The sequence below is a fragment of the Vibrio vulnificus CMCP6 genome, assembly GCF_000039765.1.
Classification (GTDB): Bacteria; Pseudomonadota; Gammaproteobacteria; order Enterobacterales; family Vibrionaceae; genus Vibrio; species Vibrio vulnificus_B.
Window position 1 is genome coordinate 3,226,466 of the sequence record NC_004459.3, and the last position, 55,401, is coordinate 3,281,866.

General features: G+C 42.5%; 40 protein-coding genes, 3 tRNA genes and 7 pseudogenes (1 of these 50 running past the window's edge). 26 read left to right on the plus strand and 24 right to left on the minus strand.

Features of this window, described 5'->3' with window-relative positions; genetic code table 11:
* Window positions 1-1,500 carry the start of a hypothetical protein gene (locus tag VV1_RS14955; RefSeq protein WP_011080949.1) on the minus strand. It extends 1,548 nt beyond the left edge of the window, so the window shows 1,500 of its 3,048 coding nt (coding positions 1-1,500); its start codon is at window positions 1,498-1,500; its stop codon lies beyond the left edge, outside the window.
* Window positions 1,501-1,830: 330 nt separating this feature from the next.
* Window positions 1,831-2,292 (minus strand): Lrp/AsnC family transcriptional regulator, encoded by a 462-nt coding sequence (locus VV1_RS14960; RefSeq protein ID WP_011080950.1) that lies wholly within the window; start codon window positions 2,290-2,292, stop codon window positions 1,831-1,833.
* A 129-nt stretch (window positions 2,293-2,421) separates the two neighbouring features.
* Between VV1_RS14960 and VV1_RS14965 the strand changes: the two genes are divergently transcribed.
* Complete coding sequence (locus VV1_RS14965; protein ID WP_011080951.1) at window positions 2,422-3,507, plus strand: PLP-dependent cysteine synthase family protein; 1,086 nt, start codon at window positions 2,422-2,424, stop codon at window positions 3,505-3,507.
* Window positions 3,508-3,611: 104 nt separating this feature from the next.
* Here VV1_RS14965 and VV1_RS14970 read toward each other — a convergent pair whose 3' ends face one another.
* Window positions 3,612-3,929 (minus strand): DUF1244 domain-containing protein, encoded by a 318-nt coding sequence (locus VV1_RS14970; protein WP_013572165.1) that lies wholly within the window; start codon window positions 3,927-3,929, stop codon window positions 3,612-3,614.
* Between the two features lie 164 nt (window positions 3,930-4,093).
* Here VV1_RS14970 and VV1_RS14975 point away from each other — a divergent pair, with 164 nt between their 5' ends.
* Complete coding sequence (locus tag VV1_RS14975; RefSeq protein WP_011080953.1) at window positions 4,094-4,675, plus strand: porin family protein; 582 nt, start codon at window positions 4,094-4,096, stop codon at window positions 4,673-4,675.
* A 77-nt stretch (window positions 4,676-4,752) separates the two neighbouring features.
* On the opposite strand, the gene vexH is transcribed toward VV1_RS14975, so the two are convergent.
* Together vexH and VV1_RS14985 are read right to left on the minus strand one after the other, a co-directional pair.
* Complete coding sequence (gene vexH, locus VV1_RS14980) at window positions 4,753-7,866, minus strand: vibriobactin export RND transporter permease subunit VexH (protein WP_011080954.1); 3,114 nt, start codon at window positions 7,864-7,866, stop codon at window positions 4,753-4,755.
* The gene (locus tag VV1_RS14985) at window positions 7,866-8,891 is read right to left on the minus strand and encodes an efflux RND transporter periplasmic adaptor subunit (RefSeq protein ID WP_370293457.1); all 1,026 of its coding nucleotides are present in this window, start codon (window positions 8,889-8,891) and stop codon (window positions 7,866-7,868) included. Before VV1_RS14985 ends, vexH begins: the two co-directional genes overlap by 1 nt.
* 332 nt (window positions 8,892-9,223) lie before the next feature.
* Here VV1_RS14985 and VV1_RS14990 point away from each other — a divergent pair.
* The 3 genes from VV1_RS14990 (at window position 9,224) to VV1_RS15000 (ending at window position 9,658) form a co-directional block, all read left to right on the plus strand.
* Window positions 9,224-9,308 (plus strand) — tRNA-Tyr (locus VV1_RS14990).
* Window positions 9,309-9,398: 90 nt separating this feature from the next.
* A tRNA-Tyr gene (locus VV1_RS14995) sits at window positions 9,399-9,483 on the plus strand.
* Between the two features lie 90 nt (window positions 9,484-9,573).
* A tRNA-Tyr gene (locus tag VV1_RS15000) sits at window positions 9,574-9,658 on the plus strand.
* A gap of 318 nt (window positions 9,659-9,976) precedes the next feature.
* Here the strand turns inward: VV1_RS15000 and VV1_RS15005 are convergent.
* Window positions 9,977-10,846, minus strand: coding sequence for a Tim44 domain-containing protein (locus VV1_RS15005; RefSeq protein ID WP_011080956.1), 870 nt, complete (start codon window positions 10,844-10,846; stop codon window positions 9,977-9,979).
* 241 nt (window positions 10,847-11,087) lie between these two features.
* Here VV1_RS15005 and VV1_RS15010 point away from each other — a divergent pair, with 241 nt between their 5' ends.
* The 3 genes from VV1_RS15010 to VV1_RS15020 all read left to right on the plus strand — a co-directional run bounded on the left by VV1_RS15010 (window position 11,088) and on the right by VV1_RS15020 (window position 14,601).
* Complete coding sequence (locus tag VV1_RS15010; protein ID WP_011080957.1) at window positions 11,088-11,678, plus strand: TetR/AcrR family transcriptional regulator; 591 nt, start codon at window positions 11,088-11,090, stop codon at window positions 11,676-11,678.
* 14 nt (window positions 11,679-11,692) lie between these two features.
* Window positions 11,693-13,567, plus strand: coding sequence for an MFS transporter (locus VV1_RS15015; RefSeq protein ID WP_011080958.1), 1,875 nt, complete (start codon window positions 11,693-11,695; stop codon window positions 13,565-13,567).
* A gap of 98 nt (window positions 13,568-13,665) precedes the next feature.
* On the plus strand, window positions 13,666-14,601 hold the full coding sequence (locus VV1_RS15020; protein WP_011080959.1) for a YeiH family protein: 936 nt from the start codon (window positions 13,666-13,668) through the stop codon (window positions 14,599-14,601).
* 10 nt (window positions 14,602-14,611) lie between these two features.
* On the opposite strand, the gene VV1_RS24975 is transcribed toward VV1_RS15020, so the two are convergent.
* The 7 genes from VV1_RS24975 to VV1_RS15055 form a co-directional block, all read right to left on the minus strand.
* Window positions 14,612-14,788: a hypothetical protein gene (locus VV1_RS24975; protein ID WP_039553158.1), complete on the minus strand. Its 177-nt coding sequence runs from the start codon at window positions 14,786-14,788 to the stop codon at window positions 14,612-14,614.
* Window positions 14,789-14,884: 96 nt separating this feature from the next.
* Window positions 14,885-16,378 carry an o-succinylbenzoate--CoA ligase gene (gene menE / locus VV1_RS15030; protein ID WP_043921059.1) on the minus strand — a complete coding sequence of 498 codons (1,494 nt, stop codon included), beginning with the start codon at window positions 16,376-16,378 and terminating at the stop codon, window positions 14,885-14,887.
* A complete protein-coding gene (gene menC / locus VV1_RS15035) occupies window positions 16,315-17,304 on the minus strand; it encodes an o-succinylbenzoate synthase (protein WP_011080961.1) in 990 nt (329 codons plus the stop codon). Before menC ends, menE begins: the two co-directional genes overlap by 64 nt.
* 139 nt (window positions 17,305-17,443) lie before the next feature.
* Window positions 17,444-18,310: a 1,4-dihydroxy-2-naphthoyl-CoA synthase gene (menB, locus tag VV1_RS15040; RefSeq protein ID WP_039553154.1), complete on the minus strand. Its 867-nt coding sequence runs from the start codon at window positions 18,308-18,310 to the stop codon at window positions 17,444-17,446.
* A 25-nt stretch (window positions 18,311-18,335) separates the two neighbouring features.
* A complete protein-coding gene (gene menH / locus VV1_RS15045) occupies window positions 18,336-19,127 on the minus strand; it encodes a 2-succinyl-6-hydroxy-2,4-cyclohexadiene-1-carboxylate synthase (RefSeq protein ID WP_011080963.1) in 792 nt (263 codons plus the stop codon).
* Window positions 19,108-20,802: a 2-succinyl-5-enolpyruvyl-6-hydroxy-3-cyclohexene-1-carboxylic-acid synthase gene (gene menD / locus VV1_RS15050; protein WP_011080964.1), complete on the minus strand. Its 1,695-nt coding sequence runs from the start codon at window positions 20,800-20,802 to the stop codon at window positions 19,108-19,110. Before menD ends, menH begins: the two co-directional genes overlap by 20 nt.
* On the minus strand, window positions 20,799-22,121 hold the full coding sequence (locus VV1_RS15055) for an isochorismate synthase (RefSeq protein WP_011080965.1): 1,323 nt from the start codon (window positions 22,119-22,121) through the stop codon (window positions 20,799-20,801). Before VV1_RS15055 ends, menD begins: the two co-directional genes overlap by 4 nt.
* Window positions 22,122-22,352: 231 nt before the next feature.
* Between VV1_RS15055 and VV1_RS15060 the strand changes: the two genes are divergently transcribed.
* The 9 genes and pseudogenes from VV1_RS15060 to VV1_RS15100 all read left to right on the plus strand — a co-directional run bounded on the left by VV1_RS15060 (window position 22,353) and on the right by VV1_RS15100 (window position 32,190).
* Window positions 22,353-23,567 carry a pyridoxal phosphate-dependent aminotransferase gene (locus tag VV1_RS15060; RefSeq protein ID WP_011080966.1) on the plus strand — a complete coding sequence of 405 codons (1,215 nt, stop codon included), beginning with the start codon at window positions 22,353-22,355 and terminating at the stop codon, window positions 23,565-23,567.
* 80 nt (window positions 23,568-23,647) lie between these two features.
* Window positions 23,648-23,878, plus strand: a pseudogene (yfbR, locus tag VV1_RS15065) (5'-deoxynucleotidase); the annotation flags it as partial.
* Between the two features lie 86 nt (window positions 23,879-23,964).
* The gene (gene yfbR / locus VV1_RS15070) at window positions 23,965-24,564 is read left to right on the plus strand and encodes a 5'-deoxynucleotidase (protein ID WP_011080968.1); all 600 of its coding nucleotides are present in this window, start codon (window positions 23,965-23,967) and stop codon (window positions 24,562-24,564) included.
* A 318-nt stretch (window positions 24,565-24,882) separates the two neighbouring features.
* Window positions 24,883-25,467 (plus strand): hypothetical protein, encoded by a 585-nt coding sequence (locus VV1_RS15075; RefSeq protein ID WP_021276443.1) that lies wholly within the window; start codon window positions 24,883-24,885, stop codon window positions 25,465-25,467.
* A complete protein-coding gene (locus VV1_RS15080; RefSeq protein ID WP_243742149.1) occupies window positions 25,464-27,341 on the plus strand; it encodes a hypothetical protein in 1,878 nt (625 codons plus the stop codon). The genes VV1_RS15075 and VV1_RS15080 overlap by 4 nt, the downstream gene beginning before the upstream one ends.
* Window positions 27,341-29,284, plus strand: coding sequence for a tyrosine-type recombinase/integrase (locus tag VV1_RS15085; protein WP_011080970.1), 1,944 nt, complete (start codon window positions 27,341-27,343; stop codon window positions 29,282-29,284). Before VV1_RS15080 ends, VV1_RS15085 begins: the two co-directional genes overlap by 1 nt.
* Window positions 29,281-30,381, plus strand: a complete 1,101-nt coding sequence (locus VV1_RS15090) for a hypothetical protein (RefSeq protein ID WP_011080971.1) — start codon at window positions 29,281-29,283, stop codon at window positions 30,379-30,381. The genes VV1_RS15085 and VV1_RS15090 overlap by 4 nt, the downstream gene beginning before the upstream one ends.
* 97 nt (window positions 30,382-30,478) lie before the next feature.
* Window positions 30,479-31,669 carry a site-specific integrase gene (locus VV1_RS15095; RefSeq protein WP_243742148.1) on the plus strand — a complete coding sequence of 397 codons (1,191 nt, stop codon included), beginning with the start codon at window positions 30,479-30,481 and terminating at the stop codon, window positions 31,667-31,669.
* Window positions 31,670-31,734: 65 nt separating this feature from the next.
* The gene (locus VV1_RS15100) at window positions 31,735-32,190 is read left to right on the plus strand and encodes a hypothetical protein (protein ID WP_043921061.1); all 456 of its coding nucleotides are present in this window, start codon (window positions 31,735-31,737) and stop codon (window positions 32,188-32,190) included.
* A 199-nt stretch (window positions 32,191-32,389) separates the two neighbouring features.
* On the opposite strand, the pseudogene VV1_RS15105 reads toward VV1_RS15100, so the two are convergent.
* Window positions 32,390-33,305: pseudogene (locus VV1_RS15105) on the minus strand (IS5 family transposase).
* Between the two features lie 142 nt (window positions 33,306-33,447).
* Here VV1_RS15105 and VV1_RS25275 point away from each other — a divergent pair.
* A pseudogene (locus VV1_RS25275) lies at window positions 33,448-34,178 on the plus strand (IS630 family transposase); the annotation flags it as partial.
* A gap of 16 nt (window positions 34,179-34,194) precedes the next feature.
* Here VV1_RS25275 and VV1_RS25025 read toward each other — a convergent pair.
* Window positions 34,195-34,340: pseudogene (locus VV1_RS25025) on the minus strand (type I restriction-modification system subunit M N-terminal domain-containing protein); the annotation flags it as partial.
* Between the two features lie 57 nt (window positions 34,341-34,397).
* On the minus strand, window positions 34,398-35,288 hold the full coding sequence (locus VV1_RS15115) for a WYL domain-containing protein (protein WP_043921062.1): 891 nt from the start codon (window positions 35,286-35,288) through the stop codon (window positions 34,398-34,400).
* 147 nt (window positions 35,289-35,435) lie between these two features.
* Here VV1_RS15115 and VV1_RS25020 point away from each other — a divergent pair, with 147 nt between their 5' ends.
* Window positions 35,436-35,627 carry a cyclic-phosphate processing receiver domain-containing protein gene (locus VV1_RS25020; protein WP_011080979.1) on the plus strand — a complete coding sequence of 64 codons (192 nt, stop codon included), beginning with the start codon at window positions 35,436-35,438 and terminating at the stop codon, window positions 35,625-35,627.
* A gap of 461 nt (window positions 35,628-36,088) precedes the next feature.
* Here the strand turns inward: VV1_RS25020 and VV1_RS15130 are convergent, their stop codons facing one another.
* The 4 genes from VV1_RS15130 to VV1_RS15145 are packed head-to-tail and all read right to left on the minus strand — an operon-like array spanning window position 36,089 to window position 38,877.
* Window positions 36,089-36,583 carry a hypothetical protein gene (locus VV1_RS15130; protein WP_043921108.1) on the minus strand — a complete coding sequence of 165 codons (495 nt, stop codon included), beginning with the start codon at window positions 36,581-36,583 and terminating at the stop codon, window positions 36,089-36,091.
* 19 nt (window positions 36,584-36,602) lie between these two features.
* A complete protein-coding gene (locus tag VV1_RS15135; protein ID WP_011080982.1) occupies window positions 36,603-36,908 on the minus strand; it encodes a hypothetical protein in 306 nt (101 codons plus the stop codon).
* 45 nt (window positions 36,909-36,953) lie between these two features.
* Complete coding sequence (locus VV1_RS15140; protein WP_011080983.1) at window positions 36,954-38,330, minus strand: DEAD/DEAH box helicase; 1,377 nt, start codon at window positions 38,328-38,330, stop codon at window positions 36,954-36,956.
* 1 nt (window position 38,331) lies between these two features.
* The gene (locus tag VV1_RS15145; protein ID WP_043921063.1) at window positions 38,332-38,877 is read right to left on the minus strand and encodes a hypothetical protein; all 546 of its coding nucleotides are present in this window, start codon (window positions 38,875-38,877) and stop codon (window positions 38,332-38,334) included.
* Between the two features lie 125 nt (window positions 38,878-39,002).
* On the opposite strand from VV1_RS15145, the gene VV1_RS15150 reads away from it, so the two are divergent.
* Window positions 39,003-39,299 (plus strand): helix-turn-helix domain-containing protein, encoded by a 297-nt coding sequence (locus VV1_RS15150; RefSeq protein ID WP_043921109.1) that lies wholly within the window; start codon window positions 39,003-39,005, stop codon window positions 39,297-39,299.
* A gap of 254 nt (window positions 39,300-39,553) precedes the next feature.
* Here VV1_RS15150 and VV1_RS15155 read toward each other — a convergent pair.
* Both VV1_RS15155 and VV1_RS25280 read right to left on the minus strand, forming a co-directional pair.
* Window positions 39,554-40,464 (minus strand): annotated as a pseudogene (locus VV1_RS15155) (IS630 family transposase).
* Between the two features lie 391 nt (window positions 40,465-40,855).
* A pseudogene (locus VV1_RS25280) lies at window positions 40,856-41,146 on the minus strand (IS110 family transposase); the annotation flags it as partial.
* A gap of 163 nt (window positions 41,147-41,309) precedes the next feature.
* Between VV1_RS25280 and VV1_RS15170 the strand changes: the two are divergent.
* From VV1_RS15170 to VV1_RS15180, 3 genes are read left to right on the plus strand one after another with little or no spacing between them, the layout of a single operon-like run.
* Window positions 41,310-42,374, plus strand: a complete 1,065-nt coding sequence (locus VV1_RS15170; RefSeq protein ID WP_043921064.1) for an HlyD family secretion protein — start codon at window positions 41,310-41,312, stop codon at window positions 42,372-42,374.
* Window positions 42,364-43,371 carry a DUF2955 domain-containing protein gene (locus VV1_RS15175; protein WP_011080989.1) on the plus strand — a complete coding sequence of 336 codons (1,008 nt, stop codon included), beginning with the start codon at window positions 42,364-42,366 and terminating at the stop codon, window positions 43,369-43,371. The genes VV1_RS15170 and VV1_RS15175 overlap by 11 nt, the downstream gene beginning before the upstream one ends.
* A gap of 60 nt (window positions 43,372-43,431) precedes the next feature.
* A complete protein-coding gene (locus VV1_RS15180; protein WP_011080990.1) occupies window positions 43,432-44,937 on the plus strand; it encodes a phospholipase D family protein in 1,506 nt (501 codons plus the stop codon).
* Window positions 44,938-45,075: 138 nt separating this feature from the next.
* On the opposite strand, the pseudogene VV1_RS15185 reads toward VV1_RS15180, so the two are convergent.
* Window positions 45,076-45,983, minus strand: a pseudogene (locus VV1_RS15185) (IS110 family RNA-guided transposase); the annotation flags it as partial.
* Between the two features lie 393 nt (window positions 45,984-46,376).
* Between VV1_RS15185 and VV1_RS15190 the strand changes: the two are divergent.
* The 3 genes from VV1_RS15190 to VV1_RS15200 all read left to right on the plus strand — a co-directional run bounded on the left by VV1_RS15190 (window position 46,377) and on the right by VV1_RS15200 (window position 53,361).
* On the plus strand, window positions 46,377-48,023 hold the full coding sequence (locus VV1_RS15190) for a response regulator (RefSeq protein WP_011080993.1): 1,647 nt from the start codon (window positions 46,377-46,379) through the stop codon (window positions 48,021-48,023).
* Window positions 47,965-51,729, plus strand: coding sequence for an ATP-binding protein (locus tag VV1_RS15195; RefSeq protein WP_011080994.1), 3,765 nt, complete (start codon window positions 47,965-47,967; stop codon window positions 51,727-51,729). The genes VV1_RS15190 and VV1_RS15195 overlap by 59 nt, the downstream gene beginning before the upstream one ends.
* Window positions 51,730-51,813: 84 nt before the next feature.
* Window positions 51,814-53,361, plus strand: a complete 1,548-nt coding sequence (locus VV1_RS15200) for an EAL domain-containing protein (protein ID WP_011080995.1) — start codon at window positions 51,814-51,816, stop codon at window positions 53,359-53,361.
* 491 nt (window positions 53,362-53,852) lie between these two features.
* On the opposite strand, the gene VV1_RS15205 is transcribed toward VV1_RS15200, so the two are convergent.
* Window positions 53,853-55,361: a serine hydrolase domain-containing protein gene (locus VV1_RS15205; protein WP_011080996.1), complete on the minus strand. Its 1,509-nt coding sequence runs from the start codon at window positions 55,359-55,361 to the stop codon at window positions 53,853-53,855.
* Between the last annotated feature and the right edge of the window lie 40 nt (window positions 55,362-55,401).

Consider the following 55,401-nt stretch of genomic DNA (forward strand, 5'->3'; position numbering starts at 1 on the left):
ATTGGTACGGGGATTGAGATCTTGTTGAAGGTTGATCTGAAGATCTTTGTAGTAGGTTTCTTGATAATCTTGCGTTTGATAAGGCTGTGCGGCCGCCTTTGCCACATCAATAGAGAGTGTAAACTGCGTTGATTGATACAACTCACCACCATCATCCTCAATTTGCAACGAGTATTGCCCCGCTTGCTCAATGAATAACGTTTTCTCCACAAGGGCCAGTTGAGGGGATGAACCACTCACTAATGTTAAACGACCTTTTTGACCCGCAAATTCAAACGGAATACGTAGATCTTGTTGATAAGTTAAAGAGATAGGATCTTGCTTGATGCCTTGGTGTGGCGCTTTATCAATTTGGATGGTAAAACGTGCACTAGAGGCTTGATAGTTGCGCAGGTTTTGCTCAGTCACTTCCACTTCCGCCTGCCCTACACCATCAATAACGGGCAAGTTAGCAACGGTATCAATGTGGAGCACATCAGCACCGCTCAATAGTCGATACTGAACCTCGCCTTTGGCATTACTCACAACGGGTTGTAGACGGGCATTGGCTTGATATTCCGTCACCATATTGGCAACCGACAGCGGCTGGCGCGCAGCCTTATCAATCGTCACTTCGTATTCACTGGTTTGCTGAGCAGTTTTGTAAGTCTCTGGATAATATGCCGTGGCTTGCACCGTCACTTTGCCGCTGTTTTTGATCGCCAGCATGCCTTGGTTTTGCTGCGAAAACTCCGCGACTTCCCAATCCGGTTCGCTTTTAACAATCTGATATACGATGCGTTCTGTTGGCGTCGTATCTAAGCGTTTTGGCGCTAACACCAACCCAGGTTGATATGCGCGAGAAAGTGCCGCAAAGCTAAGAGAGTCCGCGTCTACCGCTCTCACAATAACATCGGCTTCCACGCTTCGTTCAGAATAAAACTCATCACCCAAATCGATCACTTGGATACGTGCAATACCAGGGCGACCTCGACTTTGTACTTCTCCTTGTGCAGAGAGATCAATGATAGCGTTAGGATCGGAGAGAACGCGATAACTCAACTCACCTTTTGCACCACGGACAGTAAGTGAACTTGGCGTGGATTGCGTGGTGGTTAAGTAAAGCGGACTGATGGAGAGAGCATCGTTCCAGCCCTTTTGAATGGTAATCGTAAAATTCGACTCTGAGGTTTGAAAGGTGTCGCTAGTGTCAATCGCCTTCACATGGGCAACACCTGGCTTTAATACTTTGATGCGGCCTTGGCTGTCGAGTAACACCACTTGTGCACTTTCGTCACCAATTAACTCAAACGCGACATCACCTTTCACTTCGAAAAGTTGCGGTTGAACAATCTCGCCACTTTGTACATAGGTGGTGGTAAGGTCCAAAGATTCAAGAGGCGCACGATATTGCTTGCTTGGTTTCACAACCGCAGGGGCCGAACTACCGCCACCTCCGCCACCACACCCCACCAACACATTGGCAGTGAGCAATAAAATTAACCCATGTTCTATTCGCATTATTACGCCTCAACTGAATATTTACTCAACAGGCGCGGACCTTATCACAAGGCAGAAAATTAAATCAGGCAAAGAAATCGGCAGATTTTGCGCGATTTCTTACATGCAAATAGGAATGAATCACATTGCTAAAAAACGCGTTACCAAACTCACAAATAAACGATACAAAACATGTAGTTATAGAAACTCACCTTTAGCTTACACTGTTATGAAAAATTAGAGAAAGCTGATATTGTGAACATTGTTCATTTAAAATTCTTATCTTTGATACAGATAGATTCACTTGGTAACACCAATTTATTTACCATCGAAACTTATGCATCTCTTCCATCATTGACCAAGTGGTAGCGCGGTGGTGTATTTGAGTGGTTCCATAGCAAATGTCGAGGTGACGTTGGATATCCCCTCAACACTATTGACTAACTTCTTATAAAAAGTATCGAAGTTTTTCATATCTTTGACCAACACTTTCATCATGTAGTCGTACTCACCCGCCATGCGATAGAACTCCATCACTTCCGGAAAATCATTTACCGTCGCAACGAAACGGTCATACCACGCATAAGAGTGATCACAGGTTTTAATTTGCACAAATGCGATAAATGAGAGATCTAATTTCTCTGCATTCAGCAAAGCCACTTTCTTTTCAATAAAGCCTTCATCTTCTAAACGCTTCAGACGCTTCCAGCAAGGTGTCGTGGTGAGATTCACTTGCTCAGCCAAGTCACTCAAGGACAAGGTGCCATCCTGCTGCAATAGCGAAAGTAGCTTTAGATCAACTTTATCCAGCATACAATTATCAATCCGCTCAATTATAGAAAATTTTTCTACAATATAGAGACATCACCACATAAAAAGCAAAGCTTTTCTCTGCAAAGGTAGGTACTTTGTTACCGTCAATAAGAATTAAGAGAGGCCCCCATGTGTACGGACCACAACTGGATTAATAACGCGATTCGCAAGATTGAAGCTGACTTCCAACGCTCTGCTGATACCCATTTATTTAAGCTTGATCTTCCGTCTCTCGAAGGCATTGATATTTATCTCAAAGACGAAAGCACCCATCCAACCGGTTCGTTAAAACACCGCTTAGCGCGTTCGTTGTTTCTCTACGCGATTTGTAATGGCTGGATTGGTCCGGAAACCACCGTCATTGAATCATCTTCCGGCAGTACTGCCGTTTCAGAGGCATACTTCGCACGCTTACTGGGCTTACCTTTTATCGCGGTAATGCCGAAATGCACCGCAAGAAAGAAAATCGAGCAAATTGAGTTTTATGGCGGTAAAGCCCATTTGGTGGATCGCTCCGATCAAATTTACGCAGAATCTCACCGCTTAGCCAAAGAGTTAAATGGTCACTATATGGATCAGTTCACGTACGCGGAGCGCGCAACGGACTGGCGTGGCAACAACAACATCGCGAACTCTATCTTCAGCCAAATGACGCTCGAAGAGCACCCAGAACCAAGCTGGATCGTGATGAGCCCGGGCACAGGCGGCACTTCGGCTACCATCGGTCGCTTTATCCGTTACCAAAAGCTGGACACCAAGCTGTGCGTGGTTGACCCAGAAAACTCGGTGTTCTTTGACTACTTCCAAAACGGTGATAAAACGATAACCGGTAATACGGGCAGTAAGATCGAGGGCATCGGTCGTCCACGTGTTGAACCAAGCTTTATTGCTGGCGTTGTGGATGAAATGCGAAAAATCCCTGATGCCGCTTCTGTTGCGTGTACCCACTGGGTATCTAAGCTGATTGGCCGTAAAGTTGGCGCCTCAACTGGCACAAACCTGTATGGTGTATTGCAATTGGCATGCGAAATGAAACAGCGTGGCGAGCGTGGCTCTATCGTGACCCTACTGTGTGACAGCGGAGATCGCTACTTAGACACCTACTTTAATGAAGAGTGGGTAAAAACCAACATTGGTGACATTCAACCCTACTTAGAGCAGCTTGAAATCATTGAGCGCGATGGCTGCGTAGCCCCCATCTGCTGCCCTGCGTAACGCAGAGAATAAAAACACTCGCGATAAAAAATGCCCACGTGATTCCGTGGGCATTTTGTTTTAGACAGTGCGACGAGTTGAGCTTAGCGAGGCATTCGCGTTCGTTATTTCTTCTGTTTTGCCTCAAAAGCCGCCAATTGCTCTGGCGTGGCTTCAGGTTGATGATTGGTTTTCCACTCGTCATAAGTCATGCCGTAAACACGCTCACGAGCATCATCTAAATCAAGATCTAGCCCTAAAACATCCGCTTCGGCTTTGTACCATTTGCTAAAGCAGTTACGACAAAAGCCTGCCAAAATCATCAAATCAATATTTTGCACCTCTTTGTTGGCATCAAGGTGAGCCAGCAAACGGCGAAATGCAGCAGCATCGAGTTTGTCTTGCTGCTCTTGAGTCAACTCTTGGTATTTAAACTGTGTCACTTTACTTTCCTTTATTCTCATTTTTCCGTCTTAATCACGGGCGGATGACCAGCATAGTACAAAATCCACTAATAAAACCAAGCTCTTCGCCGAGTAATTGTGTACTATCTCAGCCAACACTCTCTTATGCATCTTATTGAATCACTCTTAGGTGGCGAACAATTATGAAAAAAATTATGCTGGCGTGTTCAACATTATTACTTTCCCAACCGGTTTTCGCGGAAAAAATGGGCGAGTTGCCGAACTACTTTTACCTTGGTGCAGGCACCATTGCTTTTGACGTTTCTGCTTACGGCGACAACAGTGGCAGCGAGCTTTCAACCCCAAACTTTACGATCGGCTTTGGTAAAAACTTCAATGAACATGTTGCTGTAGAAGGTCTGTTTCGCTACACGCAAAATGAAGTCACCAACAGCACGACAGGAACCAGCCTTAACCTAGACTATTATCAAGCGGGCGTTTCCGCTCTGCTCTCCACGGGCAACTTAGGGGATACCCCGATTTCACTTTTCGGTCGCTTGTCGGGTTTAATCACCCAAGCAAACATGTATGACGTAACGAACAACGCAGTGAAAATCTCTGAAGAAGCGGGAATGATTTTCAACGTCGGGGGCGGATTAGGCTGGGATATGGGGCAAAATTTCTGGCTGAAAGCCGAATATGTCTATAGCTTTGCTGACGCAGGCTTTGACGATTTTTACGATAAGTATTCTGGTTTTCAACTCTCTATCGGTAAGCAGTTCTAGCATCGTAGCACTCTATACCAGCCGAGATAAAAAAGCCGAGGTTTTTGTTCCTCGGCTCTTTGGGTTTTAGGATTGGTCTAACCGTGACTCACTCGGCCTTTGGTATCATGGCTGAGGGCTTGATTTAGTTCCACTTCCACATGCCCTGGCGCTTCTGTGTATCGAGATATTAAGCGATACATCGCAGGGATAACGAACAAAGTGACGAGGGTGGCAAAACCCATACCGAAGAAAATAACCGTACCAACAGCGACGCGGCTTTCGTAACCCGCCCCATCCGACAGGATAAGTGGAATCGCGCCCGCTAAGGTCGTGAAGGCGGTCATTAAAATCGGGCGCAACCGTCGTGCCGAGGCATCAATAATGGCTTGTTCAAACTCAAAGCCACGGTCACGCAGTTGGTTAGCAAACTCAACAATCAAGATACCGTTTTTGGTCACCATACCGATCAGCATGATCATGCCGATCTGACTGTAGATGTTCATGCCTTGCTGCATGATGAGCAAGCCTAAGAAACCCCCAAACACCCCCATCGGCACGGTAAACATCACCACCAGAGGGTTAATGAAGCTTTCAAACTGCGCAGCAAGAACGAGGTAGGCCACCAGCAAGGCCAAGGCAAACACAATAGCAACGCTAGACTGGTTTTCTTTGAAGTCCTTCGATTCACCAGAGTAGCTGATGGTAATATCCCCCGGCAGCGTCTCGATCGCTTGCTGATCAAGAAAATCCAACGCATCACCCAGCGTGTAACCATCCGATAAGTTGGCGGTGATCGTAATCGCCTTTTGCTTGTTGTAGTGCGATAAGCGAATCGACGACGCAATTTCTTCAACGTTGGTCACTGTATCTAAGGTAACCAGATCGCCACTTTTTGTGCGCAGATAGATTTGGCTCAGATCTGCGGCGTTATTAAAGCGATTTTCATCACCACGAAGATAAACATCGTACTCTTCACCACGTTCCACAAAGGTGGTTTCTTTACGCCCACCCAACATGATTTCTAAGGTATCGGAAATCTCTTTGATGCTGATGCCCAGTTCTGCGGCACGACGTTTGTCCACCGATACCACCAGTTCCGGCGTTTTCTCAGAATAGTTGATCTCCGCCCCTTCCATAATTGGGGATTCTTCCGCTTTGTTCTTCAACACCTCGGCCCAATCGCGCAGTTCGTTGTAATCCGAGCCGCCAAGCACAAACTGCACAGGCTCACTCGAACCACCACGGAATCCGGGCATAAACGGGAAAACACGAACATCAGGAATGCCCGCCAGCGCCTTACGCACTTCGCCTAATGCTTGTTGCGCTGTCACTGAACGTTCATTCCAATCATCCAAGATCATAATAACGAATCCGGTTTGGTCACCCGCTTGGCCCCCAAACGCCGGCGACTGGATGCTGAATGATTTGAGGAACCCTTGCCCTAACAGCGGCATTAAACGCTCTTCCACTAAGTCCATATTGGCAGACATGCGGTTATAACTGGTGGCATCGGCGCCACGGACAAAGGCAAAAATGACCCCTCGGTCTTCTTGTGGTGTTAATTGTGCTGGCACTTGATTCATTAGCGCGTAGCTGCCGCCCATACAAGCAAGGATGATCACGGGCGCAAGCCATCGCCATGCGAGGGCTCGCTTTAGCAACGCGCGATAACCGGACTCTAACTTGCCGAACAACACGTCCACGACGTCATTGAAGCGGTTTTTCTTAACATTGGCTTTGAGAATTTTGCTGCCTAAGACGGGGGTGAGCGTCAGCGCAATCAATGATGAAAAAATCACGGACATCGCCAGCAACACCGAGAACTCGGTAAAGAGTAGGCCCACCATGCCATCCATGAAGGAGATCGGCAAAAACACCATCACCAACACTAAGGTGGTGGCAATGACCGCAAAGCCTACCTCTCGCGTGCCTTTATAGGCCGCAAGCAAAGGCGATTCACCTTTCTCGATATGATGGAAAATGTTCTCAACGACAACAATCGCATCGTCGACCACCAAACCGATAGAGAGAATCAAAGCCATTAAGGTGATGAGGTTAATCGAAAAACCAAAGTAGTACGCGGCAATAAAAGAGGAAATCAGCGATACAGGCACGGTCACCGCAGGGATCAAAGTCGCACGAGCTTGACCGATGAAGATATACAGCACGAGGATCACGAGCCCGCCAGTGATGAATAGAGTGCTATAAACTTCAGAAATAGAGCGTTCAATAAACACGGTTGAATCGTAGTCGATAGCGAGACGTGTCCCTTCTGGCAAAAACTTCTGCACTTTATCGACTTCTTCATGCACTCTTTTTGCAACTTCAAGCGGGTTGGCGTCCGACTGAGGGACAATCCCCATGCTGACATTGACTACCCCGTCACTTTTAAACGTCGAGTTCTCATTCTCAGCACCAATAAAGACATCCGCCACGTCTTTGAGATAAATCGGCGTGTTGTCACTGGCACGCTTGACCACCAGATACTGGAAGTCTTCTACTGAGTTATAGCTGCGCGCGGTGCGAACAGACATCACCGTTTGATCGTTCCGCACTTGGCCCCCCGGACTTTCAAGGTTCTCACTGCGTAGCGCGGCGGTAATGTCCGTGGCAGTCACACCTCGTCCGGCCATCAGCTCAGGACTTAGCTTCACGTACATAACTTTGTACAAGCCACCCGAGATATCAACGGAACTCACTCCGGTGATAAGACTAAAGCGATCCATGAGTACACGCTCGATGTAATCGGTGAGCTGAGTACGATCCATCTCTGACGAGCTGAGGTTGATGTAAACGGATGCCTCACCGCTACCGTTGTTTTTAAACACGATAGGATCGTCGGCTTCCTCGGGTAGCGAACGCTGCGCACGCGCAACCGCATCACGAACATCACTCACTCCAGTATTGAGGTCATAACCCAATTCAAAGGTAATGGTGATACGAGACATGCTGTTACGCGTGGTCGACGAGATCTCATCAATACCACTGATGCCTGAAAGTTGATCTTCAAGCACTGACGTGATCTGGCTTTCGATGATCGTCGCCGACGCCCCATCGTAACGCGTACTAATGGAGACAACTGGGCTTTCGATGTCCGGCATCTCGCGCACTGCCAATTTGCTGAACGAGACAAAACCAAACACACACAGCAACAAACTCAATACCAGCGCAGCAACTGGCCTTTTCACCGAAACATCAGAGAGTAACATTATTGCTCATCCTTCTTCGCTACGGTCTTTTGCCCTGTCGCTGCGCCGCCAATTTCTTTGACTAACACACCGTCACGCATGTTCACGATACCTTGCACGACGATTTTATCGCCGATGTTGACACCCGACTCGATCACCACTTGGTTCTCTACTCGCGCACCAAGCAGAACTTCTGTGCGTTTCGCTTTGTTGTCGCTGCCGATGACATAGACATAACGTTTGGTCCCGGAATACTCTAGTGCCTGCACCGGAATGATCGGCGCTTCAATCGCAGGGAACGCTAAGGCGGTATTGAGTAACATCCCTGGTTTCAACTGATTTTCCGGATTTTCAAACTGAATGCGCACGCGTAGGTTCAACGTTTCGGCGTTAATCCGTGAGTCAATGCCCACCACCTTGCCAGTGAACACTTGTTTGCCCCAAGCGCTGGATGTTGCTGTCACAGGCATACCTATCGACAACATCGACAGATAACGTTCCGGAATTCTCAGATCCAGTTGCATCAACGACAGATCGTCGAGCGTCAGTAATTCAGTGCCTGAGTTCACCAACTTGCCGCGGCTAAAATCGACGAACCCCACCGTTCCGGCAAAAGGCGCGGTGATATGAAGATCATTCAAGTTGGCATTGGCCGCGGTCAAACGCGCTTGTGCAATCTCGACACTGGCTTTTTGCGCGTCAATTTCTGTTTGAGTAATCGCATTGCGGCTGACCAGTCGCTCAAACTCTTTCAGCTTTCTCTGCTCATCTTTTAGATAAGCTTTTGCTTCAGATACGGCTGCTAAGGCTTTATCGTCCTCAAGCTTCACCAGCAATTGCCCTTTAGTGACATTCTGGTTGGCTTTCACTTGAATGCTTTCGACTTTGCCGGACACTTCGGACGCAATCACCACTGACTGCACCGCTTCCAATTTGCCGACCAGCGCTAAAGATTGGCTAATTTGGTGTGTTTGCACTTCTTCGGCAACCACAGTAACAGCAGATGGCCCTCTTGGAGCAGCATGGGATAGAGAGGAAGTCCCCATAAGAGCCAGAGTAATAAATGAGATAAGAATGCGTTTTTTCATGTTCCGTCAATCAATAAAGCCATAGTTGAGATTATAAGTTTATCAGCTCTAGCGTACTGTAACGTCAAGTTGTGTAAATTATGGTGAGAAGTGAAGGATTTAGCGGCCTAAGTTGTCACCAAAATGTGTACTTTCTGGCATCTTTGCCCAAAAAGGCAGCATTCAACATGTAAAGCACAGAAAAAGGCTTTACACACTGAACTGGTTTGCTATGATGCGCTCCGCACTTGAGCGATGCGTTGGGAAAACACCGCTTAAGCCTAATCCAGATGAGGTTAGGAAAACACCCTGGAGGGGTTCCCGAGTGGCCAAAGGGAGCAGACTGTAAATCTGCCGGCTCCGCCTTCGATGGTTCGAATCCGTCCCCCTCCACCATATTTCTTCTTGTGATTATCCTCTGGATTAATTGTGAGAAACACTTGGATAGTGTGTTGGGAAAACACGTTCTAAGTATAAAAATACCCTGGAGGGGTTCCCGAGTGGCCAAAGGGAGCAGACTGTAAATCTGCCGGCTCCGCCTTCGATGGTTCGAATCCGTCCCCCGCCACCATATTTCTTCTTGTGATTATCCTCTGGATTAATTGTGAGAAACACTTGGATAGTGTGTTGGGAAAACACGTTCTAAGTATAAAAATACCCTGGAGGGGTTCCCGAGTGGCCAAAGGGAGCAGACTGTAAATCTGCCGGCTCCGCCTTCGATGGTTCGAATCCGTCCCCCTCCACCATATTCTTCGTAAGAATCGAAAGCCAGCTCATTGAGCTGGCTTTTTTCGTACTGAATTCAGCTCATCCATTCGCCTCTCCCACCGTATGAACGATGGCGCAAGTAACACTTTTCGCTCTGATCACCGTGACAATGGCGACTCGAAAGGCATCCTCTTACGAACTGGCTTCAATGAAAAAGTCATTCCAAACCATCAGAGAGCACTTGACCTATAGAGTCAGCTGCCCTATCCAATGACTCTGTCAGTCCAACAGATAAAAAAATCCCGCTCATCGAAATGAACGGGACTTTATGATGACTAAATCGAACGACGTTAGGCCTAGCCTTGGATACCCACGATCATCCACGGCGCATTTGGCGCAGTCAGATCTCGCTCAAGGTGCCAGATATCTGTGATATCTTCTTCAATGCCTTCAACAGCATCGCGGTAACGACCACTGAACTGTAAGCTCAAGTGCGCAGTTGACGCGTCGTAATCAGCACGAACGATTTGTGCATCCACATACATGACATCCGTATGCTGCTCACCATCGAGTTTCGCTCGCTCCGCTTTTAGGTCTTCAAACAAGCTTGGAGAAACATACTCTTCAATCGTTTCCAGTTGATTATGATTCCAAGCGCCTTGCAGGATACGGTAGTGTTCACGCGCGCCATTTACAAATGCGACTTGATCGAAACCTGGAGGGTAGTTGTGTGGTACATCAGATTGCGCGCCAAAGCCAAAACCACCAGTTGGCGTATTTGGTGACTGCTCGAAGTTATGAACATTTGATTGCTCAAACTTAGGTGCTTGGCCGCCAAATGCTGGCTGCTGGCGATGCTGATTCATGCTGCCTTGCTTAGAAGCCAGCAAACCACGCATTAATTTAAAGATCACGAAAGCAATTAAGCCGATGATGAGGATATCCATAAACTGAATACCTTCAAACGCGCCCCCAAAGAACGCAGCAAGCAAACCACCCGCCAACAAGCCACCAAGAATACCGCCCATCAGGCCTTTCTTAGAGCTCTGTTTTGCCGTCTGCTCTTTACCTATATTGTTCGTATTTTGCTGCTGTTGTTTTGGTGCAGGTGCCGTTTTGTAGCTTTTACCAAACGACTTACCACCACCCATTTTTTTCGCTTCAGCAATTGGCGTAGCAATCACAGAAACCATCAGCAGGGCAACAATCGATAATAAACGTTTCATCTTTATCCTTTTGTAGTCTGATTGAAACTTTACTCACTAGTCCCCTTCTTGATACAAACCGTTTTGAAGAAAACCAGCTAACATGAATCATACAAGCATCCTTTCATCATTGAAACGGAAACAATAGTTAGACATGTATCAGAATATTGCCGCTGTTCTATGCTTATTTTGGATGTTTTGTTGACGTATATAGTTGACAAATTTAGAATATCGAACGTTGTTCAATTTGTAGTACGAAAAAATGGCCCGTAGAAACGATCACACCAGAGAAGAACTTATCGCCCTAACTCTTGAAACTGTTAAAGAGTTTCTGGCAGACCACTCGTATCACGAGTTAAGTTTGCGTAAGCTGGCAAATATGATCGGTTATGTTCCAAGCACCCTAGTCAATGTGTTTGGCAGTTACAACTTGTTGCTGTTGCACGCCGTCGCGCAAACCTTGGATGAGCTTTCCCAAGAAGCCATGCAAGTGGTCAAAACATCACAAGACAAAAAACAGGCGCTATTTAACCTTGCGTATTGCTACCATGACTTTGCCCAGCAACACCCTCACCGCTGGCGCTTAATTTTTGAGCACAACATGAATGGTGCAGAGTTACCAGAATGGCAAGCAAAGCGTATCGACAACATGACCGGTATGCTAGAAGCGCTATTGCAACAACTTGCGCCATCTCGCACACCGACCGAAGTGTTGCAAGCGAGCCGCGTGTTGTGGTCTGGCGTACATGGTATTACGCTACTGAGTGTGGATGACAAATTTTTCTCCAGTGAGCCAATTGATGGCAAAGAGTTGATAGACAGTCTTTTGACCAACTATCTGACCAACTGGTAATACAAGGAACTTTCATGGCCGCGAATAGCCAAAGCTCGCTGTTAACACAGCGTAAGTTTCTGCCGTACTTCATTACTCAATTTTTCGGTGCCTTTAACGACAACATCTTCAAAAATGTGCTGTTGCTGCTTGTCGCGTTTGCAGGTACTGGTGCCCTGTCAATCTCCAGTGATCTTTTCATCAACCTTGCCGCAGGCTTATTCATTCTGCCATTTTTCCTTTTTTCCGCGTCAGCGGGTGTGCTGGCAGATAAATACGAAAAGTCTTGGTTTATTCGCAAGGTCAAACTGTTTGAAATTGCCATTATGTTGCTCGGCGCTATCGGTTTTATTACCGAAAGCTACACCATCTTATTGCTGCTGTTGTTTTTGATGGGCACACAGTCGGCATTTTTTGGTCCAGTCAAATATGCGCTACTTCCACAGCAACTGAAACAAGAAGAGCTCGTTCCCGGTAACGCTTTGGTTGAAGCGGGGACTTTTATTGCTATTCTTGTCGGCACATTAGGCGCGGGTATTATTGCCTCACACGAGCAAGCAAAATACGTTGCCGCTTTTTGTGTCGTTATCTTTGCTGTATTCGGCTATCTCGCTAGCCGCGCGATTCCTGTCGCGCACGCATGCGCGCCAGAGCTAAAATTTCGCTGGCAGCCTTATCGTCAAACGAAACACACAATTGCCATCGCGAAATCGGACCGTGTGGTATATCAATGTATTATGGCGATCAGTTGGTTTTGGTTCCTGGGTGCTGCGTACCTCACTCAATTTCCCAACTTCACCAAGATTTATCTCAATGGCACAGAAAGTGCGGTCTCTTTCTTGTTGGCGCTCTTTTCTGTTGGCATCGCGCTCGGTTCACTGGCGTGCAACAAACTGTCTAAAGGCCGCATTGATGTGGGTATCGTCCCAATTGGTGCTTTAGGTATTACGGTATTTGGCTACTTGATGGCCACATCGATACCCAGCGAGCTACCTCGCTTTCATACCTTCGCACAGTTTGTGCAGTATCAGCCATTTTGGCCACTGTTTAGCTACTTACTCATGATCGGTGTTTCAGGTGGATTGTTTATCGTCCCTCTGTATGCCCTGATGCAACATCGTGCCAAGGAAAGTGAACGTGCGCAGGTGATTGCGGGCCTCAATATTTACAACTCACTGTTTATGGTGGGCAGTGCAGTATTGGGCATCGTCTGTCTTGCCGCGATCGGCATATCGATTCCACAATTTTTTGTGCTACTTTCGATACTCAACTTTTTAGTGGCTGCGTATCTCTTTTTGCAAGCACCCATGTTTGTCGTGCGTTTCCTCGTGTGGGTGCTTACTCACACACTCTATCGTGTGACACATAAGAATCTACACCACTTACCGAAAGAAGGTGGTGCGCTTATTGTTTGTAATCACGTGAGTTACATGGATGCCTTACTGCTGAGTGCCGTCTGCCCTCGATTGATTCGTTTTGTCATGGAAGAAGAATACGCAAGGCTGCCGGTTTTGCGTCGCTTCTTACGCACTGCCGGGGTAATTCCTATCTCCGCCAGCAACAGAACCTCTATCCGCCGTGCATTTAACGATGTTGAACAAGCTTTGAGTGAAGGGCATATTGTCTGTATTTTCCCTGAGGGCAGATTAACGGAAAATGGCGACATAAATCCATTTATGCGCGGAATTGACATCATCCTTCGTCGCAGCCCGGTGCCCGTTATCCCAATGGCGCTAAAAGGCTTGTGGGGTAGTTATTTCAGCCGCCACAAAGGCCGAGCCTGTAAAGGACTCCCTAGCCGTTTCTGGTCTCGACTAGAAATTGAAGCAGGGTTGCCTGTCGAGCCTAAAGACGCCTCTGCGGAAGTCATGCAGCAAAAAGTGGCAGAGTTACGAGGCGATTGGCGCTAAGCGTTCAGATTATCTGAACGCTTGTTCAAATCATTAAGACTTTCTGATCTCATCGACTCAGCTATACTCGCGCTTTCACTTAATAAAACGCAATCACTTTGAATCGTAAGCATCTTCCTTTTATTTTCGCTTTACTGCTCTGCCTGAGTCCTTGGGTCTCTTCCCCCACAGCATTGGTTTTGGGTTTTCTGCTCGCAAGCACGGGGTTGGTGCCATCCCAACTGCCCATTTCGACTTACACTAAAAAGCTCTTGTCTTACTCCATTATTGGTTTGGGGTTTGGTATCCAATTTCAACAAGCCATTGCCGTAACCTCTGATGGTATCGGCCTGATTGTGGTCACCATCGCTGGTACCCTGCTACTCGGCTTTTTAGTGGCCAAAGTGATTAAGCTTGAAACCACAACCGCCTACCTTATCTCAGCAGGTACTGCGATTTGTGGGGGAAGTGCGATTGCGGCAGTCGCTCCGGCGATCAAAGCCAAAGATCAGCAGATTGCCCTCGCATTGGCGACGGTCTTCGTTCTTAATTCCCTGGCATTGTTTATTTTTCCGGTGATTGGACATGCGTTAGCGTTGGATCAACAAACTTTTGGGACCTGGGCAGCGATCGCCATTCACGACACCTCCTCCGTCGTCGGAGCTGCATCTGCGTATGGTGAGCAAGCACTTACCACCGCGACGACATTAAAACTTGCCCGTGCATTATGGATTATTCCCGTTGCCCTACTCAGTGCAATTCTCTTTGCTCGCGGAAATGGTGAGGAAGGTAAGCGCAAGTTAGTGCTTCCATACTTCATTTTTTGGTATTGCGCTGCCATCGCCTTTAGCGATCTCTTCCCTCAATTTGAGAGCGTCTATCAGGGTATTTTCTCGGTAGCGAAACAGGCACTGGTGGTGTGTTTATTTTTGATTGGTTGCAGTATTTCTGTTGAGAAGCTGAAAAGTGCGGGTGCAAAACCTCTGATCTTTGGCTTAAGCCTATGGGTGGTCATCTCCACCACGTCGCTCAGTTGGTTGTTACTCACACGTTAAACTGACTCAATTAAGCTGAGTGATGGGAATGAGGCAAAGTGGTGGTTGCTTGGCGTCGATAGTCAAAAACGATGGCGACAACAATCAAAAAGGCCGTCAATTCGGCCAAAGAGCGATAGAGGCCATCACTCAGCAAAGCAATACCGAGCTGCAAAACTGCCGTTGCTATTAAGATCCCTCTTACCATCTTCAACCTTATGCCTTTTCTTTGTCATATGATGCGCAATTATTGTTGAGGGTTATAAGGTTGAGAAATTCTCTTTTTGACTAATTCATGTCGAAATCAACTAAGTTGATTTTCCAGCCATACTTTAACGGCTTGCCGCGAGACTTTAATCCCTTCCTTCAGTAACGCCTCAGGCATTAAGTAATAGGCGACTGGCCACTTAAACTTTTGCAGTTTCTCTTTTAAGTGTTGCTCATACTGCGCTCTGTTTGCTAGCGATGGCGATTGGATGACAGCAACGGGTCGATAGCCAAATTCTGCATCGGGCATGGGAACCACAATACTCTGTTCCACGCCTTCAATCTCGTTTAGCACCGCTTCAATCTCTTCGCAGTGGATGTTTTCCCCGCCAGAGATAAACTGATTGTCCGCACGGCCGATGATCTTAAGTTCCTCACCTTGCCAGACGCCTAAATCTTTACTGTCAAACCACCCATGCTCATCCACCAGCGTCGTTAGGCTACCCTGAAAGAAATAGCCTTCTGCCAAGGTTTCACCACCGATATAAATGCGCTGACCAATCAGTTGCAGTGCTCGATTTTTCAATAGATGCCCTGCGTTGCTCACGCTGTCGATCTGCTTGGCGGTCACGGTTGAAGCGGCCTCTGTCATGCCATAGCCTAGCCAGGTCTCTATTCCTTTACGCTGCGCCGCTCGGGCCAAGGCATGCTCCACATGACTCCCCCCCAGCAAAACATGGCTCAGTTGCAAAGGCGTGTTGTCATCAAGCAGGCGCTTCAACTGAGTCGCGACGAGAGACGCGTGTGTCACCCCTTGAATGTCCTCAGACAAAGCGCCATGCCCCACTTTCAAACATGCGCCGGCCAACAACCAGCGATAAACAATAGCCATGCCAGAAACATGATACAGCGGCAGGGAGAGCAACCACGTATCCTGCTGAGTAAAACAGAACTCTTCTAACAATCCTTGTGCTGACGCGAAATGCTGCCGATGAGTATGAGCCACCGCTTTGGGATTGCCCGTGGAACCAGAGGTAAAAATGATGGTAGCAAGTTGATCGGCGCGATAATCGCAAACGTGGTTGCTAGGCATCGAGTTAAGATGATCCGAGGCGAGTGAGATTTCTAGCAGTACATTACGACGATCGTGAGAGCAAGCCGAGCGGGTCTGCACATCAACGTTAGGATCAAGCCAAATAAAGCGCGTTTGCTGCTCACGGTAAAGCGTATCAAGCTTTGCTGAGAACATTGCAATTGATTGCGGCATGATGATCGCCACCACAGCCCCCAGTTGATGCGCAGCGAGCAAGATAAGCACCATATCAACATGGTTTTTACCCAGCAGAGTGATGACATCTCCACGAGTCACCCCTTGCGCACCAAGAACCGCCGCTAAACGTTCAATCTCGTCGTTCAGTTGTTGCCAGTTGAATTGATAACGTGATGAGTTCAGCGCCATAGAAAATGGGCTCTTCTGAGCCCAATATTTCCACAATGGTTGTTCACTGACCAATGCCGTTTCACCCATTATGAATGCCACACCAATTGCTGTTCTTCTAACGAGGCGATCGGCAGCGAGCATTTCGGCCATCCCACCATTAACTGCGATTGAAACAAACTTATGGTGTCCAAGCCCGGCGTCACGTCAGGCAACTGCCATTTGGCAAAACGCGCTAACTGGGTAAGCCCTAAACTTGATTCGATACTTGAACTGATGACCGCTTTGATGCCCAAAGAGTGCGCTTTTTTTATCAGCGCAATACAACGAGGCAATGAACCGATCAACGTTGGTTTGATGACGATCGCTTTCACGCCCGTGAGATCGTCAAGCGCAAAGTCAGGTCGGTGCAGCGCGTGTTGTAAGGTTTCATCCCATGCAATCGCAATCCCGGTGTTGATAGCAAAAGAGAGGCTATCTCCGGGCTTTTGGCAGGGCTCTTCGATAAACACGATCCGCTGACGCAAAGAGGGGGTGATGTACTTGGCAAATTGCTGCGCTTTTTCTGGCGTCCAAGCACGATTGGCATCCAGTCGCAGTGTGAGATCTGGGATGCTTTCCAAGAACAAGTTGACCAGCATGCCATCACGAATTGGTTCGTACAAACCCACTTTGACTTTGGCGACTTTCTCACCTTGCATCGCATTCAATACCGGAATGAGTTCATCGGGATCGCCAGTACAAAGTGGCGCGGGCAAATAGTGCCCATCGCGAGGCAACTTCCCTTCCAACTCATACATCGCGGTGGAAAGACCAAACGCAACGGAAGGCAGTAAGGCGTCGTAATCGATGGGATGATCGGTGTTCATCCACAACTCAAGCTGTGCTTGCGCTTCAATGCCCGCTTCTTCTATGGTCTCTAAGCTAAATCCTGGTAATGGTGAAACTTCGCCATACCCTTTTTGACCGTTCATGTTCAGCTCAATAATGTAGCCAACACGCTCCGTCAGTTTCTCATCTCTTAGCACAACACCGCTGTCCATTGGCAAGGTGTAGCGGTACAGTTTGGCTGATTTCATAGCTGTCCCTTAATACTTCATCGACAAATTGCTTTACTGAAAGTCAGACTCTTTATGAATGAGACCGTCAATCGCAAAGAAAAGTCCCTAAACGATGCAGATTCTGTGCCTCTGCATCGTTCTCACATTGGGAAGAAAATTAAGGGTTGCGTGGAAACTTATTGAAGTCTGGACGACGTTTTTCGTTGAACGCATTGCGCCCTTCTTGCCCTTCATCCGTCATATAGAACATCATTGTGGCGTTGCCCGCCAACTCTTGAAGACCCGCTTGACCATCGCAATCGGCGTTCAATGCTGCTTTAAGGCAACGCAATGCCATCGGGCTGTGCTGAAGTACTTCACGACACCAACGTACGGTTTCTTTCTCTAATTCTTCTACAGGGACGACCGTGTTCACTAGCCCCATATCCAACGCTTCTTGAGCGTCATAAAAACGACATAGGAACCAAATCTCACGTGCTTTTTTCTGTCCGACAATACGTGCCATGTATGACGCACCCCAACCGCCATCAAACGAGCCCACTTTTGGTCCAGTTTGACCAAATTGCGCGTTTTCAGCCGCGATGGTTAAGTCACACATCATATGAAGAACGTGGCCGCCACCGACAGCCCAACCAGCGACTGACGCAATAACAGGTTTTGGACAAGTACGAATATCACGTTGGAAATCAAGAACATTCAGGTGATGAACACCAGAGTCATCTTTATAGCCGCCGTAATCACCGCGGATCTTCTGGTCGCCGCCAGAGCAGAACGCGTCTTCACCGAGACCGGTCAAAATGATCACGCCCACGTTAGAGTCATAGCGAGCATCCGCCAGTGCTTGGATCATTTCTTTGACGGTTTGCGGGCGAAATGCATTACGCACTTGAGGGCGTGCAATGGTGATTTTTGCAATGCCGTCTTCCGACTTGTGGTACTGAATATCTTCATAGGGCGCACTACAGTCATTCCAATTAACTGGTGCGTAAAGTTCTGCTTCAGTGATGCCTACTGTTTTAGCCATGGTGGTTCCCATTGTTCTAATGTGTTTATCGTTGATAAACCGAATGAATAAACGCACGGACGATGTCAGCAAAAGCGTTAGGCTGCTCTTGATGGACATTGTGGCCCGCATTGTCAACTATCGAGCAGGACAAGCCACTCTGCCTCGCTAGTTCTTGAAATTTTGTGTCTTTTTCGCCGCATACATAGTGCAAAGGCACGCTAGAGCGTTGCAACTGAGGTAAAAGATTCGGTTGCTTCGCCAAAGAAGTGGCTAATAGCATCTCCGCGACTGACGCACCAAGATTAGCACTTCGTTTTGCTATCAAGGTTTGTTTTTGCGCATGGTTTAGTGAAGAAAATACCCCTTGCTGATACCAATCGGCTAATACCTGTTCAATGGGCTCTTCACGAAATCGCTTCGCCCAATGGCTATCACTGATCCAGCGTTGCTGCTTTTCTTGCTCACTGACTAAACCAAAATTGCCGCCTTCAATCAAAGCTCCGCGTAGATTCAGTGCGGCAAAGGCGTGCTCAACAAGCCCCTGCATGGCAATTCGGCCTCCCATTGAATAACCAATCAGAATACATGGGCGTTGGGCCAATTGCTGCTCAATCACCATCGCCACTTGCTGTGCACTCTCCGCAGCACTACTTGGGGCAATGCCAACACTTTGGCCGTGCCCTGCAAGGTCAATCGTTAGGGTTGGATATTCTTTGAGTGAACATTGCGTGGCACGCCAATCTTCTGCACTACCCAATAAACCGTGCAGTAACACCAACACGGGCGAACGGCTATCACCATTGCCTTGCTGATAATTAAACGAGAGAACGGACATGATCAGCCAATTGTTTTATGTGCTGTGACGCTTGGTTTGGCGGCGTGTTGACTTCAACCAATAAAGCGCCACAGCCGTGTGCAAAATGGCCAACAATTCGTTCTGTTAGCTCCGTCATCGATGTGGGGCACACGTAATCGAGGCCAAATTGTTTGGCGGCGAATTCGAAACGGTAGCCATGAGGCATTTGGTATAACGCTTGTTTTTGCTGCGGTGGTACCGGTAATAAATCAAAAATCGCGCCGCCGTCGTTGTTGGTCACCACGATCACCACCGGAGTCTCTTGATGGCTATACAGCGCCAGCGAATTCAAGTCATACAACGCAGACGTGTCACCAATCATCAATAACATTGGGTTGGATCTTGCCCTTTGCACGCCACTTGCTGTGGCAAAGAGACCATCAATCCCCGAGGCGCCACGATTGGTAAATGTTTCGACACCATGCAATTGACCAACCATATCGACCATACGCACAAACAAGCTATTGCCTAAAAACAGATCGGCGCTGCCCACAAGTGAGGATAAGTGCAGAGCAATCATCATTTCACACAGGCTGCTTTGGGCGATCTCTCTGGCTTGCTTGTTCACCTCCGCACTAAAACGCGGCAATTCATTCGCCCACGCTACAGGCTGCACTTCGCGGTTGGTCACCACGTTCAACCACGCTGCGATTGAGCAGACAAAATGCTGTTGAGGTAGGTGGCTCTGGTTGTCTCGCTCAAAATCCGGTGAAACGTACCAATAATCGCAGCCAGCTTGCACTTGCTGCTCTAACCATTGGTGTAAACGCTTCGAGACCAAACGACGGCCAAACTGGATGATCAAATCACATTGGGACAGCTGTGCACGAGCTGCAGGATTTTGCAACCAGATATCAAAACCACTCCAATCAGAAGTGGTTCCGGATTGTGGGTCACACAGCACAGGCCATCCCATTTGCGCCCCAAATTGATGGGCCTGTTTGGCTTCTTGCAGTGTTACACTGCCAATCACCACCACGCCTTTACGTTGTTCAATTTCTGCAAGAGAAGGCGGCATGGGGAGCGGCATTTGTTTGTTACTGTAGATGCCCCCCTCTGCACGCCACACATCCACCGTATCGATATAACTCTGGTAAATCGACTTTGGTGCATTTGAATAAAGCGGCTCAGGAAAGGGACAGTTGATGTGCACCGCATGGCCACTGACCGCCTGTTGATGAAGCACTTGATCCACAGATGTCAGTAACCAGTTTAATGACGTCTGCGTGTTTGGACTGGGCAAGTTTAATGAAGCACAAACATGATTTGAGAAGATGCCTTGCTGTGCGATCGCCTGATTGGCCCCGCATCCCACCAGCTCGATCGGTCGATCTGCGGTCAGTAATACCAGTTTCTCCCCGGTTAAGCCTGCCTCTGCCACTGCAGGCAAAAGATTGGCCACCGCAGTGCCCGATGTCACCACCACCGCCACAGGCCGCTGGCTGGCTTTGGCTAAACCAAGTGCAAGAAAACCCAATCCACGCTCATCAAAATGCGTATGCAACTTCAAACGGGTATGGGCATTCGCTTCGAGGGCGAGCGGGGTTGAACGTGAGCCAGGTGCGACACAAACATCTCGTACGCCAAAGCGGTACAATTCTTCAAACAGCGTTTCACACCAAATACGATTCAATACGGCTTGATCGTGGTTCATGATGCCACTCCAAGCGGTGGGTGCTCAGAAATCAGTGACAATAAGGTCGACATTTTTTTATCCAGTTCACTCCATTCATGCTCTGCGATTGAGCCAGGAACAATGCCAGCTCCAGCGAACAAATGCAGTGAATCATCCACAATCAAAGCGCTGCGTATTGCCACACAAAACTCCGCTTGTTCATGGCTAATGTAGCCAACAGAACCAGCATACCAGCCACGAGCGAAAGGTTCATTTTCAACAATAAACTGCATGGACTCTTGACGAGGCAATCCTGCAACCGCCGCGGTTGGTTGTAAAGCCGAGAGCAGTTGTACTCCATTGACTCCCGCCTTCAACTGCGCATGAATATTGCGCTTCAGATGCTGAACTTTACGCAGGCGCACTAAACGCGCTTCAGACTCAACCTCTACACTCGCAGCATGAGGTGTAAGGCGATCAACGATATCGTCAACCACATACTGGTTTTCATTCAGATTTTTGACATCCTGTGAAAGCCAACTGGCCAGTTCCATATCTTGCGTAGCGTTGTGGCCACGACCAATGGTGCCCGCCAATGCTTCGGTATACAACTCTTGCCCTTGACGCAAGTAAAGTCTCTCTGGTGTTGAGCCGATGAAACTGTGTTTACTGTCGAGACTCAGCATAAAGTGAAAACTGTGGTGATTTTGCAGATAACTTGCCTTAAGCAACTGCGCCGCGCACAATGCGGAATCTAAATGCACAGTGGTTTTACGTGCCAGAACGACCTTCTTAAACGCCTTAGCTTGTATGCCTTTCAGCACTTTACTCACCAAGTCACACCACCCCTCGCGCTCAGGTAAGTGTTCCACGCTCTGGATGTGTGCGGTGAGAGGTGCTAACGGTTTCGCCTCAGTCGTGAGTTTGCTCAACGTGTGCAGAATTCGGCTCTTATCACCATTTAGATTGACCGCCAACGACCACTTGTCGTCCAAACGGATCAGTTCAATCTGAGGTAAAAAGAAAAAAGAAGGCATACAACGGCGATTTTTCTCGCTGCTGCCATCGAATGATCGTCCTCCCCAAACACGTTGTCCGGGAGACAGTATGGTATAGGCCGGGCCTGGATCGACAAAGGTGTGCAATTGTCCTAACGCGACCACCTCTTCACGAGTATCTCGTGACTGCCAATAAAATTTTGGAAAAACCGGCTGGGCTTCAAGCCAGTCAATGAACGTCAATGTAGGTTTTGTTGTTAAAAGCTCGACCAGACGAGTCTCGTCATCCTTGGCATTTTTGACACGTTCAATGAGATTGGTAATGGCTTGATGAAAATGTGACAAAACAACCTCGTACATTAGAGGATAAAGAATTACTGTCGCTACTCTATTGATAGACCCTGATCAAATCAAGGTTGTGTGCGATCTTTTGCAGAATCCTGTGATAACTGACGCCTCCCAACGAAGACGAGTCCTTCATCGAGATAGCGACACTGATCAAATTTCGACTTTTCTATAGATTTTTATTCTAAAAAATGTCAGTTTAGTATCCTTTAATAAAGAATTTTACGAATTTTCAGGAATTACACAATGCAAAATATCGGGATGTCGTCAAAACTCGACAATGTCTGCTATGACATCAGGGGTCCTGTACTCAAACATGCTAAGCGCATGGAAGAAGAAGGGCATAAAATCCTTAAGCTAAATATTGGAAACCCCGCCCCATTTGGCTTTGACGCCCCTGATGAAATTCTGGTCGATGTGATTCGTAACTTGCCTACGTCGCAAGGTTACTGCGATTCAAAAGGCATCTACTCAGCACGTAAAGCCGTGGTACAGCACTACCAACGCAAAGGCATTCGTTCTCTCGATGTGGAAGATGTCTACGTGGGCAATGGCGTCTCTGAGCTGATCGTGATGGCCATGCAAGCACTGCTTAACAACGGTGACGAAATGCTGGTTCCAGCACCAGACTACCCATTATGGACCGCTGCCGTGGCACTTTCGGGTGGTAAAGCGGTGCATTACCTCTGTGATGAGCAAGCAGACTGGTACCCTGATCTGGATGATATGCGCAAAAAAATCACGCCTAAGACTCGTGGTATTGTACTCATCAACCCAAATAACCCAACGGGTGCCGTCTACAGCCGCGATTTTCTACTGGAAGTGATCGAAATCGCGCGTCAACACAAGCTGATGATTTTCGCCGATGAAATCTACGACAAGGTGTTGTACGACGGAGCGGTTCACACCTCAGTCGCGACCTTAACTGACGATGTGCTGGTGATGACGTTTAACGGCCTATCAAAAGCCTATCGCGTATGTGGTTTCCGTGGTGGTTGGATGTTTATGACCGGACCAAAACATTTAGCGCAAGGCTATGTTAACGGTTTGGACATGCTGGCTTCGATGCGCCTGTGCGCCAACGTGCCAATGCAACACGCGATTCAAACTGCCTTGGGGGGCTATCAGAGCATCAATGAATTGATCTTACCTGGCGGTCGTTTATTGGAGCAACGTGATCGCGCATGGGAGTTGATCAACCAAATCCCTGGCGTTTCATGTGTGAAACCAAAAGGCGCAATGTATCTGTTCCCTAAGATTGATACGAAAAAATACAGCATCAAAGATGACCAAAAGATGGTTTTTGATTTTCTCGTTCAAGAAAAAGTGTTGTTAGTGCAGGGTTCTGGATTCAACTGGCCAAAACCAGACCACTTCCGCATTGTCACTCTACCGCATATCGAAGATCTCGAAACCGCCATTGGCCGCTTTGAACGTTTCTTACATGGCTATAGCCAGTAGTAATTATTGTTAAACTTTCATATGCTTAAAGGTGTTCCATAGGAACACCTTTTTTCTAACTGCGTTTTGAGGTGACTATCGTGCAAGAAAGCCATTTTTTCGCTCATTTGGCTCGTATGAAGCTAATTCAACGCTGGCCATTAATGCGCTCTGTCTCCAGTGAGAATGTCTCTGAGCACAGTTTGCAGGTCGCCTTTGTTGCCCATGCTTTAGCGCTGATCAAAAACAAGAAGTTTGGTGGTCACATCAATGCAGAGCGGGTGGCCGTGTTGGCCATGTATCACGATAGTAGTGAGGTTTTGACTGGTGATTAGTTCGTTTTTCTAATATGAGTAAACCAGTGACTTAGTTCGTTAATACACATAAGTTACCATTAGACTATTGTAAGGATATTCAGTTGAAAAAATCACAAAGTACATTCATGGCATGGGTGACACGTATGCCATTAATAAAACGCTGGGCATTAATGCACTGCTTTCAAGAAGAAAATGTTTCAGAACATTCTCATCAGGTTGCGGTAATAGCTCACTTATTAACTGTCATTAAAAACAAACGATATGGCGGTAACTTAAATCCAGAAAAAGCTGCAGTTACCGCCATTTATCATGAAATATCAGAAACAAAACTTCAGGATATAAATTCAAAAACCAAGTACCACAGCCCTGAATTTACAGCAGCATTTAAAAAACTTGAAGATATTGCAGAAAAAGAATGTTTAGAAACATTACCAGAGGATTTACGTAATGAGTTCTCAGATTTACTTGTTCAAAAAAATGTAGACGCTGAATATAAAGCGATTGTAAAAGCAGCAGATATTCTATCAGCTTATATAAAGACTCTAAACGAACTTCGATTTAACAATGATGAATTTTTACATGTCAAAAAAGGACTTGATCCAAAAATTAAAAGACTTATTACTGAAATGCCTGAAGTAAAAGATTTTATGGATGTATTTTGTGATAGTTGCACTACTACGTTTGACAAAATATCAGGATAAATAATACCTCTCGGTATCTATAGAGTTTTAAAAAAAAGCAGAATCTGTAATCACGCATAACTTCATCACACATGCGTTATCAATATGAGTAACGTATGTAAAATGTGTTTTAACTCAAACTTTTACATAAAATCAACACATCAAAATTTACATACAACGCCAAGTTTGGTAACGTAAAATTGTAAAGGTTATCGTCACCTAGCCCGACTCAAGGCAAAGACGATAGTTTTGAATAGACAAAGTAATCACTTTTCAGTGGCATTTTGCATGAGAGTCGCATAGCAAACTTCAATGCTGCACTACGACCAAGGTGAAACTATGTCTAAAAACCATTCATTACCTCAAATTTCTCCATCCGACATCTTTAAGTTAAAAGCAAAACAATTTTCATTGTTAATAACCAAAATATCAGGTTTTAGTAATATACCGTCAAAAAAAAGGTATGATTGGTTAGCTCATGCTCTAGGTTATAAAGACCACAATGATTTATTACACTCTAATTATCTTAGAAGAATTACTGATAACCGTAATATCCTAAATATTTTTAGTAATAAAAAACAACGAGAAGACATAATTAATATTTTCTGCTCTAACCTTCCTGACGTATCAAAGAAACATATAAGTGATGCTACTATTTTAATGGCTATTATAGAAAAGCCAGAATATAAAAAGTTACTATTTTCACTAATACATAGTGGAATTAGATACCCCTCAATTTCTGGGTTAATTACACCTAAAAATAATAAAATAATCACATATAAATTAAACATCCCAAGAATAAAATCAGCACACCAAAGCCTACCAAATAACACCATCAACAAAAACCATATATTTTCGTTTTCAAAATTTCGTGAAGATTATGTTAAAAACACATTATCAGAAAACTTAACGACAAATAAATGAAATATAGATTTGGTGAAATGGGAAATAAAAAAGTATCTATCGGAAACTTATCCGCAAAAATAATAAGTGGGAAAAACATAAGTATCGGTGATAAAAGTGCACTTGGTGAATTAATTAAATATTTAAAAAAAGAGAATAAAAGTAAATTAATAACAACCAACTTTGATGATGTTGAATTTCTTAAATTTCTGAAATATTTATCTACGATTAAAACGACAAAACGCCGATATCAAATTTCTGTTGCAGTAAGACGCCTTATTGCTGAAGAATTTCACAACGGAGTTGTTTTCACTATATCACCCGACGAATGGCCTGTTCCGGAAAAACCGAGACCAACGCATTTTCAACCACTAAGCTCAGAACAAATAGTCAAATTGGAAGAATTTCTAAGAGAAGAAATTGACGTTGCTTATAAGAAAGATGAAATTTTTCAGAGTGCCCGAAAATCAGGAGTGGTTAGCAACAAAATCGGCATCGACTTTTGGCACCGAGCTAACCCAGATCCAGCGTTACCTAGATTTACTGACTGGCATGAAAGCCTAAAAAATGCCATTGCTACAATATATTCTATTCATCCAAATTTTCCTAATAATGCATCAAATGAAGATTTGGCAGAAAATGGAAAATTTTATATTCCCAAAGACCTTACATATACAAATCTTACAACAACATTTAAAACCCTCGCAAAGAGAATGGTCATGCAAAACATTCCTGGGTACACTTCATTTGTATTAGAAGCCCCAGAACTAACATATACAAAATTAATATCATATATCTACCCGGATTTACGTGAACTGATCGCTATTAAAATAGCGATTTGCTTCGAAACTGGTTGGTCACCCGATATCACCGAACGAATAGATCCAGATGATTATATTTATGACCCAATTCCTATGGAAAATGACTGGGTATTTATTAAATCAACAAAAGCAAAGGGAGCTTCTGTAAATAAGAAAACAAGACTTCGCGAACAGAGATTGATGATTCATCCTAGTTCAAAAACTGATAAATACAGTGCGTATAATTTAATAAAATTACTAGTAAAAAGAACTTCAACATTACGAAAAGGACATTTATACGAGAAAGCAACTACAGATCTTGACGTTCACCCTGCATTCATAAGTTTAGTAGTAAATGCTGGTCTAAAATTTGTAGCGCATTACCCATGCCGTAAAGGTGTTAATAGAAGTTCAAGTAGCAAGTTCATTGAAAAAAGTATTGGGTATAAGTTGGATCTAAGACGACTCAGGCCAACTCGATTGTATCTAAATGAAAAAGAAAAAAAGCTGCCGCTATTGCTTCAAGTCGCGCTATTTGGGCACTCAACATCTGCAATTACTGACGAGGTTTATAAAGACAACTCCCACTTCCAACAGCTAAGAAATGACAAACTAGCAATGGAATTAGATAGTATATTCGACAGTATTCGTGATGGTTCTTTCAAAGGAAAACTAGTTCCATTAAAACAAAGAACATGTATCAAAAAAAAGATAATAAATATCTATACAAACCACAATGGCGAGTCACCATTAGCAATCTGTAATAACCCATACTACCCCACCTGGCACTTGTCTGATGGTGGACAAATTCCCAGATCAAATAAACCATGCAAACAATTTAACAAATGTCTTACGTGTCAACAATCATCCGTTACCAGTGACAACATTCCATTTGTAGTAGATAGATTCCTCTATTTAGATCAGAAACGACGCTCAATGCGAAGTGACCAGTTTGATTGCATGTATAGGGAAGAATATGAAGCAGCAAAAGAAGTCATCGAATCATGGCCTTATCAAGAAGATATTCAAGAAGCTGAGTTGAGAAACGCTGTTGATGGATACCTACTTCCACCTATTATTTCAGAGAGTAACTAATGAAACTAATAAACTTTGGCGAGATCAACATTGATAAAGACATTCAAATATCAGAAGAAATAAATTTCAAATATAATGTTTGGAGAATTCAATATTCACAATCAGAACATATATCACTAAACTTTGAAAATTTTAGTGAAAATAATAATGTATCTAACTATAACGATTTGGTAATTTTAATAAAAATACTAACTTATTATGAATTCCCTAAATTATTCAATTTAAACATAACCAGTTGGTTGACAACAAATCATCGCCATTCATATTTTATTAATGTCGCTAAAAATTTTCTCCTTGATTCTGGATTTACATCTAGAAAAATGCTTTCTAATATTACTTTAAGTCAATGTAAAGGATATATTGAAGATTGCATTTCACTATTTAAAAAAAGAATACCAGGTTCAATAACAAAACTGGATAGTGCAATATATTTTTTTGACAGATGGAGTGAATTATCTCACAAAAAAAGGTTACCAAAAGAATTCAGATTTGAATACGATAAGTATGATATTTTAGATAAAGAAAAACGTGCTGAACTAAGAACTCTCAAAGATGAACAATGCGATCCATGGCAACCATTGGATTCAGAAATTGTAAAATCCGTTTTCGATGAATCATTAAAATATATACAAACTTTATCTCCAACAATTATTAAATGCTCCAATTTAGTAAAAGAAAAAGGACGACGAGACGATGGTTCTTCTTGGGGAACCATAAGAAAAGATGGTCGTACAAAACATATTTTTAAAGTACTCGAGAACATGGAAATTCCAGACATATATGATGGAGTTAAACTTTTCAATTTTAAGCCTGTAACCAAAGAGGTTACTTCTTTAGGTTACGCCAGTGGGAAGCAAGATAGAACAACAATACCAACCAATGAAATACGGCCAGCAGTTATAAAACTAAAACGAAGTTGTATATTTATTATAGGGTTATTTACTGGTTTAAGGCGTCGTGAGATTGCATCACTAAAGGCTAAGCCAGCATATAAAAAAAATGATTGTTTATACTTAGATATTATACGTTTTAAGCAAGCCGCCGATTCAGAACAAGAAGGTGAAGAAGATAGTATCCCTATACCAAAAATTGTTGGTGATGCTATTGATATATTAATTGAATTATTTGCTATCAGCCGAAAGACATTAAATAGCCAATATCTTTTGGTAACAGATATGCCTTCTAAAAAGAATTTCGAAAAAATAAAAATTGATACAATTACAAAAGACATTAGAAAAATAGTCGCTGATATGACAGATGTAACAGATGCTCACCCACACCAGCTGCGAAAAACTATCGCATGGTTACTGATTTCTAGAAGTGAAAAAAACATTGATCTTATTCGTCAGCTCTTTGGTCATAAAAGTTATGGTATGACACTTCGATATATAATGCGCAACGAATTAATGGTAGAGAGTGTAATAGAGTTGTTAGAACACAACTACACAGAAGATCTACAAGAAATATTCGAGGCTATCAATAATAATAATACAGCGGGAGATCTATCAGATAAAATCAAAAAACGTATGGAAGAGCAAATTTATCCAGGTAGCATATTGGTAACCGATATTGAATCCTATGTGCGTGAATCACTAAAAGCTGGTATACCTTTGTTCGTATCGAGAGTCCCCATTGGTGGTTTCTGCATAAACGCGGGTAATGAAGATTCTATCCCACCATGTATGATGAAAACCAATTCAAAAAGACCATGCGTTGATTTCTGTAACTACAAAGTGTGTGATTACCTAATTTTTAATGATGAATCAATTTCTAATATTCACTCTCAAATTAACTACTACAAACAAAAGTTAAGCTATCTAGATGAATCAAGCAATGAAAAAGTTGTGACTTATTATCAAAAAGAAATTCTTGAACACAGAGAGCTTCTTGAGAGATTAGAAAATAAGAAAAATAACCAGAATTTTAAAAAGGCTCAATTATGACTTTAAAGGAAAAGGATGTAGAAAATGTAATTGATATCCTTATCTCATCAGATTCTTTTAATGTAAAAAAACTAGCTGAGTATCTTAAGGTTTCTCGGTCCTATTTATATAAAGAATTCCGACATCTACTACCTAAACCAGCAAGTATCACCCAAAAAAGAATAGAAAATGCTATTTTACGAATTAGACAACGGACAGGTCGCTCTCTCTTAACTATTTCGGAAGTAGCAATAGAATCAGGAGTAAGCAGGCAAAGTATTTCTAGAGATTACAGTCATCTTTTATCTATGATAAAAGGTAAAAAATCTGTTGATATAATTCCTAATTCAACAACAGAATCAGAAGAAAAAATTAAATTCCTAGAAGATCAAATTTCTTCTCTTAGCATGAAAAATGAAGAATATGAAGAGAATATTAAGTTAAAGGTTTACTCCGATATGATGAAGCAAGATCTTGCTTCATTTACAGCCCAAAAGGACAAAGCAAATGCTATCAAGCTACAAAATCAAAATGATGAAATAATAGCTATTAATAAACAACAAATATCAGAACTAGCGGATCTACGATCGCAATTATCAGAATTAAAAAGAAAGTCTAAAACAATCATTCCCGGGTGTAATATTATTGCTCATATCAAACCAGATTATAGTAGTATTTCATCAAAAATGGATTTAAAAACTTCAATGGAGATTTTCTTCGAAATAGAAGAAAAAAACATAAACGATGCCATTGATATCTGCTTCACTTCACAACCTAATTCAGTAATATTTTTTCAACCTTTTCTTAGTTGCAACTTTGAAAGTCTTGGTATTACTTTATCAAAAGGTGATGTTATTCTTATTGAAAGTAATTTTCCTCTTGCCAAGCAATTCAAAAAACTTTTACTAAATATAAGCGAAATTCCTGTCCATTCAATATCATGTAAAGGTCACGAATTACAATTGGCAAATTTCTATTGTCGAAAGAATCACACCAATAAATTTAGCGAAGAGTTTATAGATAAGTTATATAAACTAATATCTTATCCAGATCAGAATGATGGTTTTAAATCTGTAACGCTCGTAAAGCCTAGCCCTTCTATTTCGGCGGTAAAATAGTATGCTTATTGAACGGAAATTAATTACATATCCATATGAAAGAACCGATTACTCTCATTACATCCTAGTTTTAAAAATAAATGATAAGATAATATTGATGAGTGCTGTAAATCTATTTTTAAAAGAAAGGACATACAGAAGTTTTAAAACCAGCGAACGGTATTCCAATATTTTAAAACGTTTCTTTCATTTTATAATAAAAAATAATGCCAACATAAGCCAAAATTTCTGGCGAGAAGTTACGGATAGCGATATTCGTGAATGGCAAGGATATATAATAAAAAAGAGAGATAATGAACACAAGAAAAGGCCAAAGGATGATACTATATATTTAGATGCTTGTATCGTTTTCGACTTCTATTCTTGGGCAGAAAGGAACCATTTTCCGGTTTTAATAAATTCAACAAGTGTTGACTGGAAATTTAATTTTCGAGATGAAAGCAAAATTTTATCAAGTAAAGGCATCCTATCAGGAAGTGTTCCAGATTATGCAAACATTGATATTCGTAACACACGAAGAAAGCAATTTAGAAGCTTTAATAATAAATCTGATACTATAATGGAGTTTGAAAATATCATAGCTTTAGTAACATCATATAGTGATCTAGTTTATCCAGTAATGTTTCTTTTAGCACTAGCTACTGGTATGCGTGAACAGGGAGTATGCTCTTTCCCTTATATTGGAATCGGTGAAAATGATCATATTAGAACATATCCTGAAATAAAAAATTTGGTTCCCAAAGACCCCAAAGGAAAAACTCCCAAAACATTTCCTTTCACTACTATAGAAAAAGGGAATAAAAAAAGAACTTTAAAGGTCAACATGTCTGCCTGGAAAATAATATGCAAAACATACTTACCACTTTATTACCAAAGAAAAAAATTATTTAGACAGAAATTTCCTCATAAAAACGATAATGCTGTATTCTTCTTGAATAAGGTCGGTAAACCCGTAACACCCAAAATGGTGTCAGATGCGACGAACCGAGCAAAAAAGAAACTTAATGACCAGCACTTTCATTGGTCATTTCACAGTACAAGGGACTGGTATGCCACAATGTTTATTATCAAACACTTAACTCGAGAACAGATCAATGTAGCACATTATGACGCAGCTATTGAAGATGCTTTACGCAAACAACTAGGACACAGTGATATCAGAACAACATACATGCATTACATCCGTGTAGCTTCTCTTCTGTTGGCAACACGTAATGGTGAATTAGATTTTTCGTTGGGGAATTCTGATGATTTTTGGAATAATATTGCTAAAACAATAACTACCTAGTGCCTCCTCGCCATTCAGCCTAATCCATAGCGAAGCTACACACTACGCATAATAGGGATAAATCTATGCATAAGGAAACCTTTAAAGTTGCTCCTTTTAATCTTGATAATTTTAAATCGAAAGCAGTACGATTTACGTCACTGATAGCAGAAAAGTCAGGACATGATAAATTTAAATCAAAAGAACGTTATAATTTGCTTGCTCAATCATTGGGTTATAAAGACCATGGAGCTCTCGTGAAGTTATCGCGTTCCTGGAAAATCAGTAACAATAATGCCGTTTTTAGCATTTTTGTTTATGAGAAACACAGAAAAAAAATCATTCATACTTTTTGCTCAAACCTTCCATCGGTCTCCAACAAACATATCGAAGCGGCTGTAAAGGAAATGATTGTGGACGAAAGACTAGAAATCTCTAATTTTTTACGCTGTACTCCCATGAGCCGAGAATCGTTTGTTCAATATCATAACCGAAACTATTTCGAAGAAGTGACTTGGAGTAACTTTGATTCCCATAACTGAGGATCTCGAACTTATCAATCACAAAGTCTCAAACTATGTTAAAACAATTAACAAAAATGACTTCAAGCATTAATGCAACTCTTTCGAGAAGGCGGATACAACTATATAGGATGGTCCGCCTCACGCCAAATTTATATTAACGTCTGACTTTGTTGCGTAAATCATTTTCGAAGCCGAACAGCCCTATTTAGATTAATTGTCAGCCAATACGACAAGTTTTAGGCATACCAAGCCCTGTAAGCTTGTTCAACGCTTCGATCATCGCGTAAATTTCACCAACTTGTGCGTTGTAATTTTTTAGACTTAGCCGTCCACCAAGCAACTGTTTGACTCGATACATCGCCGTTTCAGATAGCGAGCGCTTGTGGTAGCCATAGCGCTTTTTCCAATGCTTGTTCGAACCATGTAGCTTTGGCAACCAACTGCTAAATTTCTCGGATGACCTCTTTCCCAGAATGCCGCTCCCTCTCTTGGAGGGATAAGAGCCACGGTTCGTCTAATACGGATTGCTTCGTCGCAATCCCTCGTGTCATAAGCCCCATCGCCTATCTCAAGGATTTTTCGACGTGTTTGCTTAAGCAAATTGGGCAGCACTTCTGCATCACTCACCGTTGATAAACTCAACTCTGCGGCAATGATTTCGTGCGTACTCGTATCTACTGCGAGATGTAATTTCCGCCACACTCTTCGTTTACCATCCGAGCCATGTTTTTTGACTTTCCACTCGCCCTCGCCATAAACTTGAGACCTGTCGCATCGATAGCAAGATGCTGAATCGGTCCTTTGGTTTTCGTTTTAAAACTTACATCAACATCTTTGGCTCGACGACTGATACAACTGTAGTGTGGGCAGTGCAGTGCAAGTTGAGCAAGTCGAAACACGGAATCCATAAACCCTTGCGAAGCGTGAAGTGGCATTGAAAAAATGCGCTTTACCATCAAAGCGGTTGTGATGGCCAAATCACTGAAAATACGAGGTCTCCCGCGCTTGTTTTGCTTGCCTTGTCTCCACTCTCTTATCGCTTCTTCATCAATCCAAAACGTCAGAGTGCCGCGGTTGATGAGAGCTTGATTGTATTGCTTCCAGTTGTTTGTTTTGTAACGTGGTTTAGGCATGAGACTAAAGAGTTGAATGAACGTAGCCGATCAGATCGTAAGCTTTGAATTTAGTTCCATCGATTTCCGCAACAAAGCCTCGATGGCTTGGAAAGCTCAACTCGAGGTAAACGCTGTATTGACTGCTTTACTCGCACTGAATCCTCAAAGTCTTGGATATCAACGTTCACGTTGGAGAACTGAGCCGATGGCGATTGAGGTGAATCGGATATTTGGGTTTAACGCGCACTCATCGACCATTCGTCGATGGGTGCCTAAACTTGGGATCGTCTGGCGAAGAGCCTGCATATCAAAGATCCAGATAAAGAAGCCAAACTCACCAGAATCAAAGAGGCATTAGCGCGTTGCGACGCTGACAATCCGGTGTTTTATGAAGACGAAGTCGACATTCACTTAAACCGCAAAATTGGGTCAGATTGGATGCCCAAAGGTCAACAAAAGAAAGTAGCGACACCGGGACAAAATGCCAAATACTATCTCGCAGGAACTCTGCATGCCAACACTGGTAAAGTCTCGTATGTCGGAAGTAGCAGTAAAAACTCAGAACTGTTTATTGCGATGCTAGAGTAGTTGAAACGCCAGTACCGCCGAGCAAAAACCATTACTCTTATCATAGATAATTACATCATTCACAAGAGCAGAAAAACACAGGGTTGGTTAAAGCAAAATCCGAAGTTTGTTTTGCTTTTTCAGCCAGTGTACTCGCCTTGGGTAAACAAAATAGAGAAGCTTTGGCATACGTTGCATGAAACGGTGACACGGAATCATCAATGCAAAGTAATGTGGCAACTTTTAAAGCGGGTTCGATACTTTATGGATAACGTTTCACCATTTCCCGGCGGCGGTCATGGGCGACAAAAAAGTGGAGCATAATTAGGAACAGTTATTTAGGCTCAAGCAGCGTATCTAAACGTAATAACACCACATAGGCAAAATGACATCGCGGTACTTACCCCGAACATAAACGTCACGCAGACAATCGTCGGCGATATTCCAGATAAATGAAACAAGTTTATTATGTACACTGTGGTCCATCTGTTTATCTTAATTCTGTTGAGCGTATGGCTCGAAATTCTTCTTGTTGTGAGTTCGTTATGCCTTTGGGGCAATATCGAGCTCTGCAATATCTTTTAACTGGCTGGCATTACGCAGCCACAATAAATGTTCTCGCCCTGTCAGGCTGTGATCTTCCGTACAATCAACATTCCAGTAACGTAGATAGTATCCGGCAAGGGGAAGTCTTAACTTGATGCTACGATGCCAATCCGGTGAGGATTCCATAGAGAAATCCAGGGCAATAGCCTGATGAAATGATTGTGAGGGATGGGGGACTAACTCAAGTTCAACCGACTGATTCCAACTATCATCACTTTCTCTCTGTTCACTTTCCAGAACTTGTTCTTCTAGATTTTCAACCTGAGTAAACCGAGTGCAAACAAAGTCACGAAACTGATTATGTTTGCGGTCAAACGCTCTGACATGCCAACGTTGCCCATTATTAACCAGTGTATGGGGTACGAGAATGCGTTGTGTCTCGCCTGAACTCAAAGACCAATAAGTCACTTGAATTGGTTGCTGATGGACAATACCGCGCATTAGTCCCGCGACAATGTCGCTACTCGGGTTAAGTTGGCTAAAAGACTGAATGCATATTTCAGAAGGCTTAACAGGCATAGAGATACAGTCACCAAAGCCTTCCACTAAGCGTTGTAGTATGGCACTGCTATTATGCTCAAAAAGTGGCTGAAATTGTTCTGTGCGGTAGTAACGTTTATCTTCATGCTTGAGGACCAAATTATCCGGCATTAACTCACGATAGAGAGTAAAGTCACGCGAACAAGACGCCAGTCCTGTTTTAAAATGCTGTATAAGGTCTGTTCTTGCAACATCACCAAAGTACTGCAAGCAAAAGTCTATAAAAGCCAATCGCTCTTTATGCGCGTAGCTTAAATCCTCTAAAGCTTTATTTCTCTGAGCTCCCATTCCATACCTTGATACTTGCAACTTGGTGGATATATTAAGGAATGCAACCGATAGGTACAATCATTTTGATAGGATGATTTTGATGTTACCTGTATCAGTTCAAAAACAGGCTGTACTGCTGTTTTCACAATACATAACAGGGAAGTTATGAAAGTTTACCTAGATGACGCACGACCTACTCCAGATGGGTGGCACCGAGTCTACAGGCCTGAAGAAGCCATTGTATTACTCAAGCAAGGGACAGTATCTGAAATCAGCCTTGATCAAGATCTTGGTGATCATGAACACGGCACTGGCTATGATGTGCTTTTATGGATTGAAGAGGCAGCTGTAACGTAAAGTTTTCAACCACCTATAATACGGGTTCACAGCGCTAACTCGTCTGCGAGAAAGAAAGTGGAGTTCGGTATCGTGAATATCAAACGTGTAAGTATGTTAGCTTGAGCTAATAGAAAAATGGCAAGACATACTCTATTTATCACACAAGTTGAATTACATATACAGCAGTGGTTGCAGCGAAAATAGCTGCTACCTTTAGCGAAAATAATATCAATTGCCTCTTGTATCCATAAGAAATCGCTTGCTCAAGTTCGTATAGTTCAATCTTTGTTCGCTTGTCTTGATACAAAAATATGCCATCAAGTATTCTTGAGGTCATTCCTAACTTCCACTGTTCATAAAGTTTCAGTCTTTCAGCAGAAGGGAAATCATCAATGTGGTTTCTGCTTCTGATTGCAGCCGCTATCTGGTCTACAGTTCGTCTCTTTTTCAAAAGCACCGGCATTGCCCCAGTAAGTTAATTAATAATCCGCTGATTTTAAGGCGCGTATTTTAGAAATCAGTTCACTAGTAACGCCCTTTCCAGACTCTGAACGTAAGTAACGATCCGGATAATGTTGCAATAGCTCTTCAGAGCCGACATCGCCACAGACGTACCATTGGGCGTTCAGACTGTGAGCATGGACTAACATCTGACGGACTGAATTATTGTCGTCCATATGCGTTCTGAAGGGTAATTCTGTCTCAGGGGCTAATTCGTCGCCAGTAAACACACCATGTTCAATAAGGTATGAACGATTGTAAAAAGCCCCCAACGGGTAAAGTAGTAGTAGCCCCGCTTCTGACGTTGCACTTCTTAACTTGTCGATAGCTTGAAAATCCGGTTCCACCATTTCTAAAAGTGTCGTTGTTCGAGCATTGAACCAATCTTTATACTTGGCATGTACACTTGCATTATGGTCAAAATATTCATTCGAATAGAACAAACTAAGCATGTCGAAATATAAAATCTTCACTGAAATTCCCTGCTTTACATTAGGCATAGTTAAAATGGTGCTTCATGAAAAAGTCCAGATGACATCCTCTTTCTAATGCTCTTTGCTCAATTTGCTTCCATAATACCGGTAAATAGGTTTTAAGATCTTCCGCATCCGATTGGTGATATTCATCCTCACAATCTCCAGCAGCAGCTTTTAGCCACCCTGAAGGGGTCAAAATAGTGAGCCCCCGATGAAAATACTCAGGAATCGACTCCCGAATGAATTCTTCGCTACCGCTAGCAACATAAATTGTGACACCTTCACCCGTCGCGTAATAATAACTAACACCGATATAGAACATATAAACTCCTTAAAAATCTCTTGCTTGATGAAACATCTTCTCTGATTATAAAAATGCTGAGACTACACGCTCACGAAATTGTCCTAACCAGATTTCATCATAAATGTCATCAGAGCCCCGGCCTGAATTGGACTGTGTAGAATAAGTTCCCCATTCTAACTGGCTGTAAATATTGATAGTTTTTATTGGTTCAGATTCAACTTCACCGCTTTGATTTGTTGCTTTTAGCTGTGTGACATACTCATCTTTAACGATTTTGGCAAAGAGACATGTTTCAGGAATGTCATGCTCTATACGTTCCGCGTATTCAATTAAATTCTGCTCGGCAAACGTATAAAGCCAGGCTTGTTGATTTGGACTTTCGTTGACTCGTAATATCCGACCAAGTACTTGTCTAAAGTAAAGTTCTGTTTTTACAGAGCTGATATGACAACACACTTGTAATCGGGGAATATCGGTACCTTCGCTTATCATACCGACACTCACAATCCATTGGGTCGTTCCTGTTTGATAGGCCTTAATTTCAGATTGTGGATCATCATGATGGTAGGTTACTAATGTTGCTGACTGGCCAAATTTTTCGGTCAATATTTTTTGTACTTGTTTTGCATGCTTCACCGATGACGAAACAACGAGACCACCGGCATTAAAAGACTCTTTCCGGATTTCACTAAGTTTCTGACATCCCAAGCCGAGGATATACTCCATTGCTTGAGTATTATGAATCACATCCTGATAAGACGTCTTTGATTGCTTAAGGAGTTCAAGAATAGAAGCAAATGACTTTTTCTCCGAACCTTCTGAAATCGTTAAATGTTCATTATCAACCAAAACTAATTTCGGCTTACGGCAAACTTTGTCAGCTATAGCTTCAGCTAACCCATACTGGTAATCACAAAAAAGCTTGCCTTCCGGATCACTATATTCAGCTAAAACAATCGGAAATTTATCTGAGCGCCAAGGAGTTCCTGAAAGAGCCAAAGTATAGGTGGCAACACCTTGTATACGCGCTAATATCTGTTGTCCCCAAATGTTGGCTCTGTCTGGCCCATCGCCAGAACAGTGATGTATTTCATCAAATACGACAAGCAGCCGATATTTTTCAATGGTCCGCCAAAAGTCGTCGCCTAAATACTGAATTGACTGATAAGTAAGCGACTGACCAATTGAGCCTAGACTTCCGTTAAATGGACAATTTATGGTTATCGAGAACGTAGCCCTCATGCCATCAGCTACAGCGACTGAAGGTGAAAAGCAAAGAATAAGATCGATCATGCCTTTATCGAGTAGTGTCTTAGCCAGTGTAGCTGACATGATGCTTTTACCGGCTCCAGGTGTTGCCTGACAGAAGAAATGGTTAGAACCGGATTCGTACTTTTCCAACGCCTGAGCAACACATTCTGCTTGCCATTTTCTTAACATACTATGTTCTCTCATGTGACAATGAATTCAACATATTCGTAATTGCATTAATGTTACCCATAAACAAAGCTGCCTTTTCGTTAGCGGCAACGTGCAGACGGTCAAGAAGCTGAAATTGATCGGGATATTGTTCTTTTAACGTTTTGTACTGCTCTATCTCACCCAAAGTGACTTCCAACTCTCCCTTTAATCTGTTGCGCTCAACCGTTAATTCTGAGTAATCGTTACTATCACTGTTTATAACTGAAACTTTTGGGAGACACTTTTTTACACGTGATTTAGGTTTACGAGGCTCAAAAGAGAGCGAATAAAACTCGTCAGTTTTGAAGTAACGCTTTTCCCTACCAGAACCTTCACAGCGCAACCATCCGCTTTCAATACACTTTAATAACTGTCGATAAACAATCTTTCGAAGCTCATTGATATCTTTAGGACTTTCGGAGAACAAGCGAGCGGCATCTCGAGCCTCGACAACGGAAAATCCATCCATCTCTTTTTCTATCAATAACTTATAAATATACACGTTTATCTTTTGAGAACGTTTCACATACAACTCCAAAACACCAAAAACTTAGGATTGCTAAGTATACAAAAATAAGTAAAACTTAGACAATCTAAGTTATCGAAGGATTTAAGAGAAATGAATCGTCTGTGGAAGACAACCCGATACCTATGCGGCTTAAAAAAGCTCGCAAACATGCCAAAATTACCCAGAAAAACTTGGGGATAATGATCGGTATGGATGAAAGCTCTGCAAGTGGCCGAATGAACCATTACGAAAAAGGGCGACATACGCCGGATATCAGCACATTAAGAAAAATGGCTGATGCTCTTGGCGTGCCGTTAAATTACTTTTTTTGTGAGGATGAGGCGTCTGCTGAGTTAGCGACGGCAATCTCGAGATTATCTGAAGCTAAAAGAAATCAAGTGCTTAAATTTGTAAAATCACTAGAAGAAAGTGACGAGTAAAGCAGGGATTCAAGCCCGTTCGTGCATTGCCCCAACAGTTACTATAAGGCGTCCCAAAAGTCTCAAATGCATTACATACAATTTTTTGCATCCAAGGATTGGGGAAATTATTAGCCGCCAGAGAAAATGGGCTAGTTTGAACCGATACCACTCTGACTAAAGTTAATTTACTTATATTCGTGGTGATAGGTTTGGTAGATTAGTCCTACTGTGGGAGTAGTAATATAGACTCATACCTAAATAACTGTTCCTAATTATGCTCCACTTTTTTGTCGCCCATGACCGCCGCCGGGAAATGGTGAAACGTTATCCATAAAGTATCGAACCCGCTTTAAAAGTTGCCACATTACTTTGCATTGATGATTCCGTGTCACCGTTTCATGCAACGTATGCCAAAGCTTCTCTATTTTGTTTACCCAAGGCGAGTACACTGGCTGAAAAAGCAAAACAAACTTCGGATTTTGCTTTAACCAACCCTGTGTTTTTCTGCTCTTGTGAATGATGTAATTATCTATGATAAGAGTAATGGTTTTTGCTCGGCGGTACTGGCGTTTCAACTACTCTAGCATCGCAATAAACAGTTCTGAGTTTTTACTGCTACTTCCGACATACGAGACTTTACCAGTGTTGGCATGCAGAGTTCCTGCGAGATAGTATTTGGCATTTTGTCCCGGTGTCGCTACTTTCTTTTGTTGACCTTTGGGCATCCAATCTGACCCAATTTTGCGGTTTAAGTGAATGTCGACTTCGTCTTCATAAAACACCGGATTGTCAGCGTCGCAACGCGCTAATGCCTCTTTGATTCTGGTGAGTTTGGCTTCTTTATCTGGATCTTTGATATGCAGGCTCTTCGCCAGACAATCCCAAGTTTAGGCCCCCATCGACGAATGGTCGATGAGTGCGCGTTAAACCCAAATATCCGATTCACCTCAATCGCCATCGACTCAGTTCTCCAACGTGAACGTTGATATCCAAGACTTTGAGGATTCAGTGCGAGTAAAGCAGTCAATACAGCGGCAATTTGAAGAAATGGGAGCGTCGCGGCTCTACCTTGAGAAAGAAGCAATATGGCATTCAAGTGTCGGTAATGGTCTTTATCCTTAGTCTTATGCATCTTTTTAGTGATACGACGTCGCTCAGCGCGGTCAGGTAACCTTAGAATCATGGAAACTCGGTAACGGTTGCGGGTTTGTATGTTTGGTGACTGATCAGATCGCTCAAACGGTACCGAGTTCCCTTCTTTTTTACATACCAGTGATCTACATTTAGGAACAGCTATTTAGGTTGAAAGTGAATGTTCATTATAGAAAGGCAGAGATATTTCTACTTAACCTAGATGCTTCCTCGAATACATTTAAAAACCTAACAAAGACAAAGAGTTAATGATGGAAATTAGAACAGCTAGCCTTAAGGATATTGAAGAACTTTCTAACCTATTTCATAAATTTAGGCAGCTATCAGTGAGTCTAGACAATTCAGCAACTATAACGGAATCGGAACTGTGGGTGATGGATACTACCAATCATGGTTAAGCGGCTTTTTTAGTAGCCGAAAGAAATGGTTCTTGCATCGTTTGCGTCGTTCTTTTGTCTACCGACGAACGACTTAACATGTTGTGCTGGTATGCGTGATACCTTAAAACTAAGCCCTAAAAAGACTCGCCCCCAATATTGTGATGAAGCATATGACTCCCTAGCCAGTGGAGTATTATCTGGAAGTTGACGGATTGTATGGAGCAGTTTGTTTCGAAGGACCTTAAGATTTAACGAGATGGTACCGTCAATATTCAATAAGCATACTTGAAAGAAGTTCTTAGCTAAATCGATCCCAATAACTTTAATCGACATGGCTGTTACTTCTGCTTTTAATGGCTGTACCTATCGTGTTGTACAACAATGCAAGAAGGGAGGTGTATCCATCACATCAAAGCCGCTTGCTTGGCATGTATTAAATGTTCAATTAAATGGTATACTTTCGCAAATTAGCTTAACGCAAAATAGAGAATTACTGATGTCTGACACGCAATCATCATCGAGAAAACTAAGTATCTACATTATTACCACGATTTTAGTAATTTGGCTTTATAGTCTTTGGGCCGACAGGGTTACACCAATCACCAGCAGTGCCCGGATCCATTCTTATCTTGTACAGATCGCACCTGAGGTAACAGGCAATATCATTGACGTTTCAGTCAGTGACAATCAGATCGTGAATGCCGGCGACCTTTTGTTCCGAATCGATCCAAGAAACTACGACATTGCTCTTAGAGCGGCTCAAGCAGAGTTGGAGTTAGTCGGTCAAAGTATTGGTGCAAATACTGCGGCCGTAGAGGTTGCACAGGCTAGAGTTGTAGAAGCTCTGGCTGCGAGAAATAATGCTCGTGAGCAAGCAGCCAGAACGGAAACACTGGCTAAGCGGGGGGTCTTAAGTAAGGCAGATCTGGACAATGCACTAGAATCAAAAACTCGTGCGCAAGCTGGGCTGGAGGCCGCGGAAGCAGCATTAGTGCAAGCAAAACAAAACTTGGGGCCTGCTGGTAATAACAACCCGCAAATTCTCGCGGCGATGGCCAAACTTGAAAAAGCTCAGCTTGACCTTCAAAAAACCAATGTTACTGCGCCTTCAAAGGGAGTTTTGACTAATGTCCAACTCACGAACGGACAACGTGCTAATGCTGGCACGCCATTATTAACATTCATTGACCCTCGTGGCGTATGGATCTCGGCCCAGCTACGAGAAAACTCTCTTGAACATATTCGAGAAGGGCAACGTGTCGATATTGTATTGGATGCGCTGCCAGGTCGTGTTCTCTCCGGAAAAATTGACAGCATTGGCTGGGGGACAGGAGGCAGTAATAATGTAGATGCCACTACAGGTTTTTTAGTCGCAGATAACAAGGCAATCAGTGCCCAGCGTTACCCTGTTAATATTGTCTTTGATGACGTAGAGAGACTTTCAAACGTCCGATTTGGTTCTCAAGCTACCGTTGCAGTCTATACTGAGAAAAGCAAATTTGGTGAGTGGCTAGCAAGCATTTGGATGCATGTACTGAGTGTTTGGACTTATGTTTCGTAGCGCCGCGAATCCGGTGCTTCGTTTGGTTTTAGCACCATCAATACTGCTCTTTTATCTCTCAGCACATGGAGCGCTCTTGCCCATACTTGCCCCAATTTTTGTGGTGATTTTTTTAACGATCATGCCATCAAAACCTCCCGTAGATATGCTGATTAAGCTTCTTGCGGTTATGGTATTTGTCAGCCTTGGTGTTGTATTGTTAGGGGAACAGCTCATCGATTCTCCAACGGGCTACGGGCTTTATTGCTGGGCGCTTTTATTCTGGAGTTTTTACCGAAGTCACGAAAATCCCAAAGACATTTTGGCCACATTTGTCTTATTGGTTGTGATTATGATGAGTGTCATCAATCTGCAATTCGGTATATCAAGTTTTGGCTTGCCAGCACTGATGCTTGAAGCGAGTGTCATCGCGTTGATCGTCACTTACTTTAGCTTTTTGCTGTTCCCAGGCGATGAAAAAGAAATAAAGACTGATGAAGAGGACCCCAAAGGAGCAAACTCCCACCTGGGGCTTATCTTTTTCAAAAGTATTGCAATGGCCTTAGTGATGGTTGCACTTATCGCTTCAGGAAGCTCCCAATCCATATTAATTGGTATTACCATCAGTAGTATGATTAGGGTTCCATTTTCTGATGATCACCGCTTATTTAGTCGGAATCGTATCACGACCACCGCTATCGGTATACTCTTCACGCTCCCAATGGTTCTGCTTTCGATTGTTGGCTGGCCTACATGGGCACTGTTCGGCGCTACGTTGTTTTTAGGCTTGCAATTGGCTTGCTTCGCTATGCGCCAGCGATGCCGTATGAGTATCTATCAACTCCTGTTTACCAACTTTTTTGTTCTGGTCAGTCAGGTTCTAAATTATCAGGGAGATGACCCATTCTCCTCTCACTTGACGCGATTAATATCAATCGCAACAGCCATTTTGATTGGTTACTTGATACTTAACCTTACTCAGACTACTTCTCACTATGTGGTTGATAAAGTAGATTAATCGTCATTACTTGGGTTCAACTTTGACTAACTCGTTCTTAAGGAGGTTTTTTTGAAATGGATGCGTGTTCTAGTTGTTGCTAGCTGTTTTGGATTGCTTGCGTGTTCAGCTTCCAACCCATTAGTGACTGAAAAAAAGCTTAGCTACCACTCTGGCTATCAGGAAGGTAGCACTCTGGCCAAATATTATGAGCAGCTTCGCCCTGAAACGGTGAAAGACAATTTAACCGGCTTTCACTCTCTCAATAATGGCGATGACGCCCTACTCGCCCGAATCGCCTTGATTACAAGTGCTCAGCACTCGTTGGATTTGCAGTACTACCTGTTTGGAGATGATGAAACAAGCAAAATCATCACATGGCGGCTCTATGAAGCAGCGCAACGCGGCGTCAAAGTGAGACTTTTGCTTGACGATATGCAGCGTCGGGACGACCAGGTCATGGCGCTGTTGAATGACCATCCGAACATCGAAATACGTCTGTTCAATCCATACACCAACAGGTTTTTCCGGGGTTTATCTTTCCTCACCGATTTTTCTCGACTCAATCATCGTATGCACAATAAATCGATGACTGCCGATGGTGTGGCAGCTATTGTGGGTGGTCGTAACATCGGCAACGAATATTTTTCATTTTCCACCCAAGTTGAATTTGGCGATTTTGACGTGCTGCTTTTTGGTCCTGCGGTTGTTGAAACAGCAACTCAGTTTGATTTGTACTGGAACAGCGACCAAACACAACCCGTCAGTGCGCTTGTTTCGCTCTCTGATTACGAGACGCAATACGCCTTGGAAGACCTTGTTGATGTGAACGCATTAGTAGCGCCTTTTAGAGACGGTGAATATGACATCAGCCAACTAGAGCTATTTGAGCACCTAAAGCACGGTACGCTCAAGCTTTACTGGGGTGAAGCAGTACTCTGGTATGACTTACCAGACAAGGTAGAAACCCGTGATAGTCAGGTAGCGGAACAACTCGCCGAAAGACTAAACAATGTAACTGACTACATCTTGATCATTTCTCCTTATTTTGTGCCCACTGAAGCAGGTACCCTAGGACTGAAAAGGTTGGCGGAGAGCGGAGTGAAAGTTACGATTGTCACTAACAGCTTGGCTTCAAATGATGTTTTCGCGGTTCATGGCTGGTATGCCAAATATCGAGAAGAATTGCTGACAAGTGGCATTACCCTTTGGGAAATTAAAGCCAGTGCAGAAATCAAACGCCAATGGAGTTTGATCGGGAGTCAGCGAGCAAGCCTCCATGCCAAAGTCATCGTCATCGATGATGCTGATTTTATTGTTGGATCGATGAACTGGGATCCTCGCTCAGCCTATATCAATACTGAAATGGCAGTTCATATTACACATCCTGAATATGTTAAAGAGGCCACTGTTCAATTAAACAGTGCGTTGCCTAAAGACGCATATTACGTTGAGATTCGAGAGGGAAATTTACATTGGACAGATTTAGGGAATGGTAAAGTTTATGACAGCGAGCCAGAATCTAGTATCTGGAGAAGCATTGGAGCTTGGCTCTCTGGTGTTTTACCTATTGAAGGTATGCTTTAAATATAATCATTTCTTAAATATGGGTTGGTCCGTATTTTTACTCGCGCTGATAGAACGTTCGGTTCCTTCAAGAGTTTTTCGTCGCTAGCCCTCTTCAGGCTGAAGTTGATTTAGTTACATCAAATTACGCAACATATATCGACACACCTCAGTATGCAATGAGTCTTCCATAGCATCCGCTTTGTTAGTTCCGCAACGAACCACTGTGTGAGCACCGTGAATAAGTCATGTTCTTAATTCACGATTGCCATTTTTCGATAGAGAGCTAAGACAACTTTTTCCGCCTGTACTATTTTGTTTAAGAATCAGACTACACCATGCAGAGAACTGGCGATCATTTTGGAGTTGGTTTCCAGCTCCTACCTCACTAATCAGTGCCGCTGTCAAAATCGGCCCAAAATCAGAAATATTCCGAATGACCTCATATCTTTGGTTTTGCTGACTCAATATGGTGACACTTTGAGTCATTGCATCTATCTCTTCGCTAAGGCTGACAAAGTAATAGTATAAAGTTTGCAGTAAGTTCCTCATTACTGGAGAAAGCTTATTCTCTGCATCTTCAAGAGCTCTCGGTAAATGACACCGCAAAGCTATAATGGAAATAGGAAATACAACACCGTACTCAGCAGTCAATCCCTTGATCTGGTTCGCTAAGGCAGTTCTGTTCTCCACCAAACGTTTAAGGACACTGCGTATCGCTTTGAGGTCTTGTTAATCAATAGATTTAACAGGGTCAGGCATAGAAAAGGCATCGAAAATAGCTCTTGCATCATTGGCGTCGTTCTTTTACCGATCAACAAATGGTTTTACATGCTGAGATGGAATAAGCGCTACTGTATATCCCAGCTCTTGAAATATTCTGCCCCAATGATGAGAAGTTGCACATGAGTCATTGCAAGAGCAGTTTGCTCTGGTAGTTGACGGATAGTATCAAGAAGCTTATCTCGCTTTACCTTTATGTTTGACAATATTTGTCCATCAGTACTCAACACACATACTTGGAAGAGATTTTTTGCTGTATCGATACCGGCAACTTTAATAGACAGACGTGTTACTTCTTTTCTCACTGGTTGTACTATTAGTTTGGTACAACGACGCTAGAAGGTAGGTGCGTGCATCACATCACAGCCTTATCCATAGATAATCTAACGAAAACATTTCTTTAAATAAAAAATTAAAGACTATTTCATCATAGTAAATGACTTTCTAGTAAGAATGTTCATAAATAATATCTTATTGATGGAGTGAATGTATCGCACGAGTATTCCTACTTTATCTATGCTTTATTATTATGTTACAAATTAGTGATTTTGGGTGCTTTTATATTGTAGCGAATATTAGTATTTTTACATCTGGGTGATGTAGATTTGTACAATATTTAGTAGTGCCATGTATATTATCTATGTATATGGTCGCGGTATTTATGAAATTAATGTGACGTGAAAGAAGACTATAGTAACTATAAAGTGTTAATCGCAGATGATTCTAGGTTGGTGGTAAATTCAGTTAACCTAGCTATTAAACAATTGGGGTTTCACTCAGATAACATTCATCTGGCCTATAAACCTTCAGAGGTTATTGCCTTGTGCAAGTCAGTTGATATGGACATAATCATACTAGATTATAATTTCAACTCAAATTTAAATGGGCATCAGATTTTTTATGAGCTATCCCATTATAAAAGTATAAAACCCACCACTATTTTTGTTTATGTAACGGGCGAGAATGCGCTTAAAACTGTCAAGACGATACTTGAGTCTGGCCCTGATGACTATATTTTAAAGCCATTTACTCAACCAGCTATAAAAGGAAGGCTTAGAACTATAATTAAAAAGAAAAATAGTCTAATGCCTATATATGAACGTATTGAGCATAACGATTTTGAGCAGGCAATTACAGAGTGTGATGACTTGTTACCTTTCTTTCCACAACACAACTTAACGATTCGTCAACTAAAGTCTAAATCTTTAATAAGTCTTAAACGTTACGAAGAGGCTAAACAAGAGTATCAACAACTACTTAAAGAAAATAGTTATGACTGGATAAAAACTAGCTTAGCCAATGTTATGATCCTCAATGATGAAAATGAAGAGGCAAAAAATATTCTTGAGCAAGTTTCAGATAAGAAGCTTAATCATCTTTATCATGATGAAATGTCGAATGTAAAAGCATACGAAAATGATGTCCCTGCTGCAATAAAGCACCTCAAAGTTGCAACAATGTTATTAGAGGCCGGGCTCGATCGTGAACTGATTATTGCGAACTTATCAATATCGTGTGATTCGTATGATGAAGCGTTTAAGTACATTAAATTATATTATACGCACAACAATAATACCTTTAAGGTAACAGATAGAACGCGTCTACTCTACGTACAGTATTTTCTATATAGATGTTTTAGTTCAAATACTCTCAATAATATAGACAATGCATTATTAACAGTTAAGTCGGAAATTGATAGGCTTGGTAGAGTTGAAAGCTTTTCACTTCAATATGACTTGGTTATGTCCACTATTGCATTACTTAAACAAGATCTCGGTGAAAGCTATCGGTTGCTTAGCCATGTTATGAGTAAGCTAAATGATGGAAATTTTGACTTTTATGATATGTACCATTTGGTATTCGTATTAGAAAAAATGTCATTTATCAACCAACTTCCAGAATATGTATTGAAGTGTAAATCACTCATCGATGAAAGTATGCATCCTAATATTATGAGAAGTCAAATTCATATGCAAAATAGTCAAGAACGAAGATTAAAAGACAAAATTGATCGTTCAGAGGAAATAAAAAGAGATATACGCAAACTTAGTAGCAATCCGGCTAATTTTTCGAAAATAATTGATTTGTTTTGTCAGCTTCATGAGATCTTTCCTAAATCAATTGAATTTTGTTTATTCTTTGTCAAGTTTGTGGCAGTTAATGAAAAACAGTACCAAGGTGAAAATAGTATTCACCTAATGCTCAATCAATGCAATAGAAACCTTAATGAACTTCTCTCCGCTGAAAAGATTAAAAAAATAGGTTATGAAAAAATATATAGTACAGCTTTGGGAAATGTCAATGGTTATAAGAAAACAGCATAGGTTGTTAATTCCCAAGTTTTTATTGTCAATTTTTATTGGCTTAATCTTGATTGGAAAAACTACTCTAGCCATTGCCGAAGAAATTAAAGTCGGGATGCTTGATGATGATGATATTTATTCTTCATTGCAAACTAAAGTCTATCTAAGCGACTTTGAATCAGTATTAAATCTAACCAATTTCACTGCTGGCTATTATTATTTCGGCAGCATTGACACACTACTTTATGCCGTAGATACAGGGACTATTGATCTAGCAATTGGTTTTAGTCGAAATAGAAATCGAGAAAGTATATTCGATTTTTCTATGCATACCACAGAAAGTAAGGTTGTTGCATGGCACGCCAATTATATCGACATAAATCAAAACAGTTTAAAGTCATATCGGTGGGCTTGTATTAAGTCGTCAGTATTTTGTAGTCAGCTAGAAACTAATGGTATAAGAAACATTCTTGAAGTTGAAAACTATACAGAGATGTTTCTATCAGTGGTTAATAAACGTGCTGATATTTTATTGAGTAGTTATGTCTCCATTGCACAGTTTATAGAGTCAAGCAGTGTAGAAGGTAAAGTTGTTCTACCCAAGTGGGTAGAAGATGAGTATGTAAGTATAATGGTGAGTAAGAAAAATCCTCGCTTACTTTCTGAAATTAATCAAGCTATTATCCAATCAGCAAACGTCGATAATAACACCCATGATTCACAAGAAAGATTTGACGAATTACACAGGCTTGATAATGCAATCATGTCATTAGAAGATAAGTTTTCTAGTGATAAAGTGTTTACTTATTATATAAGTGATGAAGCATATCCATTTTCATTCTTGAATTCTGATGGGGAAAATGTAGGTTATATACCTGATTTATTTGATTTGATTGAATCGAGGACAGGTATATCTTTTACTCTTGTATCTAATAGAAATGACGCATCTAGCCGATTTGATATTTATCCCTTGTCAATCGCTTCGGACAAAAAACACAATGGTTATAATGAAACCATCCCGTACATGAATTTAAAATATAAAGCACTTGTCAGCCAGAGAGATGAAAATATATATAATGAAAATATTTATTTCGCAGGTGTGTTATTTGCAAATGGCTTATACAACAAGGATATGAAAAATCAACACTTTGGCGATATGTCAATTGTATATACAGATATTGATGATCTCTTAAAATCGTTAAAATATGGTGCTATTAGTAAAGCATACATCCGTGAGGATGTTCTTTCTGAATATGTTGCACTAAATAAGCTCGATGGCTATACCATACTAAGAGATTCTGACATTCAGTTTAGTACTGGTATGTATGTGAGTGATCCAGATCTTCACCAGCTTTTAAATTCGTTCTTTGTCACACTCAAGGAGAGTGACATTGAGAAAATTAAGAAAAAATACTTTAGCTACAACGTAGGATATGGTTATCAAGAATCACATGTTGTATTAGCTTCAAGTATCCTAATTGGCATCATCGTATTACTCATAGCAGTATATTTTATTGTTACCAAAAATCTCACTAATAAGGTAATAACTAAAGACAAAGACATTTTCAATATAGAACAAAGTCGTGCTTTTCTTCAGTCGATTATAGAAACCATACCCGCAAAAATATGGATTCATAACTCAAAACATGAGTTGATATTAACCAATTGCGTAGAAAAAATTGATAATAACTGTGTTGGTTGTGATATGTCAGTAGCTAGCACATCTCAGCTATTTGTTGAAGATTGGCATGAAATCGATCGCGTTTTAGAGACCGGTGAAAAGCTTTCCTCATATGTTCAAGCTGGGTGTTCATTCGGCACTCAAAAGCATTACAACTATTCACGTATTCCGGTGAAAATTAATCGTATAGAGAGATGTGTTCTCACGATAGCCAACGATATTACTGAAGAACGAGCCAACCAGCAGTTATTAATTGAAGCTAATACAAAAGCAGAGAAAGCCGTACAAGCTCGTCAGATGTTTTTGGCGACCATGAGTCATGAGCTAAGAACTCCTATCGCGGGAATGATGGGTCTACTCGAGATGGTTACGTCTAAAACAGAAGATAAAGAATCATTATTTTTATTAGATCAGATCTCAGCGTCTGCAAAAAACCTAAATTTCTTGGTTAATGATATTCTCGATTTTTCAAAGTTAGAATCTAATCAAGTAGTGATATGCAACGAAGAAACATCAATACTTACCGCTTTGTGTGAAAGCCTTAGAGGCCATTATGTAGCAGCTAGAAATAAAGGGCTGAACTTTGAATTAGATTGGCCTGCAAATGATATTAAAACGATTAATATCGATTTTTTGCGTCTTAATCAAATAATTAATAATTTATTGACCAATGCTATTAAGTTTACCCATAAGGGAACAGTAAGGGTTCAAGTTAGTTTAGAATCAGAACGTATCCAAATTATCGTGGCAGATACTGGCGTAGGGATGACGCAAGAGCAAAAAGAAAATGTGTTTTTACCATTTGTTCAAGCTGATAATAGTATCACCCGTAAATACGGTGGCACTGGGTTGGGGCTGTCTATCGTCCATGATCTAGTTTCACTGATGGGCGGTACTATATTTATTAATAGTACGCTAGGTCTTGGAACTGAAATTACAGTCTCAATGCCTACTATGGTTGTTGAGCGTTTCCAAGTTATATTCCCTCAACTGAATGTGATGGAGTCTGGGCTGAATACGAAAGTTAAAGAGTGGATATCAATGTGGTGCCCATCTCAAAGTAAACAATCGACTGCTACCAATGTTATGGTTCATAGCAATGATGTTTCTTTCTACGATGATAATCTTATCCAAATATCAATCCGAGAAAATATTCATGATTACATAGAAACTACTGGAAACATCACTACTATTTTAGACAAACCATTTTTCCCTGATCTGCTATTAACGGCACTTCATCAAATTTCAAGCGAAGAGAACGCGAGTTCAAAACAAACTAGGCGTAAGCAATTGTCGGGTAATGTCCTAGTGGCAGAAGATAATGCCATCAACGCAATTCTTTTTAGTAAACAACTCTCTGAGCTCGGTATAAATGCTGACGTCGTCCCCAATGGCTTAATTGCATTTAATAAGCTAACCGAAGAATCACATGGTTATGATCTGTTAATCACCGACTACCATATGCCAGAGATGGACGGTATGCAATTAGTAGCTAACTTGCGCGAAATAGAGTGTCACATCCCAGTCATTGGATGTACAGCAGAAGATTTTCGCCATATTGATCAAGAGTTTTCTAGCAGTGGTTTTGACCATGTACTGTTTAAGCCATACACCCTAAAACAGTTAATAAAAATATTATCTAAACATCTACCGGTTGCTGAATACCTTAATAAAGTAGAGCAGGCGATACATTTCCAGGCTGGAGACTATTGGCTAAACCAATTTTCAGCTGAAGATGCCCGTGATATGTGCACAATTTTCTTAGAGTCTATTGCGGATGATGTTGCTGAGTTAAAACAAGCGGTAAGTCATGAAGATACGCTGCGTATAAGAAACATTTCTCATCGGATTAAAGGTGGGATGGGCACAATTGGCTTAATGAGACTATACGAGCTTGCCAGAACAGTCGAAGAAAAAGCGTCGCTGCGCAGTCATGATACGTTAGAGCTATGTGCTGATCTAACTAAACAGCTCGATCTTGAACTGAGTTCCGTATCGCAATGGCAGTGTAATAACGTAGCGGAAGCTGAAATAGGTTGTGTTTGATGTGATTTTAATTGATAAGCGCGAGATAATCGAGATTTGCATGCAGTTAAGTCAGAATAATTGCATACTTTGTGAGGCTGTAAAATGAAAGTTTTGATCGTAGAAGATGATAAGATCCAATCATCAAAGCTGAAAATAGATCTACGTAATCTTGGCTATAGCCAGGTTTATATAGCGCCATCTTGCCAAGTTGCAATCGATTTGTATAAGGAGCATCGTTTTGAGCTTATTTTCTGCGATATACAACTGCCAGATAATGATGGCATCTATTTACTCAACCAATTAGCGCATATTTCGCGTAGTCCCCATGTAATTATTATGAGTGCTAGCAGTAAAAAAGTTCTACTGCTTGTTGAGCAAATTAGCTCTATGCTGAAATTCAAGCGCGTATCGCGTATAGATAAACCTTATACAAAAGGTCAATTATCTGAGGTTGTCGAAGGTTCTCAAGCACGCCATCATTCCAGTGTTCAATTGAAACAAGCTAGGGCGTTGGAGTTTACAGAAAGAGAAATTGCTGAAGCAATCGCTCTACGTGAAATATTCGTCCACTATCAGCCTCAGGTCAATGTAGGTTCAGGATTTATTGTCGGTTTGGAGGTTTTAGCTCGTTGGGATCATCCGGATTATGGTTTGGTCTCTGCTGGTGAGTTTATTGATGCTATAACCAGTGATGAAATTTACATCAACTTGTTTAGAACCGTATTGGAGAAAGCCCTGATCGGAGCGAAAACACTCCACAAGTCAGTGACACTTTCAATCAATATCACTTATCAAGATCTACAATGGGACGGGTTGTATGATGAGCTTGTCAAACAGTGCTCTAAGTATGAATTTGACGTTAGTCGGCTAACTCTAGAACTAACCGAAAGCCATTTGTATCAATCGGATATTCCCGCGCTATTAACCCTTTCGCGGTTAAAGCTACTTGGGGTAAACCTTTCGATAGATGATTTGGGGTCAGGCTACTCTTCGTTAAGTAAACTAACTCAAATTCCATTTGATGAGATCAAAATCGATAAAAGTTTCGTTCAGGGTATTGAGACAGATTACCAAAAATTTGTCATCGTTCAGTTATTACTAAACTTGGCAGAGCAATTGGGATTTTCGTGCGTTGTAGAAGGTGTAGAAACCGATGCCACGCTCCATTACTTAAAATCTATGGGGCGTTTTACGTGTCAAGGCTATTTGACAGGTCGACCAATGCCAATAAACCAAGTACAGGCTATGCTGAATCAACGGCTTTCCTCATCAGACTCAGTAGATCCTATTCACTGTTTAATTGTTGATGATCATCCAGTTGTTGGCTCTGCACTATGCCAAGCGTTTACGCGAGTCCACCAAGTACAAACTGTAGCGAGCGAAACCACTATTCTCAAAGCGCTTAACTATATTCGAGATAGTTCTTGTAACTTGCTTTTGATTGATGTTGATTTACGTGGTGAGCATGGCTACGAGTTGATAAAGCAAGCTAAAAAGATTGGCTTTAATGGTAAGGCCATATTGATGACTTCGAGTGGGAATCGTTTTATTCCCGTTTCGCAGTTCGATGAAACAATCCAATTCGTAGATAAAGAAATTCAAGTAGATCAGTTAGTTCATCAGGTAATTAGTATTGCAACAACTGACTGAGTAGCCACCGGCTACTCTAGAACACCTAGTTTGACTGGATGTTTGAGATTTCCATTGGTATTTATATAGGAAACATATTGTTTTCTTTCCTATATCAAGAAACGCCTTAAGGTAGTTTGGCAACCCAAATTTCTCTTTTGAGAGGATATTGACGTAATTTATTGCATGTCGTCGCCGCTGGAAGGTGCTGATTACTGTACTAATTTTCAGCAATTTCTTTCGTAAATAACTGAGTGAGAATCTAAACCTCCCACTAATTAGAGTTTTCGTCTTGTTCATTCATCATTAAACATTCCCATGGTGTCAGATCGTTGAGGGCATCATGATTTTCTCATTGCCTTCAATATCCTTTGATACCTCAGGCAATTTGTTTTTCTTCCATCAAAACACCCATGTCCATATGGCGTGTTTTGATGTTTAAGGATATTCATACTGCCGATAGATATCTACCAGAAACTATTATTCCCGTGAATTGATATCTTTTGCTCATCCTACTTATCGAACACCGATCCAGATAGGTCGAACTCGTTAACCGCACCTTCACCGCGAATAAAGATTCTGTGGTTGAAGCGCACGTAGTTGAGTTCGCCAGATGGGTCTTTCAGCAATTCACCAAGCGCTCCCTTATTCGGACCTTCGGTGATGATAAAATAACCCTCGGCGGTGTTTTCTACATTGGCAGGGGCAGGATCCGCTCCTTTAGTCAATGCTGAAAACTGGACAAACACATATTTGTCGCCATCTTTACGGATCTCAATGTTTTGGGAATTACCCTTAAACACGCCGACGAAGGGGTCGAGCACAGACGGAGTCGCACCAACGGAGACCGGAGAGTTGGATTCGATCTTCGTAAAGGCTTTGACCATTGCGTTAGCCACTTTTTTGTACGCTTCAGCTCCGCGATCGCTGTGAACCAAAACCACTACGGCAAAGTCGTGATCCGGGATCAACTGCAGAAAAGAACGCGTACCGGGCCAATTCCCCCCATGGCTAGGGCTTGTGGTCCCATCGTAGTCGTGGACGAACCATGTCAGTCCGGTAAAGTCTCCGGTCGAAGCCTCGACTGCAGGTGCATGGGCATAGTCCAGCGCTTTTTTAGACAACAACTGCTTACCGGAGGCATCCTTACCGTCTAGCTGAAAGCGGGCGTATTTAAGCATGTCGGCCACCGTAGAGCGGAGTGCACCGGAGGCTGCGGACTCTCTAATCAACGGAATGTAGTACGGCTTGAGTTCACTGATGCTGCCTTTCCCGTAGATCGGCGGATGGCCCCATGCGTAATCTTTAGCAGGAGGGGTAGCATCGTAATTAAAGGATGACGAATTCATGCCGAGCGGAGTTAACAGGTTCTCTTCGATCAGTGTCTCGATCGGCTTTCCACCGACATGAGACACTACATGTGTAGCGAAAGTGATACTGGTGTTGTTGTACATCCAGGTTTGATCGAACGGATAGATCTGCTGGGCGTAAGCCCCTTGAAGCATGACTTTCTCAGATATCGAACCACCTGGAGGAACACGAAGGAACCCATGGTCGCCATACCAGCCAGCACGATGGTGGAATAGGTCAACAACCCGCGCTTTAGATGTCGCCTCGGGATCTGAAACCCTCCACCACGGCAGAATATCGACGACACGTGCGTTTAAATCCAGAATGCCCTGTTCGGATTGCTGCATGGCTAGGGTCGCAAGGAAGGTTTTGGTCACAGAGCCAATTTGAAATTGTGTATCAGGGGTAACGGCCTCGTTGGTGCCCACCTTGGTGATACCGAGTCCGGCACTGTAGGTGTTAGGTCCATGAATAACACCGACAGCAAGTCCCGGTATGTGCATTTCTTTGATCATTTTATTGACATCGGCAACGACGGCATTGAAGGTTGCTTGGCCTTCTTCCTGTGTCATTTTATTATTTTGATGTGCCAATGCCGGCTGCATTGTCAATAAAGACGAAACTATTACGGTAGGTAATAATTTCATTTTCTTCTTATTGGCTTGATCCATATTTATACCTTTTTAAACACTAACAGTTGAATTTAATTCG

What these genes read in the sequence shown, in the direction of transcription:
- VV1_RS15100 (WP_043921061.1), top strand. Translation starts at nt 31,735, where the DNA reads ATGCATAAGGAAACCTTTAAAGTTGCTCCTTTTAATCTTGATAATTTT.
- menH (WP_011080963.1), bottom strand. Translation starts at nt 19,127, where the DNA reads ATGTCCGTTCTCTCGTTTAATTATCAGCAAGGCAATGGTGATAGCCGT.
- menD (WP_011080964.1), bottom strand. Translation starts at nt 20,802, where the DNA reads ATGAACCACGATCAAGCCGTATTGAATCGTATTTGGTGTGAAACGCTG.
- VV1_RS14975 (WP_011080953.1), top strand. Translation starts at nt 4,094, where the DNA reads ATGAAAAAAATTATGCTGGCGTGTTCAACATTATTACTTTCCCAACCG.
- VV1_RS15140 (WP_011080983.1), bottom strand. Translation starts at nt 38,330, where the DNA reads ATGTTAAGAAAATGGCAAGCAGAATGTGTTGCTCAGGCGTTGGAAAAG.
- VV1_RS15150 (WP_043921109.1), top strand. Translation starts at nt 39,003, where the DNA reads ATGCGGCTTAAAAAAGCTCGCAAACATGCCAAAATTACCCAGAAAAAC.
- VV1_RS15095 (WP_243742148.1), top strand. Translation starts at nt 30,479, where the DNA reads ATGAGTGCTGTAAATCTATTTTTAAAAGAAAGGACATACAGAAGTTTT.
- VV1_RS14960 (WP_011080950.1), bottom strand. Translation starts at nt 2,292, where the DNA reads ATGCTGGATAAAGTTGATCTAAAGCTACTTTCGCTATTGCAGCAGGAT.
- VV1_RS15205 (WP_011080996.1), bottom strand. Translation starts at nt 55,361, where the DNA reads ATGGATCAAGCCAATAAGAAGAAAATGAAATTATTACCTACCGTAATA.
- VV1_RS15115 (WP_043921062.1), bottom strand. Translation starts at nt 35,288, where the DNA reads ATGGGAGCTCAGAGAAATAAAGCTTTAGAGGATTTAAGCTACGCGCAT.
- VV1_RS15080 (WP_243742149.1), top strand. Translation starts at nt 25,464, where the DNA reads ATGAAATATAGATTTGGTGAAATGGGAAATAAAAAAGTATCTATCGGA.
- VV1_RS15180 (WP_011080990.1), top strand. Translation starts at nt 43,432, where the DNA reads ATGCGTGTTCTAGTTGTTGCTAGCTGTTTTGGATTGCTTGCGTGTTCA.
- menB (WP_039553154.1), bottom strand. Translation starts at nt 18,310, where the DNA reads ATGGCTAAAACAGTAGGCATCACTGAAGCAGAACTTTACGCACCAGTT.
- VV1_RS15200 (WP_011080995.1), top strand. Translation starts at nt 51,814, where the DNA reads ATGAAAGTTTTGATCGTAGAAGATGATAAGATCCAATCATCAAAGCTG.
- VV1_RS14985 (WP_370293457.1), bottom strand. Translation starts at nt 8,891, where the DNA reads ATGGGGACTTCCTCTCTATCCCATGCTGCTCCAAGAGGGCCATCTGCT.
- vexH (WP_011080954.1), bottom strand. Translation starts at nt 7,866, where the DNA reads ATGTTACTCTCTGATGTTTCGGTGAAAAGGCCAGTTGCTGCGCTGGTA.
- menE (WP_043921059.1), bottom strand. Translation starts at nt 16,378, where the DNA reads ATGGCCGAAATGCTCGCTGCCGATCGCCTCGTTAGAAGAACAGCAATT.
- VV1_RS15085 (WP_011080970.1), top strand. Translation starts at nt 27,341, where the DNA reads ATGAAACTAATAAACTTTGGCGAGATCAACATTGATAAAGACATTCAA.
- VV1_RS24975 (WP_039553158.1), bottom strand. Translation starts at nt 14,788, where the DNA reads ATGGTAAGAGGGATCTTAATAGCAACGGCAGTTTTGCAGCTCGGTATT.
- VV1_RS15005 (WP_011080956.1), bottom strand. Translation starts at nt 10,846, where the DNA reads ATGAAACGTTTATTATCGATTGTTGCCCTGCTGATGGTTTCTGTGATT.
- VV1_RS15060 (WP_011080966.1), top strand. Translation starts at nt 22,353, where the DNA reads ATGCAAAATATCGGGATGTCGTCAAAACTCGACAATGTCTGCTATGAC.
- VV1_RS15090 (WP_011080971.1), top strand. Translation starts at nt 29,281, where the DNA reads ATGACTTTAAAGGAAAAGGATGTAGAAAATGTAATTGATATCCTTATC.
- VV1_RS15015 (WP_011080958.1), top strand. Translation starts at nt 11,693, where the DNA reads ATGGCCGCGAATAGCCAAAGCTCGCTGTTAACACAGCGTAAGTTTCTG.
- VV1_RS15170 (WP_043921064.1), top strand. Translation starts at nt 41,310, where the DNA reads ATGTCTGACACGCAATCATCATCGAGAAAACTAAGTATCTACATTATT.
- VV1_RS15075 (WP_021276443.1), top strand. Translation starts at nt 24,883, where the DNA reads ATGTCTAAAAACCATTCATTACCTCAAATTTCTCCATCCGACATCTTT.
- VV1_RS15135 (WP_011080982.1), bottom strand. Translation starts at nt 36,908, where the DNA reads ATGTTCTATATCGGTGTTAGTTATTATTACGCGACGGGTGAAGGTGTC.
- VV1_RS25020 (WP_011080979.1), top strand. Translation starts at nt 35,436, where the DNA reads ATGAAAGTTTACCTAGATGACGCACGACCTACTCCAGATGGGTGGCAC.
- VV1_RS15055 (WP_011080965.1), bottom strand. Translation starts at nt 22,121, where the DNA reads ATGTACGAGGTTGTTTTGTCACATTTTCATCAAGCCATTACCAATCTC.
- menC (WP_011080961.1), bottom strand. Translation starts at nt 17,304, where the DNA reads ATGAAATCAGCCAAACTGTACCGCTACACCTTGCCAATGGACAGCGGT.
- VV1_RS15175 (WP_011080989.1), top strand. Translation starts at nt 42,364, where the DNA reads ATGTTTCGTAGCGCCGCGAATCCGGTGCTTCGTTTGGTTTTAGCACCA.
- VV1_RS14965 (WP_011080951.1), top strand. Translation starts at nt 2,422, where the DNA reads ATGTGTACGGACCACAACTGGATTAATAACGCGATTCGCAAGATTGAA.
- VV1_RS15010 (WP_011080957.1), top strand. Translation starts at nt 11,088, where the DNA reads ATGGCCCGTAGAAACGATCACACCAGAGAAGAACTTATCGCCCTAACT.
- VV1_RS15195 (WP_011080994.1), top strand. Translation starts at nt 47,965, where the DNA reads ATGAAAAAATATATAGTACAGCTTTGGGAAATGTCAATGGTTATAAGA.